Origin of the sequence: Dankookia rubra (genome assembly GCF_004355005.1) — a bacterium.
GTDB classification, from domain to species: domain Bacteria; phylum Pseudomonadota; class Alphaproteobacteria; order Acetobacterales; family Acetobacteraceae; genus Paracraurococcus; species Paracraurococcus ruber_A.
The window spans coordinates 54,669-110,056 of sequence record NZ_SMSJ01000017.1 but is presented as its reverse complement, the minus strand read 5'-3'; the positions used below and the strand labels follow the sequence as shown (position 1 = coordinate 110,056).

General features: G+C 71.3%; 52 protein-coding genes and 1 tRNA gene (2 of these 53 cut by a window edge). 32 read left to right on the top strand and 21 right to left on the bottom strand.

What is annotated here, in order from left to right; translation table 11 throughout:
- Positions 1 to 518 carry the beginning of a two-component system sensor histidine kinase NtrB gene (locus E2C06_RS15120; protein ID WP_165982407.1) on the bottom strand. 832 nt of this gene lie to the left of the window's left edge, so the window shows 518 of its 1,350 coding nt (coding positions 1-518); it begins with the start codon at positions 516 to 518; its stop codon lies beyond the left edge, outside the window.
- A gap of 446 nt (positions 519 to 964) precedes the next feature.
- Positions 965 to 4,738, bottom strand: a complete 3,774-nt coding sequence (locus E2C06_RS15115; protein WP_133289435.1) for a peroxidase family protein — start codon at positions 4,736 to 4,738, stop codon at positions 965 to 967.
- Between the two features lie 266 nt (positions 4,739 to 5,004).
- On the opposite strand from E2C06_RS15115, the gene E2C06_RS40785 reads away from it, so the two are divergent.
- Positions 5,005 to 5,295: a transposase gene (locus E2C06_RS40785; RefSeq protein WP_369126536.1), complete on the top strand. Its 291-nt coding sequence runs from the start codon at positions 5,005 to 5,007 to the stop codon at positions 5,293 to 5,295.
- Between the two features lie 501 nt (positions 5,296 to 5,796).
- Here the strand turns inward: E2C06_RS40785 and E2C06_RS15105 are convergent.
- Positions 5,797 to 5,886 (bottom strand) — tRNA-Ser (locus tag E2C06_RS15105).
- 246 nt (positions 5,887 to 6,132) lie between these two features.
- On the opposite strand from E2C06_RS15105, the gene rplU reads away from it, so the two are divergent.
- The 5 genes from rplU (at position 6,133) to proB (ending at position 11,619) form a co-directional block, all read left to right on the top strand.
- Entirely contained in the window at positions 6,133 to 6,450 is a 318-nt protein-coding gene (gene rplU / locus E2C06_RS15100) for a 50S ribosomal protein L21 (protein WP_133289434.1), read from the top strand.
- Between the two features lie 13 nt (positions 6,451 to 6,463).
- Positions 6,464 to 6,733, top strand: coding sequence for a 50S ribosomal protein L27 (rpmA, locus tag E2C06_RS15095; RefSeq protein ID WP_133289433.1), 270 nt, complete (start codon positions 6,464 to 6,466; stop codon positions 6,731 to 6,733).
- 75 nt (positions 6,734 to 6,808) lie between these two features.
- Positions 6,809 to 7,891, top strand: coding sequence for a GTPase ObgE (gene obgE, locus E2C06_RS15090; RefSeq protein WP_133289432.1), 1,083 nt, complete (start codon positions 6,809 to 6,811; stop codon positions 7,889 to 7,891).
- A 543-nt stretch (positions 7,892 to 8,434) separates the two neighbouring features.
- Positions 8,435 to 10,390: a carbohydrate-binding domain-containing protein gene (locus tag E2C06_RS15085; protein WP_133289431.1), complete on the top strand. Its 1,956-nt coding sequence runs from the start codon at positions 8,435 to 8,437 to the stop codon at positions 10,388 to 10,390.
- An 83-nt stretch (positions 10,391 to 10,473) separates the two neighbouring features.
- Complete coding sequence (gene proB, locus E2C06_RS15080) at positions 10,474 to 11,619, top strand: glutamate 5-kinase (protein ID WP_133289430.1); 1,146 nt, start codon at positions 10,474 to 10,476, stop codon at positions 11,617 to 11,619.
- A 52-nt stretch (positions 11,620 to 11,671) separates the two neighbouring features.
- Here proB and E2C06_RS15075 read toward each other — a convergent pair whose 3' ends face one another.
- Positions 11,672 to 12,916, bottom strand: a complete 1,245-nt coding sequence (locus tag E2C06_RS15075) for a TIGR03862 family flavoprotein (RefSeq protein WP_277751831.1) — start codon at positions 12,914 to 12,916, stop codon at positions 11,672 to 11,674.
- A gap of 94 nt (positions 12,917 to 13,010) precedes the next feature.
- Here E2C06_RS15075 and E2C06_RS15070 point away from each other — a divergent pair, with 94 nt between their 5' ends.
- The 6 genes from E2C06_RS15070 (at position 13,011) to E2C06_RS15045 (ending at position 19,113) form a co-directional block, all read left to right on the top strand.
- Positions 13,011 to 13,385: a hypothetical protein gene (locus E2C06_RS15070; RefSeq protein ID WP_133289428.1), complete on the top strand. Its 375-nt coding sequence runs from the start codon at positions 13,011 to 13,013 to the stop codon at positions 13,383 to 13,385.
- A gap of 128 nt (positions 13,386 to 13,513) precedes the next feature.
- A complete protein-coding gene (gene uvrB, locus E2C06_RS15065) occupies positions 13,514 to 15,739 on the top strand; it encodes an excinuclease ABC subunit UvrB (protein ID WP_133289427.1) in 2,226 nt (741 codons plus the stop codon).
- Positions 15,740 to 15,808: 69 nt separating this feature from the next.
- Positions 15,809 to 16,336: an SRPBCC family protein gene (locus tag E2C06_RS15060; RefSeq protein WP_133289426.1), complete on the top strand. Its 528-nt coding sequence runs from the start codon at positions 15,809 to 15,811 to the stop codon at positions 16,334 to 16,336.
- A 220-nt stretch (positions 16,337 to 16,556) separates the two neighbouring features.
- Positions 16,557 to 17,507, top strand: a complete 951-nt coding sequence (locus tag E2C06_RS15055) for an ABC transporter substrate-binding protein (protein WP_133289425.1) — start codon at positions 16,557 to 16,559, stop codon at positions 17,505 to 17,507.
- Between the two features lie 47 nt (positions 17,508 to 17,554).
- Positions 17,555 to 18,328, top strand: coding sequence for an ABC transporter permease (locus E2C06_RS15050; protein ID WP_133289424.1), 774 nt, complete (start codon positions 17,555 to 17,557; stop codon positions 18,326 to 18,328).
- Positions 18,325 to 19,113 (top strand): ABC transporter ATP-binding protein, encoded by a 789-nt coding sequence (locus tag E2C06_RS15045; protein ID WP_133289423.1) that lies wholly within the window; start codon positions 18,325 to 18,327, stop codon positions 19,111 to 19,113. The genes E2C06_RS15050 and E2C06_RS15045 overlap by 4 nt, the downstream gene beginning before the upstream one ends.
- A 19-nt stretch (positions 19,114 to 19,132) precedes the next feature.
- Here the strand turns inward: E2C06_RS15045 and E2C06_RS15040 are convergent, their stop codons facing one another.
- Entirely contained in the window at positions 19,133 to 19,468 is a 336-nt protein-coding gene (locus E2C06_RS15040) for a hypothetical protein (RefSeq protein ID WP_133289422.1), read from the bottom strand.
- A gap of 106 nt (positions 19,469 to 19,574) precedes the next feature.
- On the opposite strand from E2C06_RS15040, the gene E2C06_RS15035 reads away from it, so the two are divergent.
- The 3 genes from E2C06_RS15035 to uvrC all read left to right on the top strand — a co-directional run bounded on the left by E2C06_RS15035 (position 19,575) and on the right by uvrC (position 22,957).
- Positions 19,575 to 20,363 (top strand): SDR family oxidoreductase, encoded by a 789-nt coding sequence (locus E2C06_RS15035; RefSeq protein WP_370451439.1) that lies wholly within the window; start codon positions 19,575 to 19,577, stop codon positions 20,361 to 20,363.
- Positions 20,360 to 20,752, top strand: a complete 393-nt coding sequence (gene folB / locus E2C06_RS15030; protein ID WP_241671293.1) for a dihydroneopterin aldolase — start codon at positions 20,360 to 20,362, stop codon at positions 20,750 to 20,752. The genes E2C06_RS15035 and folB overlap by 4 nt, the downstream gene beginning before the upstream one ends.
- A gap of 360 nt (positions 20,753 to 21,112) precedes the next feature.
- Positions 21,113 to 22,957 (top strand): excinuclease ABC subunit UvrC, encoded by a 1,845-nt coding sequence (gene uvrC, locus E2C06_RS15025; RefSeq protein WP_133289447.1) that lies wholly within the window; start codon positions 21,113 to 21,115, stop codon positions 22,955 to 22,957.
- Between the two features lie 69 nt (positions 22,958 to 23,026).
- Here uvrC and E2C06_RS15020 read toward each other — a convergent pair whose 3' ends face one another.
- Together E2C06_RS15020 and E2C06_RS15015 are read right to left on the bottom strand one after the other, a co-directional pair.
- A complete protein-coding gene (locus E2C06_RS15020) occupies positions 23,027 to 25,480 on the bottom strand; it encodes a cation-translocating P-type ATPase (protein WP_241671292.1) in 2,454 nt (817 codons plus the stop codon).
- 44 nt (positions 25,481 to 25,524) lie between these two features.
- On the bottom strand, positions 25,525 to 26,220 hold the full coding sequence (locus E2C06_RS15015; RefSeq protein ID WP_241671291.1) for a CBS domain-containing protein: 696 nt from the start codon (positions 26,218 to 26,220) through the stop codon (positions 25,525 to 25,527).
- Positions 26,221 to 26,600: 380 nt separating this feature from the next.
- Between E2C06_RS15015 and pgsA the strand changes: the two genes are divergently transcribed.
- The 7 genes from pgsA (at position 26,601) to E2C06_RS14980 (ending at position 30,944) form a co-directional block, all read left to right on the top strand.
- Positions 26,601 to 27,203 carry a CDP-diacylglycerol--glycerol-3-phosphate 3-phosphatidyltransferase gene (pgsA, locus tag E2C06_RS15010; RefSeq protein ID WP_133289445.1) on the top strand — a complete coding sequence of 201 codons (603 nt, stop codon included), beginning with the start codon at positions 26,601 to 26,603 and terminating at the stop codon, positions 27,201 to 27,203.
- 92 nt (positions 27,204 to 27,295) lie between these two features.
- Entirely contained in the window at positions 27,296 to 28,018 is a 723-nt protein-coding gene (locus E2C06_RS15005; protein WP_133289419.1) for a hypothetical protein, read from the top strand.
- Positions 28,019 to 28,026: 8 nt separating this feature from the next.
- On the top strand, positions 28,027 to 28,278 hold the full coding sequence (gene moaD / locus E2C06_RS15000; RefSeq protein ID WP_133289418.1) for a molybdopterin converting factor subunit 1: 252 nt from the start codon (positions 28,027 to 28,029) through the stop codon (positions 28,276 to 28,278).
- Positions 28,275 to 28,793 (top strand): molybdenum cofactor biosynthesis protein MoaE, encoded by a 519-nt coding sequence (locus E2C06_RS14995; RefSeq protein WP_133289417.1) that lies wholly within the window; start codon positions 28,275 to 28,277, stop codon positions 28,791 to 28,793. Before moaD ends, E2C06_RS14995 begins: the two co-directional genes overlap by 4 nt.
- A complete protein-coding gene (locus E2C06_RS14990) occupies positions 28,790 to 29,173 on the top strand; it encodes a VOC family protein (protein ID WP_133289416.1) in 384 nt (127 codons plus the stop codon). Before E2C06_RS14995 ends, E2C06_RS14990 begins: the two co-directional genes overlap by 4 nt.
- On the top strand, positions 29,170 to 30,501 hold the full coding sequence (locus E2C06_RS14985) for a hypothetical protein (RefSeq protein ID WP_133289415.1): 1,332 nt from the start codon (positions 29,170 to 29,172) through the stop codon (positions 30,499 to 30,501). Before E2C06_RS14990 ends, E2C06_RS14985 begins: the two co-directional genes overlap by 4 nt.
- Positions 30,498 to 30,944 (top strand): GNAT family N-acetyltransferase, encoded by a 447-nt coding sequence (locus E2C06_RS14980; protein WP_133289414.1) that lies wholly within the window; start codon positions 30,498 to 30,500, stop codon positions 30,942 to 30,944. Before E2C06_RS14985 ends, E2C06_RS14980 begins: the two co-directional genes overlap by 4 nt.
- A gap of 87 nt (positions 30,945 to 31,031) precedes the next feature.
- On the opposite strand, the gene E2C06_RS14975 is transcribed toward E2C06_RS14980, so the two are convergent.
- Positions 31,032 to 33,362, bottom strand: coding sequence for a xanthine dehydrogenase family protein molybdopterin-binding subunit (locus E2C06_RS14975; RefSeq protein WP_206664548.1), 2,331 nt, complete (start codon positions 33,360 to 33,362; stop codon positions 31,032 to 31,034).
- A 119-nt stretch (positions 33,363 to 33,481) separates the two neighbouring features.
- On the opposite strand from E2C06_RS14975, the gene E2C06_RS14970 reads away from it, so the two are divergent.
- Both E2C06_RS14970 and E2C06_RS14965 read left to right on the top strand, forming a co-directional pair.
- Complete coding sequence (locus E2C06_RS14970; protein ID WP_133289413.1) at positions 33,482 to 34,234, top strand: 2-keto-4-pentenoate hydratase; 753 nt, start codon at positions 33,482 to 33,484, stop codon at positions 34,232 to 34,234.
- Positions 34,227 to 35,402 carry an MFS transporter gene (locus tag E2C06_RS14965; RefSeq protein ID WP_165982404.1) on the top strand — a complete coding sequence of 392 codons (1,176 nt, stop codon included), beginning with the start codon at positions 34,227 to 34,229 and terminating at the stop codon, positions 35,400 to 35,402. The genes E2C06_RS14970 and E2C06_RS14965 overlap by 8 nt, the downstream gene beginning before the upstream one ends.
- Here the strand turns inward: E2C06_RS14965 and E2C06_RS14960 are convergent.
- Positions 35,399 to 35,710 carry a hypothetical protein gene (locus E2C06_RS14960; RefSeq protein ID WP_133289411.1) on the bottom strand — a complete coding sequence of 104 codons (312 nt, stop codon included), beginning with the start codon at positions 35,708 to 35,710 and terminating at the stop codon, positions 35,399 to 35,401. The genes E2C06_RS14965 and E2C06_RS14960 overlap by 4 nt on opposite strands.
- 413 nt (positions 35,711 to 36,123) lie before the next feature.
- Entirely contained in the window at positions 36,124 to 36,657 is a 534-nt protein-coding gene (locus E2C06_RS14955) for a hypothetical protein (protein ID WP_133289410.1), read from the bottom strand.
- 335 nt (positions 36,658 to 36,992) lie between these two features.
- Here E2C06_RS14955 and E2C06_RS14950 point away from each other — a divergent pair, with 335 nt between their 5' ends.
- From E2C06_RS14950 to E2C06_RS14940, 3 genes are read left to right on the top strand one after another with little or no spacing between them, the layout of a single operon-like run.
- Positions 36,993 to 37,913, top strand: a complete 921-nt coding sequence (locus E2C06_RS14950; RefSeq protein ID WP_133289409.1) for a transglutaminase family protein — start codon at positions 36,993 to 36,995, stop codon at positions 37,911 to 37,913.
- Between the two features lie 23 nt (positions 37,914 to 37,936).
- Positions 37,937 to 38,866, top strand: a complete 930-nt coding sequence (locus E2C06_RS14945) for a transglutaminase-like domain-containing protein (RefSeq protein ID WP_133289408.1) — start codon at positions 37,937 to 37,939, stop codon at positions 38,864 to 38,866.
- Positions 38,863 to 39,675 (top strand): N-formylglutamate amidohydrolase, encoded by an 813-nt coding sequence (locus tag E2C06_RS14940; RefSeq protein ID WP_133289407.1) that lies wholly within the window; start codon positions 38,863 to 38,865, stop codon positions 39,673 to 39,675. The genes E2C06_RS14945 and E2C06_RS14940 overlap by 4 nt, the downstream gene beginning before the upstream one ends.
- 43 nt (positions 39,676 to 39,718) lie before the next feature.
- On the opposite strand, the gene E2C06_RS14935 is transcribed toward E2C06_RS14940, so the two are convergent.
- The 5 genes from E2C06_RS14935 to E2C06_RS14915 are packed head-to-tail and all read right to left on the bottom strand — an operon-like array spanning position 39,719 to position 44,390.
- Complete coding sequence (locus E2C06_RS14935; protein ID WP_241671290.1) at positions 39,719 to 40,555, bottom strand: transporter substrate-binding domain-containing protein; 837 nt, start codon at positions 40,553 to 40,555, stop codon at positions 39,719 to 39,721.
- Between the two features lie 37 nt (positions 40,556 to 40,592).
- A complete protein-coding gene (locus E2C06_RS14930; RefSeq protein WP_133289406.1) occupies positions 40,593 to 41,696 on the bottom strand; it encodes a sulfate/molybdate ABC transporter ATP-binding protein in 1,104 nt (367 codons plus the stop codon).
- Positions 41,693 to 42,532 (bottom strand): sulfate ABC transporter permease subunit CysW, encoded by an 840-nt coding sequence (gene cysW, locus E2C06_RS14925; RefSeq protein WP_133289405.1) that lies wholly within the window; start codon positions 42,530 to 42,532, stop codon positions 41,693 to 41,695. Before cysW ends, E2C06_RS14930 begins: the two co-directional genes overlap by 4 nt.
- The gene (gene cysT, locus E2C06_RS14920) at positions 42,529 to 43,377 is read right to left on the bottom strand and encodes a sulfate ABC transporter permease subunit CysT (protein WP_133289404.1); all 849 of its coding nucleotides are present in this window, start codon (positions 43,375 to 43,377) and stop codon (positions 42,529 to 42,531) included. Before cysT ends, cysW begins: the two co-directional genes overlap by 4 nt.
- The gene (locus E2C06_RS14915) at positions 43,374 to 44,390 is read right to left on the bottom strand and encodes a sulfate ABC transporter substrate-binding protein (protein ID WP_133289403.1); all 1,017 of its coding nucleotides are present in this window, start codon (positions 44,388 to 44,390) and stop codon (positions 43,374 to 43,376) included. Before E2C06_RS14915 ends, cysT begins: the two co-directional genes overlap by 4 nt.
- 172 nt (positions 44,391 to 44,562) lie before the next feature.
- On the opposite strand from E2C06_RS14915, the gene E2C06_RS14910 reads away from it, so the two are divergent.
- Positions 44,563 to 45,723: a phytanoyl-CoA dioxygenase family protein gene (locus E2C06_RS14910; protein ID WP_133289402.1), complete on the top strand. Its 1,161-nt coding sequence runs from the start codon at positions 44,563 to 44,565 to the stop codon at positions 45,721 to 45,723.
- Here E2C06_RS14910 and E2C06_RS14905 read toward each other — a convergent pair.
- Positions 45,720 to 46,508, bottom strand: coding sequence for an ATP-binding cassette domain-containing protein (locus E2C06_RS14905; RefSeq protein WP_133289401.1), 789 nt, complete (start codon positions 46,506 to 46,508; stop codon positions 45,720 to 45,722). The genes E2C06_RS14910 and E2C06_RS14905 overlap by 4 nt on opposite strands.
- Before the next feature lie 129 nt (positions 46,509 to 46,637).
- Here E2C06_RS14905 and E2C06_RS14900 point away from each other — a divergent pair, with 129 nt between their 5' ends.
- The gene (locus tag E2C06_RS14900; protein ID WP_165982403.1) at positions 46,638 to 48,977 is read left to right on the top strand and encodes a TonB-dependent receptor; all 2,340 of its coding nucleotides are present in this window, start codon (positions 46,638 to 46,640) and stop codon (positions 48,975 to 48,977) included.
- Between the two features lie 3 nt (positions 48,978 to 48,980).
- Here the strand turns inward: E2C06_RS14900 and E2C06_RS14895 are convergent, their stop codons facing one another.
- The 3 genes from E2C06_RS14895 to katE form a co-directional block, all read right to left on the bottom strand.
- Positions 48,981 to 49,853, bottom strand: coding sequence for an energy transducer TonB (locus E2C06_RS14895; RefSeq protein ID WP_133289399.1), 873 nt, complete (start codon positions 49,851 to 49,853; stop codon positions 48,981 to 48,983).
- Between the two features lie 111 nt (positions 49,854 to 49,964).
- A complete protein-coding gene (locus E2C06_RS14890) occupies positions 49,965 to 50,783 on the bottom strand; it encodes an ABC transporter permease (protein ID WP_133289398.1) in 819 nt (272 codons plus the stop codon).
- A gap of 51 nt (positions 50,784 to 50,834) precedes the next feature.
- The gene (katE, locus tag E2C06_RS14885; RefSeq protein WP_133289397.1) at positions 50,835 to 52,952 is read right to left on the bottom strand and encodes a catalase; all 2,118 of its coding nucleotides are present in this window, start codon (positions 52,950 to 52,952) and stop codon (positions 50,835 to 50,837) included.
- Between the two features lie 165 nt (positions 52,953 to 53,117).
- On the opposite strand from katE, the gene E2C06_RS14880 reads away from it, so the two are divergent.
- From E2C06_RS14880 to E2C06_RS41060, 3 genes are all read left to right on the top strand, one after another.
- Positions 53,118 to 53,372, top strand: coding sequence for a DUF3297 family protein (locus E2C06_RS14880; protein WP_133289396.1), 255 nt, complete (start codon positions 53,118 to 53,120; stop codon positions 53,370 to 53,372).
- 236 nt (positions 53,373 to 53,608) lie between these two features.
- Entirely contained in the window at positions 53,609 to 53,806 is a 198-nt protein-coding gene (locus E2C06_RS41065; RefSeq protein WP_370451438.1) for a hypothetical protein, read from the top strand.
- Positions 53,803 to 54,207: a formyltransferase family protein gene (locus E2C06_RS41060; protein ID WP_370451437.1), complete on the top strand. Its 405-nt coding sequence runs from the start codon at positions 53,803 to 53,805 to the stop codon at positions 54,205 to 54,207. Before E2C06_RS41065 ends, E2C06_RS41060 begins: the two co-directional genes overlap by 4 nt.
- A gap of 34 nt (positions 54,208 to 54,241) precedes the next feature.
- On the opposite strand, the gene E2C06_RS14870 is transcribed toward E2C06_RS41060, so the two are convergent.
- Both E2C06_RS14870 and E2C06_RS14865 read right to left on the bottom strand, forming a co-directional pair.
- Complete coding sequence (locus E2C06_RS14870; protein WP_133289395.1) at positions 54,242 to 55,216, bottom strand: Bug family tripartite tricarboxylate transporter substrate binding protein; 975 nt, start codon at positions 55,214 to 55,216, stop codon at positions 54,242 to 54,244.
- 26 nt (positions 55,217 to 55,242) lie between these two features.
- Positions 55,243 to 55,388 carry the 3' portion of a ribonuclease activity regulator RraA gene (locus tag E2C06_RS14865; protein WP_133289394.1) on the bottom strand. It continues 571 nt past the right edge of the window, so the window shows 146 of its 717 coding nt (coding positions 572-717); the start codon falls outside the window, past its right edge — the gene reads right to left on this strand; the stop codon is at positions 55,243 to 55,245.

The window sequence follows — 55,388 nt, the reverse complement described above, 5'->3', positions numbered from 1 at the left end:
ACCACGCCCATGACGCGGCGGCTGCCCTCGGCCCAGATCGGCAGATAGGCCTCCATGTACCGGTTGCCCTGCGCCTCTGCGCCGAAGCTCGCGTATTCGGGCTTGGTGCCCGCCGAGATGACGCCGTCCTCCACTGCTATGCCGCCGGCCAGCGCGCGTTGCAGTTCATGGTTCGTCGTCGACCGGTGGCCGATCAGCGCCGGGGTGCTCGACCAGAGGATCACGCCATCCGCGGAATAGACATTGGCGCGAACCACATCAGGCATCTGGGCAATGCTGCCGAAGAAGGCCTCGAGCTGCTGCGTCCCCGCCGGAGAGGCATTGCCGGCGAAGTACTCCGCGGCCGGCTTGACGATGACTTCGCTTCGGATGAAGTCAGCGCTCACCTCCGCGTCCCGCTGCAGCATATGGGCTGAGAGGAAGCTGGTCAGAAGGCTGGCCAAGCCGATCGCGCTGACCGACACCCAGAGCAGGCCCAGCCCGGCGAACCAGCGGACCAAGTTGAAGGGCTGACCCACGGCCTGCGATGCTCGGACTGCGGTTCCAGAAATCCGGCGATCCGCCATGTGCCCCCATCTGTGCGAGAGGATCGGGATCGATGTGCATATCAGGTGGCGGATCCATCGGATGGCACTGCACAGGACACATTGAACGGAGCAACCATGGCGGGTGCCGCAGGTGCCACGCACCAACCCGGATGCCACGGGGCGTGCGCTCCGCACCGGGGATCGTGGGTACCGCCCGTCATAGGGTGGGGCTCATGCCCCGGCAGCACCGGCCAGGGCTGCCACGCCAAGGGGGCAGGCCGTTGATGCCGAGGCTTGCCGCGGGAGGGTAGGCCATGTCCGCCAGGAACGGCGGCGGCACTTGTGCCCCGCACCTCCGGCGGTACCGGCGCAGCTTGGCGTCAGGGGCGGATCCGCGGCGCCAGGCCAGCCGCCTGGGCCGCGGATCCGCCCATCGGTCAGCCGAAGACGGTGAAATCCGCGATCGTGAGGACCGGGTTGCCGCGCAGCGTGGCCATCAGCATGGGGCCATCCGACCCGCTGCCATCCGCGTCGAACCACAGCGTGCCGTCCGTGGTGCGGTAGACGAACTGGCCGGCACCCGCCGCGGCGTCCGCGGTCCCGCCCGCATTGGCGACGAAGCGGCCGGCACCCAGGCCGTGCTCGCCATCGTAATCCACGGCGAAGCCCCAGGCGGAGACCTCGATCCTGTCCTCCCCGCCGGTGAAGTCGAGGATGAGGTCGCCGCCATCCGAGGGCAGCAGGAAGCGGAAGGCATCCGCCCCGGCGCCGCCGGCCAGCGTGTCCGCGCCGGCGCCGCCGTAGAGCGTATCCGCCCCCGCGCCGGTATCCGCCTCGGCGAGGCGGATGCTCCGTTCGATCTCCGAACCTGCCCCTTCGCCGGTCAACGAGACCGACAGGAAGGCGTCGCCATGCAGGAAATCGTTCCCGCCGCGGCCCTCCAGAAAGTCGCTGCCGCCACCGCCGAGGATGATGTTGCCGCCGGCGAAAGTGGCCGCGCCTTGCAGCAGCGCCGACAGCCCGGCGATCAGGCCGGCATCGTCCAAACCGTCGGCGGCGAAGGAATCTCCGGCCAGCGTGTCATCGCCGGCGCCGCCCGAGATGCCCTCGACCGCATCGATCTCAAGCGCCCAGAAGTCGACCTCGACACCGTCGGTGCCGCCGCCATGCACCAGCCAGTCGAAGCCGCGGCCGCCATCCACGCTCTCGTCGCCCTCGCCAGCCACGATGATGTCGTCGCCGTACTCGCCCCGAATGGTATCGTTGCCGCCGCCGCCGGCCAGTACGTCATTGCCGGCGATCGGGGTGACGCCGAAGGGGTCGTCGTTGTCACCGACGATCTCATCGTCGCCCGCGCCGCCCTGCAGCCAGTCGTCGTCCTCGTTGCCGAAAATCGTCCAGCCATCGTCGCCGGCGAGGATGGTGTCGTTGCCTTGGCCGCCGAAGGCTTCTTTGGCGTCGTCGCCGGGCAGCAGCAGGTCGGCCCCTTTGCCGCCGAGCAGCAGGTCATCGCCTTGGCCCGGATCGATGGTGTCGTTGCCGTCGCCGCCCTTCAGCACGTCGTCGCCCGCCATGCCCGACAGGCTGTCGTCACCCGCATCGCCGACCAGCGCGTCGTCGCCGTCGCCGCCCCACAGCGTATCGTTGCCGCCATCGCCCCAGAGCGCGTCGTCGCCGCCGCCACCGGCCATGCGGTCGCCGGCATCGGTGCCGCCGAGCACCACATTCTGATCGCCGAGAAAGGTGACGGTGCCGTCCGCCGCTGTCTCGACCAGCCCGGCCGGGAAGGTGGCGGGATCGGAGACCTCGATCGTGTAGTCCATTTGGGAAAAGATGTTGAAGGGAAGGTGCTCGAGCCCGGTATTGCGCATCGCCAATTCGGCGAAGGAGCTTTCCTCGAGCTGGACGAAGAAATTCAGTCCGGCGGTACGCGCCAGGTAGTAGAAGCGGTCGCCAGATTGCAACGCCTCGAGCTGGGTCTCGAAGACGAAGTTGAAGGTGGAGCCGAGCAGGCCGCCGGTCATCAGCGTCTTTTCCGCCAGGCCGCCGATCCAGAAGTCGATGTCATCGATACCGGTCACCGCCGGGCCGCCGGTCCAGACCCCGGTGCCTTCGAGGAAGTCTAGACGGTCGGCCGGCGCGCCCTCGCCGCCCAGCACGATGTCCGTCGCGGCGGCACGCCGTCCCGCCATCGTGCCGGCACCGAGGATGTCCGGATGTGTGCCATAGGCGGCGAGGAAGTTTACCAGGGAGGCCGGGTGCTTCAGGCCGTCGCCGAACTGCAACCAATTTTCGTAGGGCTTCAACGCGGCGTTGCCATCGGTCGCGTCATGGAACTGCCGCCGCGCCTCGTTCAGCCCCGGCACCCCGGTCTCCCGCGCCCGGGCCATGTTGATGGCCGCAAGGTCGAGCGGGAGGCCGAGCAGGTTGTTGCGCAGCGCGCCGGTGACGAACTCGTCGATTTCGTTGCCGGCCTGGCCGGTGGTGCCGCGGATAATCGCGGCGGCAGCCTCGTCCGAGGTCAGCGTGCCGGCCCCGCTATAGGCGACCGGATTGAGGAAGGCCCCGATCAGACCTAACTCGTCCGTGGTACCGTCGGCCCCGATGCGCGGCAGCGTCTCGGTCAGCATGGAATGGCCGAAGCGGTATACGACATGGGCGAATTCGGCGACGATCGTTGGGTCGATCGTCACGTCGTAGGCTTCGAACGCATCGATATCCGGCTGGATGCGGCGGGCGAATTCCTCAAAGACCAGATGCTGGTACTGCATCTCGGTGCCGAACTTTGCCGCCTGGAACAGCCTTTCTCCGTTCCACTCGCCCGGCGCGACCTGCCATTCCGCGATGAAGGCGGCGTCGCCGGTGGCAAGCACGGTCTGTTTGATCTGCTCGACCAGGCGGTTGTGCTCGGAATGGAAAACGTGGTGGACGGCAGTCAAGCCGATATTCTCGTTGGCGCGGCCATCGCCAGCGACGTAGTGGGCGTCCAGTAGCTCGTTGTCGTAAACGCCGTTGCCCGATTCTGTGGCGCCGGAGACGACGCCGCCGCCTGTTACCGCGTCGCTACCATCGCCGGCCGCGCTGGCCAGACCGATCACGTCGTCCGGATCGGCGGTGCGGCCGATCGGGTCGGCGTTGCGGGCGATGTCCTCAAGGAAGGCATGGCCGGTGCGCAGCGCCGCCGTGGTGCTGACCGGCGCAGCCGCGCTGCCCTCCAGCAGCCCTGTCTTGGTCACGATCTGCGGGAAGCCGTGCGCGCCACGCAGGAAGTTGCCGTAGGCGTCGGTCGCCAGCAACGGCAGGTCGAGCACGTCGGCATCGGTCAGGTCGATGCCCAGGAACCCGCGGGCCTGGGCCTTGATCTCGCCCCAGGTGACCAGGCCGCCATCGGCGCCTGCGAGCAGGCGTCCAGTCGCCATCGGACGGCCCGCGGCATCGAAGGCGTATTCCCGCAGGAAGACTTGGTGCGAGGGGTGGGACGAGTAGGTCTGGTTCTGGTCGACGAAGGGAGTGGTCTTGTTCAGGTGCTCGTGCACGTCGTCGGCGGTGCCAAGGATGCCGTCTGCGCCGGGCTGGTTGGTGGCGCGGGTGAGAACCATGAAGTTGGTCTCGTCGCCGTTGAGTGCGATGCCGTCGGCCCCGTAGGGGTCATAGAGCGGATCATCAGGCTGCAGCGTGATGAAGATGGTGCCGCTGCCACCCTTCTCGACCAGATCGAGACCGTGGTCGAAGAACTGGCCGAACAGGGTGAACCAGGTGTTGAACGGGGGCGCGTCGGGATCGCCGGGCTCGGCATTGGGGATGGACAGGCTGCCGCCGCCGGTGAGGCCGGATACCGCAATGGCCGCCGGGTTGGTGGCGCTCTGGTCGGCGATGAGGTTGCTGATGATCCGCGGCTCAGGATCCGCCACCAGGCCGCTCGTCTGGGCATAGGAGGTGGTCATCGCCGGCCTCCCGCCTGGTCCATCGAGGTCGAGGGTACCTGCATCGCCGAAGGTCGGCGCCAGCAAACGACGGAACAGCAGGTCGGAGGAGCCGTAGCCCGCTTGGTCGAGCAGCAGATTGTTGTCGACGCCGGTTACGGTGCGCAGGCCGAAGGGCAGCGTGGGGTCTTCGATCAGGCTGCTGAGCGGGGTGCCGCCCGCGTTGGCTTCGGCAAGCCGTATCTGAATCAACACGAAATCGAGGTCTTGTCGGGTGAATTCAACCATGGATTGAGTTCTTTCAACGGGAGCGTTGATTACTCGAATCGGGCCAAAACACCCATGATGATACTGAAATATGCGCGATATGACCCAATTTCGTTGTTGTTAGGGTCCTGATTCGGGGAATCGGCGTGATTCGCCCTGTTACGACCGCGCCGTGACACTCTCCGCCATGTCCCTCCAGCACAACGCGGCCCGCCGCCATCGCATCCCGAAGGTGCGCCGCCGGGTCCAGAAGTGGTCGGCCTACGAGACCGGCCCGAGGCGGCGAGGTGAACCGACGCTCCGGCTTGCTGAAGCTGCGGTGGCCGCATGGCAGGCACCGCGGCGGAGCACGCCGGGCGGCCAGGCCCTGGTGCCCGGATGCGGCGATCCAGTCGGTGCTGATGCTGCGGCTCGTATTCCACCTCGCCCTGCGCCAGTCCGATGGTTTTGTCACGGGCGTGCTGCGGCTGCTTGGGCAGGCGCGGCGCGTTCCAGACTGCAGGCTTCAAGGCGGCGCAGCCGCAGCTTCGCCGAGCGGTAGCCCACGACGGTTCCGAACGGCTTGCTGCTTCCGGTGATCAACAGCGCGGAGCTGAAGCTGCTTGGCCAGGGCGAGTGGGTTGAGGCGAAGCACGGCGGGAGGTGCCGGTCCTGACGCAAGCTGCACCTTGCCCTGGACGCGGGCCCCGCTGCGATCGTTGCCAGCTTACTGACCGACAACGCCGCGAATGATGCCGGCCACTGCCGGCACGACGCGAGGCGATCGAGGGCGAGATCACCGGCTCCGAACGTGCACGGGTCGTGCTGGTGGGGCAGCTAATGTCGTGCCGGACGAGCCAGGGTCGATGCCGGGCACCACGGGCCTGGAAGTCGAGAGCGCCGCCGTCTCGGTACTGTCCCGGCTTGTTCAGGGCCTTTGCGCGCAGTGCGACAGGTTGCCGGCCACGTCGCCTAGCGAAGCCCACATTCCACGCTGCGTCCGGGGAATAATGGCAGCCATGCGGCAGTAAACCGCATCTTTTATCTTGCGGGAACGATCACCCATCTGGAGCGCCGGGGAACAGCCGGGGAGGATAGTCTGGCGGAGAGGGTGGGATTCGAACCCACGGTCCGCTTGCACGGACTTCGGTTTTCGAGACCGACGCGATCGACCACTCTGCCACCTCTCCGTGGCCGGACCGCGCTATAAGGGCAGCCGCGCCGCCGCGCAACGCCCTTGCTGCTGACCGCGGCCGGATCCGCGATCGAAGCGCATCCTGCCGTTGACGCCGCTGGCAGGCCCCCGCTATAAGCCCCGCCTCCCGACGGCGCCCCGGCGTCGCCGGCGGCCTTCTATGGCCGATACTTCCACAGAACTCTTCCGGGGCGGTGCCGCCTCGGCACGCAATCCTGGCACGACCAGGTGGGGCCGCACGATGACCTTCGCAGTGATCCGCACCGGCGGAAAGCAGTACCGGGTAACGCCGAACGCCGTCCTGACGGTCGAGAAGCTGGAAGCCGAGCCCGGTGCCACCATCACCTTTCATGACGTGCTCGCGCTCGGCACCGATGCCGGCCTGACCATCGGCGCCCCGACCGTCCCGGGCGCCAGCGTCACCGCGACCGTGGTCGAGCAGACCCGCGGCCCGAAGATCCTCATTCTCAAGAAACGCCGCCGGCAGAACAGCCGCCGCAAGCGCGGCCACCGCCAGGACCTGACCACCCTGCGCATCGGCGACATCGCGGCCGCCTGAAGGAGATCGACAGATGGCACACAAGAAGGCTGGCGGTTCCTCCCGCAACGGGCGCGACAGCGCCGGCAAGCGCCTCGGCGTGAAGCTGTTCGGCGGCCAGGCGGTCAGCGCCGGCAACATCATCGTGACCCAGCGGGGCACCAAGATGATGGCCGGCCCGCATGTCTATGTCGGCCGCACCCACTCGCTGCACGCCGCCATCGACGGCCGGGTGAAGTTCACCCGCCGGGCCGAAGGCCGCGTGCATGTCTCGGTCGAGCCGATCGCCCAGGCGGCCGAGTAACCAGCTCAACCGCTCCGCGCGTTGGTACGGGGGCCTCTCGGCCCCCGTTTGCATTTCCAGGGTTCCATTCCCGTCATGAAGTTCCTCGACGAAGCCAAGGTCTGGGTGAAGGCCGGTGATGGCGGCGACGGCGTCATCGCCTTCCGCCGCGAGAAATACATTGAATTCGGCGGCCCCGACGGCGGTAACGGCGGTCGCGGCGGCGATGTGGTCATCGAGGCCGTGGACGGCCTCAACACCCTGATAGACTACCGCTACGCGCAGCACTTCAAGGCCCGCAAGGGCGGCAACGGCGCCGGCCAGGACCGCACCGGAGCGGGGTCGGATGATGTCGTCCTCAAGGTGCCGGTCGGCACCCAGATCCTGTCGGACGAGAAGGACGTGGTGCTCGCCGACCTGGACGAGCCCGGCAAGCGCGTCGTGATCTGCCGCGGCGGCGATGGCGGGCATGGCAATGCCCATTTCAAGTCGGCGACCAACCGCGCGCCGCGCCGCGCCGACAAGGGCTGGCCGGGGGAGGAGCGCTGGATCTGGCTGCGCCTCAAGCTGATCGCCGATGTCGGGCTGGTCGGCCTGCCGAACGCGGGCAAGTCCACCTTTCTGGCCGCGGTCAGTGCCGCCCGGCCGAAGATCGCCGACTATCCCTTCACCACGCTGATCCCGCAGCTCGGCGTGGTGCGGCTGAATGCCTCCGAGGAGTTCGTTCTCGCCGACATCCCCGGCCTGATCGAGGGCGCGCATGAGGGCGTCGGGCTCGGCGACCGCTTCCTCGGCCATGTCGAGCGCTGCGCGGTGCTGCTGCACCTGGTCGATGGCAGCCAGGCCGATCCCGCCGCCGCCTGGCGCACGGTGCGGGCGGAGCTGGAGCAGTATGGCCAGGGCCTGGCCGAGAAGTCCGAGCTGCTCTGCCTGAACAAGGTGGATGCGATGACGCCGCAGGCCCGTGCCAGCCGGGCGAAGGCGCTGGAACGCGCCGCCGGCGTGCCGGTTATGCTGATTTCCGGCGCGACCGGGGAACAGGTGCCGCAGGTCCTGCGGCGGCTCGCGGACATCGTCGCCAAGGCCCGCGCCGAGCGGGCCGATCGCCCTGCGCCGGCCCCGGTGTTGCCGCCGCGTACCCTGGTCCGCCCGATCGGATCGCTCGACCAGGAACAGTAGTCGGCGTCTCGCCCAGGCGGATGGCGCCCGGGCCGAGAATTCTCGACCAGTCATCGGCAGGATCGGAACGCCCGGGGTCGCAAGGCCCCGGGCGTTTTGCATCTTCGGGCCGGCCTAGCTGCGGCTGCCCACCCGCAGCCTCCGCCGGATGTGACATCCCGGATGCCCTGACGCTGAGCCCTGCACCGCAACGATCCCGCTGGAGCACAACTCCAAGCCGCTGAATCCGCATCGGGTTCGGTATGTCCGGTGCCGAATGGGCACGGTCTTCATTCTAAAAGCGAACAAAAAACGTGATCGGAGAATCACAGTTACGCGATTGCGCGTGTAGGTTGAATCCGACATATCGTGTTCCGGCACGAACAATCACTTTTCCGTGCTTCACGTAACTGTGGGGAACAAGCCTTAGGTCGTCCGGGTGGCCGCAGGACAAGCGCGTCCGAAGCCTCAACCATAGGTTGTTTTTCGGGGCAAGAAATCCCGCAAGCAACGGTGCCGGTGACCAAGGCCTGCCGCCCCCAAAGCAACGCAGGAAGCCTGATCATGGCCGCTACCCTCGACCTGACTCAGTACACCACCGTCTGGGATGAAAGCTTCGACAACGGCGGGACGGGCATGCTCACCCGCACCTGGGGGCCCGGGCTCGACACCAGCGTTGCCGGCCAGATCACGATCAGCAGCACGCCGGACAACCAGGACTCCGGCGCCATGGTTCCGCCTTGGGGGCCAGCCGATTCCGGCTATGGCTACGGCCTCTACAGCTTCACCCTCTCGATGGGCCAGGGCGATGCGCCGGGTCCCTACGCGCTGCTTTGGCCGGGCACCGACGTGTGGCCGGGCCCGGAACTCGACCTCGTCGAACTGCTGCCGGGCGGCACCCCGTACTCGACCATCCACTGGAAGGGTGCTGACGGGTCGAACCAGTTCCAGTCCTATTACATGGACGGCATCGACGTAAAGCAGACCCACACCTATTCCCTGAACTGGGAGGCCGGCCGGCTGACCGGCTATGTCGACGGCGTCGAGATGTGGACGACCACCGAGCACGTGCCGGCCGATTACGCCCATGGTGGCGAGAATTCGGCCCCGGGCATCGGCATGCAGACCTGGTGGTCGACGGATGCCCAGCACGGCAGCGGCTACGACAACACCATCACCCTGTACGACGTGAAATACGCCGTGCCGAACTCCAGCTACGATGGCGGCACGGTCACGGACCCGGGCGACCCCGTCAATCCCATCATCACCCAGACCATCGGCTCCGGCGCCGACAGCCTCGTGCTGAAGATTTCCCAGGATGCTTGGCAGGGCAGCGCGCAGTACACGATCGCGGTCGACGGCAAGCAGATCGGCGGCACCCTGACCGCGGGCGCCAGCCACGGTGCCGGCGACGACAGCATCACCGTGAAGGGCAACTTCGCCGCCGGCGCGCATAAGCTGACGGTCACCTTCGTCAATGACGCCTATGGCGGCAGCGCCTCGGCCGACCGCAACCTGCATGTCGACGGCATCAGCTTCAACGGCACCGCGCTCGCGGCCGGCACGGCCGACCTCAAATCCAATGGCGGGGTCGATTTCGGCTTCACCAAGGCCGCCGTCGTCGACGGCGGTGCCAGCACCACGGCCGGCGACGCCGCGCCTGCGGCGAAGTTCGGCTTCGCGCCCAACTACGGGAAGACCGCCTGGGAAGGCCACACCACCTTCGACGGCGCCGACTACCACACCTTCGGGGCCACCGGCGCCTGGAACGACACCCCGGCGGTGCTGATGGCGCCAACGTCGTGGACGGCGGGCTTCGCCAGCAAGCTCGCCTTCGACAACTTCGTGCGGGCCGATATCGACCTCCATGCAGCGGGCAGCCAGGCGCTCGACGTCATGCTGGTCAGCGCCAAGCGCGGCGCGGTGACGCTCGGCGACGGCAGCGACCACCTGACCTGGGTGGCGCACAGCAATGCCAGCGGCGCCACCGCCAATACCATGGCCATCAAGACGGGTGCCGGCGACGACGTCGTCAAGGTGACCGCGGCCGGGCTTTCCTCGCTCGCCGATTATGACCGCACCGACAACGGTAGCCTCTACAACGGCAGCTATGACGGTCGCTATTCGGTCGCCGACGTCACCTTCGGCTCGGGCAAGGACAGCGTCACGGTCGAGGGCATGGCGAAGCTGGTGCTGCATGCCGGCAGCGGGGCGGCGACCGCGGTTGGCGGCGGCGGCAGCGACCAGTTCATCGCCGGCACCGGGATGGGCAACTTCACCGGCGGGGCGGGCAAGGACACCTTCGTCTTCAACGCCCATGACGGCCATGCGGTGATCCAGGACTTCACCGCCGGCACCGACAAGCTGAAGTTCACCGGCCTGACCAGCGCCGATATCCATACCAAGACGGCGACCGAGGGCGGCGTCTCCGGCCTGCTGGTCACCTACGACACGGCCGGCGACAGCGTCTTCCTGGCGCATGCCACCAAGCTGGCGGCGGCTGACATGCTCTTCGCCTGACCGATCGCCGACGACCGGGAGGGGCGTCCCCGCAAGGGGGCGCCCTTTTCCCTGTGCGCGTGGCCTATGCTATGCGCCCGACCATGCAATCCCTGGACGACACGGCGCCGACCATCCCCGCTCTGGCTGGCGCGCGGCGCGTGGTGGTGAAGATCGGCTCCGCCCTGGTGGTGGAGGAGAAGACCGCGGCGCCGCGCGCCGCCTGGCTGGCCGGCGTCGCCGCCGATGTCGCGGCCCTGCGCGCGCGGGGGACCGAGGTCATCCTGGTTTCCTCCGGCGCCATCGCGCTGGCGCGCCGCGCGCTCGGCCTGACGCGGAAGAAGCTGAAGCTGGAGGAGAAGCAGGCCGCTGCCGCGGTCGGGCAGATCCGCCTGGCCGGCGCCTGGGCGGATGCGCTCTCGGCCCAGGGGCTGCCGGCCGCGCAACTCCTGCTCACGCTCGAGGACAGCGAGGACCGTCGGCGCTACCTGAACGCCCGGGCGACGCTCGGCACCCTGCTCGAACTCGGCTGCATCCCCGTCATCAACGAGAACGACACCGTCGCCACCGCCGAGATTCGCTTCGGCGACAATGACCGGCTGGCCGCCCGGGTCGCCGAGATGACCGGCGCCGACGCGCTGATCCTGCTGTCGGACATCGACGGGCTCTATACCGCCGACCCGCGGCGCGACCCGGACGCGGCGCACCTGCCGGTGGTCGAGCGCATCACCGACGAGATCATGGCCATGGGGGGCGACCCGCCGCCCGGCTATTCCTCCGGCGGGATGCGCACCAAGCTGATCGCCGCGCGGATCGCAACGGGGGCCGGCTGCGCCATGGCGATCGCCCTCGGCCAGCGCGACAATCCGCTGCGGGCGATCGAGCAGGGGGCGCGCTGCACCTGGTTTCTCGCCTCGCCGGAGGGCCGCTCCTCCCGCAAGCGCTGGATCGCCGGATCCCTCGCGCCGCTCGGCAGCCTGGTGGTGGATGCCGGCGCGGCCCGCGCCCTGGCCCGCGGTTCGTCGCTGCTGCCGGCCGGCGTCCGCGCGGTGGAGGGCAGCTTCCACCGCGGCGACCCGGTCAGCGTGCGGGACGAGGCGGGGCGCGAACTGGCCCGCGGCCTTGCGGCCTACGACATGGAGGATGCCCGGCAGATCGCCGGCCATCGCAGCGAAGAGCTGGAGAAGATCCTCGGCTGGCGCGGGCGCGACGAGATCGTCCACCGCGACGACCTGGTGCTGATGCCGTAGCGCAGGGCCGTCCGGATGCGTGACGCGACCCTGGACACCGCCGGCGTCCGGCTCAGCCGGCCGGCTGGCCGCGAGCCCAGTCCAGCGCCGCGCGGCCGGCGGCGAGGCCGGTACTGAAGCAGGCCTGCAGCAGGTAGCCGCCGGTCGGCGCCTCCCAGTCCAGCATCTCGCCGCAGGCGAAGACGCCGGGGCGGCGGCGCAGCATCAGGCGCTCGTCCACCTCGTCCCATCCCAGCCCGCCGGCCGAGGAGATGGCGCGGTCGAGCCCCATCGGCGCGGTCAGGACCAGCGGCAGCGCCTTGACCAGGCGGGAGAGCGGCGCGGTGGCGCCGGCATGCAGCGCCTCCTGCACCAGGCCGGTCGCCACCGGCGGCAGGCCGGCGCGGCGCAGGTGGTTGGCGAGCGACATCCCGCCACGCGGCCCGTCCAGCCGGGCGGCCAGCGCCGCGGGGTTCATGTCCGGCCGCAGGTCGAGCGACAGGGTCGCCGGCCCACCCGCCGCAATCTCCTCCCGCAGGGCGCCGGACAGCGCATAGACCGCGCCGCCCTCGATCCCCGCCGCGGTCAGTACCGCCTCGCCCCGCACCGTCCTGCCGCCGAAGGAGAGGGCGATGCGCTTCAGCGGCGTGCCGGCGAAGCGCGCGCGGAGGTGGTCGGACCAGGCGATGCGGAAGCCGCAATTGGCCGGGCGCAGCGGCGCCACGCCGTCCAGCAGACCGGCCCAGGCGCCGTCCGAGCCGAGCCGCGGCCAGGAGGCGCCGCCGAGCGCCAGCACCGCCGCCGCGGGGCGCAGCCGCACCGGGCCTTCCGGGGACTCGAAGGCGAGCGCCCCGTCCTCCCAGCCCAGCCAGCGATGCCGCAGCCGCAGCGTGACGCTGAGGCCGCCGAGCCGGGCAAGCCAGGCGCGCAGCAGCGGCGAGGCCTTCATCGCGCGGGGGAAGACCCTGCCGGAACTGCCGACGAAGGTGGGCTGGCCCAGCGCCTCGGCCCAGGCGGCCAGCGCGGCGGGCGGGAAAGCCTTGATGAAGGGGGCGAGGCGGGCCTCGGCCGTGCCGTAGCGGGCCAGGAAGGCCGGCAGCGGCTCGGAATGCGTCAGGTTCAGCCCGCCGCGCCCGGCGATCAGCAGCTTGCGGGCCGGGGAGGGCATGCGGTCCAGCACGGTGACCTCCGCCCCGCCCTGGGCGGCGATCTCCGCTGCCATCAGGCCGGCGGGTCCGGCGCCGAGGACGGCGACCATGGGTTGCTTCTGCGGTTCCGACATGCCGCCTTCTAGGGCGGATCGCGGCCGGAAGTGAATCCGCCGCACCGCCGCCGCCTGCCGTAACCATGCCGGTGAACCCTGGGGCGCCTGATCCGTTAGCGACGCCGAACCGAATGGGACGGAGGACTCGATGACCGACAGTTATTTTTCCAGCCTGCGCTCCGGCGCGCGCGATGCCCGCGACAACGCCGAGGATTACGGCCGCCGCGCCAGGAGCAGCCTGCGTGACACCGGCGAGCGGCTGCGCGACAAGGGCGAGGATGCGCGCGGCGAATTGTCGCGGCTCTGGTCCGACCTCGAGGATCTGGTCGAGAAGCGCCTCGGCCCGGCGGCTTCCGAGGCCGGGCGTTCGGCCAGCCGCTACGCCTATCAGGGCCGCGACATGGCGGTCGACTATGCCGAGCAGCTGCGCGACGTGACCCGGTCGCGCCCGCTGGTGGCGATCGGCGTCGCGGTCGCGGCGACCTGGCTCATCACCAGCGTGCTGCGCAGCGGCCGCCGCTGAACGAAGGGCGCGGGGGCTCGCCGCCCCCGCGCCGTCTCTCCCCTATCCGGCGCCGCCGTGGCAGCATGGCCGCCACGCTTCGGCCGGCGCTCGACGCCGGGTGCCGGCGAACCCAGATAGGGGGTACGATGAACCACCTCGCCCCGGTCACCTTCTTCCCCGCCAAGCGCCCCGCCCCGCCGCCTGAGCGAGTGCTGAAGGTCGTCTCCCCCTTTGAGCCGAATGGTGACCAGCCGGCGGCGATCCGCGAACTGGTCGCCGGGCTGCAGGCGGACGAGCGCGACCAGGTGCTGCTGGGCGTCACCGGCTCGGGCAAGACCTTCACCATGGCCAAGGTAATCGAGGCGGTGCAGCGCCCGACCCTGATCCTCGCGCCCAACAAGACGCTGGCGGCGCAACTGTACGGGGAGATGAAGAGCTTCTTCCCCGACAACGCGGTCGAATACTTCGTCAGCTACTACGACTACTACCAGCCGGAAGCCTACGTCCCGCGCACCGACACGTATATCGAGAAGGATGCGCAGATCAACGAGCAGATCGACCGCATGCGCCACAGCGCGACGCAGTCGCTGCTTGAGCGCAACGACGTCGTCATCGTCGCCTCGGTCTCCTGCATCTACGGCATCGGCTCGGTCGAGACCTATAGCCGCATGGTGGTGAAGCTCGAGATCGGCGGGCGCATCGACCGCGACGTGCTGGTGAAAGGCCTGGTCGAGCAGCAGTACCGCCGTAACGACAGCTTCTTCGCCCGCGGCACCTTCCGGATCAGGGGAGAGACGGTGGATATCTGGCCCTCGCACCTCGAGGACCGCGCCTGGCGCATCAGCCTGTTCGGCGATGAGGTGGACGGCATCCGCGAATTCGACCCGCTGACCGGAGAGACGACCGCCGAGTTGGAACGCGTCTCGATCTACGCCAACAGCCACTACGTCACGCCGCGGCCGACGATGCAGCAGGCCATCATCTCCATTAAGAAGGAGCTGCAGGAGCGGCTGGCGGAACTGGAGGCGGCGGGCCGGCTGCTGGAGGCGCAGCGGCTGGCGCAGCGCACCCAATTCGACATCGAGATGCTGGAAACGACGGGCAGCTGCAAGGGGATCGAGAACTATTCCCGCTACCTGACGGGACGCGCACCCGGCGAGCCGCCGCCGACGCTGTTCGAGTATCTGCCGGAGAACGCCCTGCTGGTTGTGGACGAGAGCCACGTCACCATCGGCCAGCTCGGCGGCATGTATCGCGGCGACTTCGCGCGGAAGAGCGTGCTCGACGAGTTCGGCTTCCGGCTGCCGTCGTGCAAGGACAACCGTCCCCTGAAGTTCGAGGAATGGGAGGCCTACCGCCCCAACACCGTCTTCGTCAGCGCGACGCCGGGACCCTGGGAGATGGAGCGCACCGGCGGCACCTTCGCCGAGCAGGTGATCCGCCCGACCGGGCTGATCGACCCGGTGACCGAGATCCGCCCGGTCGAGGGCCAGGTCGACGACCTGCTGGCCGAATGCCGGGAGCAGATCCAGAAGGGCGGCCGCGTCCTGGTGACGACGCTCACCAAGCGCATGGCAGAGGACCTGACCGAGTACATGACCGAGGCGGGCATCAAGGTCCGCTACCTGCACTCCGACGTCGACACGCTGGAGCGGATCGAGATCATCCGCGACCTGCGCCGAGGCGCCTTCGACGTGCTGGTCGGCATCAACCTGCTGCGCGAGGGCCTCGACATCCCGGAATGCACGCTGGTCGCCATCCTCGACGCCGACAAGGAAGGCTTCCTGCGCAGCGCCACCTCGCTGATCCAGACCATCGGCCGTGCCGCCCGCAATGCCGAGGGACGGGTGGTGCTCTATGCCGACCGGATGACCGACAGCCTGCGCAAGGCGCTGGAGGAAACCGAGCGGCGCCGGTCCAAGCAGATGGCCTGGAACGCCGAGCACGGCATCACGCCCACCACCATCAAGCGGCAGATCGCCGACGTCATGCAGTCCGTCTACGAGCAGGACTACGTGACGGTCGAGGCGGTCGAGGGCGACCGGACCGCGCAGTTCGTCGGCAAGGACCTCCGCGCCTCGATCGCCGAGCTGGAGAAGCGGATGCGCACCGCCGCCGCCGACCTGGAATTCGAGGAAGCCGCCCGGCTGCGCGACGAGATCAAGCGGCTGGAGGCCTTGGACCTGGGCCTGGAGCCGAACTTGGCCGGGCGGTCGCTGCAGGAGGCGGCGCCGCGCAGTGCCGGGGGCAAGCCCGGGGCCAAGCCCGGCCGGCCCAAGCAGGACTGGAAGCCGAAGCCGCTCGGTCCGGGCGGCGGCGGCTACGACCCGGAGAAGCGCGGCGGCCGGGGCCGGCGGGCAGCGGCCCGGTAGCTCCTCCCTGTTTCGGGAACGCCCGGCCCATCCCCTGCGTTCGGCCGTGGAACCGAGGGGAGACGACCAATGGGCGACTATACCGGCCGGATCGAGATCGGACGGCCCCCGGCCGAGGTCTTCGCCTTCCTGGCCGACCTCAGGAACATGCCGCGCTACCTGCCGACGGTGACCCGGGTCGGCCCGCAGGGGCATCACGACCAGCACGACGACGTGGCGGTGGAGGGCGAGGCCGATGGTCACCAGTACCGCAACGACGGCTGGGTGAAGGCCGAGCCCGAGGCGCGGCGGATGCGCTGGGGCTCCCATACCATGCAGGACTACGGCGGCTCGCTCTCGGTGACCGAGGCAACCGGCGGCTCGGCGGTCGAGCTCAAGCTGAGCCTGACGCCGAAGCCCGAGGTGGCCGAGCGGATGCAACGCGAACACGGCAATGTCGACCATGGCATGCGGCTCGCCGTCGAGCGGACGCTCGGCAGCATCAAGACCGCCTGCGAGAAGGGCCCGGCCGGGCAGGAGGGCGATGGCAGCAGTGCCGACGACCTGCATGACAGCCGCCCCTTCGGCAGCAGCGCGACGCTGAACCCGGATATCTGACGAAAGGGAAGGTCGGGGAAGGAAAAGGCTCGCTTCCCCAAGATCCGCCCTTTCCTTTTGGGAGTCGGGTGCCGCCGCATGGGTATTGGCGGTGCCGAAAGGTGGACGAGAGGACCGTGGAGCATGTCGTCTCCCGCGCCTTGCTGCGCTGCGAAAGGTCCTTGCGCCGCCATCCCGCTCCGATAGGCTCGGTTGGATGCCTCCGGAGACTCCGCAGCCCATGTTCCGCCGCAGCCTCATCGCCGGCACCGCCGGCGCGCTTGCCCTGCCTGCCATCCTGCGCGCCCAGGCCCTGCCCAAGGTCACCATCGGCATGTCCGGCTGGACTGGCTTCGCGCCGCTGACGCTGGCGGAGCAGGCCGGGCTGTTCAAGGCGAACGGGGTGGAGGTCGAGACCAAATTCGTGCCGCAGCGGGAGCGCAACCTGGCGCTCGCCTCCGGCGCGCTGAACTGCGTGGTGACCACGGTCGACACCATGATCCTCTGGGCCAGCACCATCCCGCTGGTGCAGGTGCTGGTGCTGGACCGCAGCCATGGCGGCGACGGCATCGGCGCGCGGCCTGGAATCGGCAGCTTCGCCGACCTGAAGGGCAAGACCATCGCGGTCGATGGCCCGGGCACCTCCCCCTATTTCCTGATGGCCTACATGCTGCGCGAGAACGGCATGACGGTGAAGGACGTGCAGACCGCGACGCTCGCGCCGCAGCCGGCCGCGCAGGCCTTCGCCGCCGGCCAGTTCGACGCCTGCGCGACCTACGAGCCCTACCTGTCGACGGTGCGCGGCCTCGGCGCCGACAAGGCGAAGGTGCTGGCGACCACGCTCGACTACCCCTGCATCGTCGACACGCTGGCCTTCCAGCCCGCCTTCATCGCCGCCAACCCCGAAGCGGTGAGGCGGGTGGTGAAGTCCTGGTACGATGCGGTGGAGATGATCAAGGCCGAGCCCGAGAAGTCCTTCGAGATCATGGGCCGCCGGGTGAACCAGTCGGCCGAGGCCTTCAAGGCCAGCGCCGGCTTCATCGAATGGATGGATGCGGCGAAGAACAAGGACTACGTCGCCAATGGCCTGCCCGAGTTCCAGCGGAAGGCGCATCTGGTGCAGCGGGAGACCGGGGTGGTGCGGCAGGATGTCGATCTGTCGAAGCTGCTGGACACGCGCTTCGTCGCCTAGAGCGGATTACCGCGAGGCGTGAATCCACCCGTTTGGGATCGTCCACCATGCAGCCGCTGAAGCCGGTCTCGCCCGGCGCCCGCCTGGTGCTCGGCGCCGGGTTCTTCGCCGTCTTCCTCGGCGCCTGGGCCTTCGTCACCTATGGCGGCCACGTGCCGGCGCTGTTCCTGGCCTCGCCGGGACGGACGCTGTCCTCCGGCTGGTCGCTGCTGACGGAATACGGCTTCCTCGGCGACATCGCCGTCACGGTGTTCCGCGTCGTCGGCGGCTTCCTGATCGCCGCCGTCATGGCGGTGCCGCTCGGCCTGCTGATGGGCGCCTTCAAGCCGGTCGAGGCCTTCTTCGAGCCCTTCTTCTCCTTCTGTCGCTACCTGCCGGCCTCGGCCTTCATCCCGTTGCTGATCCTCTGGGCCGGCGTCGGGGAGGCGCAGAAGCTCTCGGTCATCGTGATCGGCAGCGTCTTCCAGCTGGTCATCATGGTTGCCGTGGTCGCCGGCGCGACGCGGCCGGACCTGGTGGAGGCGGCGGCGACGCTCGGCTCCCGCCCCGTCTCCATCCTGCGCCGGGTGGTGATTCCCGCCGCCGCGCCGCAGATCGCCGAGACGCTGCGGCTCGTGCTCGGCTGGGCCTGGACCTACGTGATCGTGGCGGAGCTGATCGGCGCCTCCTCCGGCATCGGCCACATGATCATGGACAGCCAGCGGCTGCTGGACACCGGGCAGATGATCTTCGGCATCGTGGTGATCGGGGTGATCGGGCTGGTGACGGATTTCGCGGTCAAGTCGCTGAACCGCTGGCTGTTTCCCTGGGCCGCGCTGTGAGCAACAAGACCCTGCGGATCGAAGGCGTCACCCGCACCTTCCCGGGCCGCGGCCGCGCCGCGCCGACGCTCGCCCTGCAGCCGACCAGCCTGGAGGTCGCGCCCGGCGAGTTCGTCGCCATCCTCGGCCCTTCCGGCTGCGGCAAATCCACCCTGCTGCGGATCGTCGCCGGGCTCGACCAACCCTCCGCCGGCAGCGTCGCGCTCGACGGCGCGCCGGTCACCGGCCCCGGCCCCGACCGCGGCATGGTCTTCCAATCCTATACCCTCTTCCCCTGGCTGACGGTGGAGCGGAACATCCGCTACGGGCTCGAGGAGCGCGGCCTGCCCGAAGCCGAGCAGCGCGCCATCGCCGCCCGTTTCATCGACCGCACCGGGTTGCGCGGCTTCGAGAACCACTGGCCGCGCCAGCTCTCGGGCGGCATGCAGCAGCGCTGCGCCCTGGCCCGGGCGCTGGCCAACGACCCGGAGATCCTGCTGCTGGACGAGCCCTTCGGTGCGCTCGACCACCAGACGCGGGAGCTGATGCAGGAATTGCTGCTGGAGATCTGGCAGGCGGACAGGAAGACCGTGCTCTTCGTCACCCACGACATCGACGAGGCGGTCTTCCTTGCCAACCGCGTGCTGGTCATGTCCGCCCGCCCTGGCCGCATCAAGGCGGAAGTCGCGGTGCCGCTGCCCTATCCGCGCGAGTGGACGGTGAAGACCACCCCGGAATTCGGCGCGCTCAAGGCCCGGCTGATGGCCGAGATCCGGGAGGAAGTACGGAAGGCGGCGATCGCCTGAGGCCGCTCATCCCGCCAGCCTATTGGCTGACGCCGATCCCGCATTCGCCCAGCAGGTTGCCGGCGCTGCCGCCCGTCCGCTGCGCCACCTGCGCCAGTTGCAGCGAATCCTGCGGCGACATCGACTTCATCAGGCAACTCGTCAGCCCGACGGCATCGAGCGAGAGGCCGCCCGCGCCGACGCATCTGGCCGCGGCGCTCGCGGCCCGGCCGCAGAAGGCGCGCTTCTCCTCGGGCGTCTGCGGCCTGCCCAAGCCCGGGATGGCATTGCCGAGGCCAGGGATGTTCGGCAGGCCCTGCGCTGCCGCCGGCCCCGCCAGGAGCACCGCCAACGCCACGACACATCCATTGCGCATCACGATCCCCCACAACCCCATCGCCCGGCACCCTATGCGGCGCTGCGGCCGGGTCAACATCGGCGCCCCGGTTCCCCGCAGCCGGCTTTTCCGCTACCACCCCGGCGTGCCATCCTCCCTGCCGATTCCTCAAAGCATCCCGCGTGCCGCGCTGGTCACCGGCGGCGCCAAGCGGCTCGGCCGCGCCATCGCCCTGGCGCTGGCCGAGGCCGGCTTCGACGTCGCCATCCACTATGCCGGGAGCCAGGCCGAGGCCGCCGAGACTGCCGGCGCCGTCCGGGCGCTCGGCCGCCGCGCCGTGGCCCTGCGCGCCGACCTGGCGCGGGAGGCCGAGGTCGCCCCCCTGCTGCCCGCCGCCACCGCCGCGCTCGGCCCGATCGGCGTGCTGGTGAACAATGCCAGCACCTTCGAGCGCGACGAGTGGCAGGACGCCACGCGGGAAAGCTGGGACGCCCACCTTGAGCCCAACCTCCGCGCCCCCTTCGTGCTGACCCAGGCCTTTGCCCGGGCGCTGCCGGACGGGGCGGAGGGCCTGGTGGTCAACATGCTCGACCAGCGGGTCTGGTCGCTGACGCCGCATTTCGTCTCCTACTCCGTGTCGAAGGCCGCGCTCTGGGCGCTGACGCAGTCGATGGCGCTGGCACTCGCCCCGCGCATCCGGGTCAACGGCATCGGGCCCGGACCGGCCCTGCCCAGCCCGCGGCAGAGCCAAGCCCAGTTCGACCGGCAGGCGGCCAGCGTCCCGCTGCGCCACGGCACCAGCCCGGAGGAAGTCGGCCGCGCCGTGCTTGCCATCCTCGCCATGCCCGCCATGACCGGGCAGATGATCGCGCTCGACGGTGGGCAGCACCTGCAATGGTCGCCCGCCCCGCCAGCCGCGGAGCCGGAGGAATGAGCTTCGCCCCGGATGCCGCGCGCGGCCTGCGGCTGATCTTCGTGCGCGGCCTGTCGCTGCAGGCGCGGCTCGGCGTCTACCCGCATGAGAAGGCGGCGCCGCAGCGGGTCGTCGTCGGGGTGGAACTGGCGGTGGAGGATGATGCGGCGCCCGCCGGCATCGGCGCGGACGACCTGCGCCGCGTGGTGGATTACGAGAGGGTGGTGAAGGCGGCGCGGGCCACCGCCGCCTCGGGTCATACCCTTCTCGTGGAAACGCTCGCCGAGCGGATCGCCGAAGCCGCATTGTCAGATTCGCGTGTGCTACGCGCCCGGGTGACCGTGGAGAAGCCGGATGCCTTTCCCGATGCGGCGTCTGTCGGGGTTATGATCGAGCGGACGCGGCGCTGACCAACGCTTCGCCGTGGAAACCGTCCACTGCGCTGGCGCGGTCGACGGCGACGCCAGCGACTGAAAGCGAATGTTACAGTTGGCTCGCCCGACATCACGCCGAAACGATGAAACCGTTCTAAATCAGCATCTTATTAAAGTGCCAACTTTCTAGGCAATGTCATGTGACTGGCCGATGACAGCCGAATTTGCCGCTATCACGGGTTCGCGTCCACAGACTTATCCACAGCTTCCGTGGAGAACTGCCGCTTGCCGCAGAAAGCCGTGCGGCCCTAATCGCAGCGCATGAGTCAAGATGAAAACGGCGGCGCCGTGGCTCCCTTGGAGGCGCCGGCCGGGAGCTCGCCCGACGCCCCGGTGATGCAGGGCGTCCGGGTGATCGAGACCGCGCTCGCCACCCTCCCGCATTCGCCCGGCGTGTACCGGATGCTCGATGCCAAGGGCGACGCGCTCTATGTCGGCAAGGCACGGGCGCTGAAGAAGCGGGTAGTCGCCTATACCCAGATCGCCCGCCTGCCCGAGCGGCTGCGCCGCATGGTGCACGAGACCCGCAGCCTCGAGGTCATCACCACGGCCTCCGAGGCCGAGGCGCTGCTGCTCGAAGCCAACCTGATCAAGAAGCTGCGGCCGCGCTACAACATCGTCCTGCGTGACGACAAGTCGTATCCCTGGCTAGTGCTGACCGAGGACCACCCCTACCCGCAGATCACCAAGCATCGCGGCGAGCGGCGGAAGGGCGCGAGCTACTGGGGGCCCTTCGCCAGCGCCTGGGCGGTCAACCAGACCCTGACCGCGCTGCAGCGGGTCTTCCTGCTGCGCTCCTGCCGCGACACCGTCTTCGACAGCCGCGACCGGCCCTGCCTGCTGTTCCAGATCCGCCGTTGCTCCGCGCCCTGCGTCGAGCGCATCAGCAAGGAGGACTATGCCGGGCTGGTCGCCGAGGCGAAGCAGTTCCTCTCGGGCGAGACCCCCTCCATCCAGAAAGCCCTGGCGAAGGAGATGGAGGAGGCCGCCGAGCGCCTGGAATTCGAGCGCGCGGCGGCGATCCGCGACCGCATCCGCGGCCTGACCCATGTCCAGGGCCGCGACCGCATCAACATGGAAGGCCTCGGCGATGCCGACGTGGTGGCGCTGCACCAGATGGCCGGGCAGTCCTGCGTTCAGGTCTTCTTCTTTCGCGGCGGCCGCAACAACGGCAACCGCCCTTTCTTCCTGAGCAAGGGAGACCAGGGGCCGGAGGAGGTGATGGGCGCCTTCCTCGGCCAGCTCTATGACGACCTGCCGCCGCCGCCCCTGGTGCTGCTGAGCCACACGCCGCCCGAGCAGGAGCTGATCGCCGAGGCGCTGAGCATCAAGGCCGGCCGCAAGGTCGAGCTCCACCGTCCCCAGCGCGGCGACAAGCGCGCCGCCGTCGAGCATGCCGAAACCAATGCCCGCGAGGCGCTGGAGCGGAAGATGGCCGAGGGCACGGCGCAGGAGGCGCTGCTGCAGGGCGTCGCCCGGGTCTTCGAGCTGCCCGCCACGCCGGAGCGCATCGAGGTCTACGACAACAGCCATATCCAGGGCAGCAACGCCTATGGCGTCATGGTCGCCGGCGGGCCCTCCGGCTTCCTGAAGCAGGCCTACCGCAAGTTCTCGATCCGCGGCGACATCAAGCCGGGCGACGACTTCGCCATGATGCGCGAGGTCTTCGAGCGCCGCTTCGGCCGCGCCCTGAAGGAGGACCCGGAGCGCGCCGGCGGCAGCTGGCCCGACCTGGTGCTGATCGATGGCGGGCTCGGGCAGTTGAACGCGGTGCGCGATCTCTTTGCCGAGATGGGCGTGCACGACGTGCCGCTGGTCGCCATCGCCAAGGGGGTGGACCGCGATGCCGGCCGCGAATGGTTCCACCAGCCGGGCAAGCCGCCCTTCCAGCTGCCGCCGCGCGACCCTGTCCTTTATTACCTGCAGCGGCTGCGGGACGAGGCGCACCGCTTCGCCATCACCACCCACCGGGCCGGCCGGTCGAAGTCGCTGGTGAAGTCCGAGCTGGACGACATCCCCGGCGTCGGCAGCGCGCTCAAGCGCAAATTGCTCAACCACTTCGGCAGCGCCCGCGGGGTGCGGAACGCGGCGCTGCCGGACCTCGAGAATACCCCGGGCATCGGTCCCTCAGTCGCCCGCAAGATCTACGGGCATTTCCACCCCGGCACCTCGGACGGGTAGGCCGGATCGCAACGGCGCGAGCCCGGACGCCTGAACCGGCTTCGAACGCGAAGCACCATGGGGCCGGCCTCAGCGCCCCAGCCGCCCGCGCAGCAGCCGCTTCGCCGCCTCCAGCAGCAGCAGCACGGCGGCGCCGTTCGCCAGCGCCAGCCCGGCATGCCAGGCCGCGAAGCCGTCGAGGCGGAACAGCGCCGCCGCCGGCGGCACGGCCAGCACGAAGGCGAGCAGCGCCGCGACCGTGCCGAGGACCGCCAGCAGCACCGGGTTCGGCCGCGCCAGCGCCTCCCGCGGGGAGGCGCCGAAGGCGCGGTTCACCAGGATCAGCGCCACCAGCGCCGCGACCAGCGCGGTGAAGGCGATGGAACGCAGGACCTCCGGCGGCAGGCCGGCCCGCCAGGCCCAGAGATAGACCCCGCCGGTCGTGGCGAAGGCGACCAGGCCCTGCACCAGGCTCCAGCCGAGCAGCGCCGGCGGCAGCAGCCGCGCCTGCGGGTCCTCCGGCGGGCGCCGCATGACGTCCGCCTCCTCCGGCTCCGCCTCGAAGGCCAGGGAGCAGACCGGGTCGACCACCAGCTCCAGGAAGGCGATGTGCAGCGGCCCCAGCACCGCCGGCAGACCGAAGGCGAGAGGCAGGAAGGCCATGCCGGCGATTGGCACATGCAGGGCGACGATGTAGCCCATCGCCTTCCGCAGGTTGTCGAAGATCCGCCGGCCCAGCCGGATGGCGCGCAGGATGGCGCCGAAGTCATCCTCCAGCAGCACCACCGCCGCGGCCTCCCGCGCCACGTCGGTGCCGCGGGCGCCCATGGCCACGCCGACATGCGCCGCCTTCAGCGCCGGGGCGTCGTTCACCCCGTCGCCGGTCATCGCCACCACCGCGCCGGCCGCCTTCAATGCCTGCACCAGCTGCAGCTTCTGCTCCGGCAGCACGCGGGCGAGGATCGCGGCGCGGGTCGCCCTTGCGGCGAAGCCGGCCGCGTCCAGCCGCGCCAGCTCGGCACCCGTTACCACCGGCGTGGTGTCGAGCCCCGCCTGGGCGGCGATCGCCCGGGCAGTATCCGGATGGTCGCCGGTGACGATGACGACGCGGATGCCTGCGGCGCGGCATTCCGCCGCCGCTTCCGGCACCTGCGGCCGCAGCGGGTCGGCCAGGCCGATCAGGCCGCGGAAGCCGAGCCCGGCTTCCTCCAGCCGCACCGGCAGCACCTTGCGGCCGGGCAGCCCGGCCTCGGCTATGCCGAGCACCCGCAGCCCCTGTCCGGCGAGCTCGGCAGCGGCCGCGGCGATGCGCGCGGCCTGCTCCGGCGGCACGCGGCAGAGCCGCAGGATCGCCTCCGGCGCACCCTTGGCCGCCAGCCTGGCGCCATCGCCGGCCGCCCAGGCCCGGCCCATGGCGGGCAGATCGGGGCGCAGGCCATAGTGGCGCAGCGCCACCGCATCGCCCACCGCGGCCGTCGCCGCTTCGCGCAGCGCCAGCTCCATCGCGTCGAAGGGCGCGTCCTCGCAGGCCTCGGCGGCGAGCCGCAGCAGGGCGGCCTCATCCAGCGGCGGATCCGGCAGCACCGCCGCGACCGCCATGCGGTTCCGCGTCAGCGTGCCGGTCTTGTCGGTGCACAGCACCGTGGTCGCGCCCAGCGTCTGCAGCGCCGCCGCCTGCCGCAGCAGCACCCCGGCGCGGGCGATGCGGCGGGCGCCCATGACCGCGAAGACGGTCAGGACCAGGGGAAATTCCTCCGGCAGCATCGCCATCGCCAGGGCGATGCCGCCCAGCGCCGCCTGCAGCCAGTCGCCCCGCAACAGGCCGTAGAGCAGCGCGAGCAGCAGGCTCGCCAGCAGGCCGAGCACCGCGAAGCTGCGCACCATCGCCATGGTCTGCGCCCGCAGCCGCGGCGGCTCCCGCTCGATGGCGCCGAGCGCGGTGCCGATCCGGCCGAGCTCAGTCCGCGCCCCGGTCGCATGGACGATCGCCTCCCCGGTGCCGCGCACGACGAGGCTGCCGGAAAAGACCGCCGCGGCATCCTCGCCCGGCCGCGGCGAAGCGGGCGCGTTGTCCAGCCCTCCGGCGCGCTTGCCGACGGGCAAGGACTCACCGGTCAGCAGCGATTCGTCGATCTCCAGCTCCTCCGCCGCGACCAGCCGCGCATCGGCCGGCACCCGGTCGCCCTCGGCCAGCAGCAGCAGGTCGCCCTGAACGACATCCCGCCCGGCGATCCGTTGCCGGACGCCGTCGCGGACAACCAGGGCGCGGGGCGAGGAGAGGTCGCGCAGCGCGTCGAGCGCGCGTTCGGTCCGCGCCTCCTGCGCCACGGCGATGCCGACCGACAGGAAGCTGAAGGCGAGCAGCAGCAGCGCCTCCGCGAGGTCGCCGAGCGCCAGGTAGAGCCCGCCGGCGCCGAGCAGCAGGGCGAACATCGGCTCCCGCGCGACGTCGAGCGCGACGCGGAGGAGCGAGCGGCGGGCCGCGCCGCGCAGGGCGTTCGGCCCATCCCGGCGCAGCCGCGCCGCCGCCTCCGCGGCGCTCAACCCGGCCCGTTCCATCGATGCCACGACCCGGGGCAAACCCGCAGCTAGAGCGAGGGGCGCAGGAAGAAGGGCATCGGCTCCGTCCGGTCCTCGACCGACCGCACCCCCGGTACCCCCTGCGCCAGCACCACCAGCCCGCGCTGCACCGGCTCCGAGCGGTGGAAGCCGTAGAAGGTCACGGTGCCGTCCTTGACGCTCGGGAACACGTAGAAGGTGTCGACCCAGGGCTGCTCGCGCATGGCGGCGATCACCGCCCGCAGCAGGGCGGCATCCGTTGTCTCGCCCGCGGCGGCCGGGGCGGCCGGGGCCAGGACGGCACGCAGCAGGTCGGCCCGGCTGACGATGCCGACCAGCTTGCCGTCCCGCAGCACCGGCACGCGGCGGATCTGATGCTTCTCCATCAGCCGGGCGATGTCGTCGACGCCGGCCTCCTCATCCACGGTGACCAGGTCCCGGGTCATCACATCCGCGGCCCGGGCGCCATGCGCCTTGGCGAAGCGCTCCGCCAGCCGGCGACTGTCGCCGAACAGGCCCAGGAACCAGCCGAGCGGCCCGCGCTTCTCCTCGGCCAGCCGGCGGATCAGGTCGCCTTCGGTGACCAGACCCAGCAGCCTGCCCTCGGCATCCGCGACCGGCACGGCCGAGATGCCACGGCTGGCAAGCAGTTCCGCCACGCCCACCACCGGGGTCTCCGGCGGCACCACGACGAGGCTGGTGGTCATCAGGTCGCGTGCCTTCACGCCGTCCTCCTGCATCTGGGCGGGGCAGGGTGCCCCGCGAGACAGGAAAGATGGACGAATGGTTATGTCCGCGCCTTGAGGCAGCGCAAGTGGCCGGCGGGTGCCCCCGGATGGATCGCCCAGCGATGGATCGGCCAAAGCATTGGGCCGGCAGCCGGGGAAGCCCGCTTGCCGGTGACGCCGCCCCGCAAGCCGGCCGGCAGGGCGTCCCGAGGCTCGCCATCTGCCCTTCGGAGCAGGCCGGTCCTGATCCGGGTGCCGTCACTCCGGGCGGATCATGAGTCCCGAGGGAAATATCGTGCCCCCGGTGCCGCCGCGGCCATTCCCGCGGCGCCGCGGGCTTGCCCCGGGGCGGGCGCTCCGCCATGACTGCCCGCCCCATGCCGACCGACCTCCCCAACCTCCTGACGCTCTCGCGCATCGCCGCCATCCCGCTGCTGGTGGCGCTGGTGGCGTTGCGGACGCCCTGGGGCGATGTCGGGGCCTGCGCGGTCTTCGCCGCCGCCGCCATCACCGACTATTTCGACGGCAAGATCGCCCGCCAGCGGCAGACCGTCTCCGGCTTCGGCCGCATGCTGGACCCGATCGCCGACAAGCTGCTGGTCGGCGCCGCGCTCATGGTGTTGGCCGGCCACGACCGGCTGACCGGCTGGACGCTCTATCCCGCCATCGTCATCCTGCTGCGGGAGATCCTGGTCTCCGGCCTCAGGGAATACCTCGCCGGCCTGCGCATCGGCCTGCCGGTTTCCCGCCTTGCCAAGTGGAAGACCGGCTTCCAGATGGGCGCGCTCGGCACCCTGCTCGGTGGCGACACCGCGGCCTCGGTGCTGCACCTGTCGTTCCTGCCCGTCTCGCTGATCGGGGAGGCGATGCTCTGGGTCGCCGCCGCGCTGACCCTGGTGACCGGGCGGACCTACCTCGAAGCCGGGCTCCGCCATGCGGAGGCGGATCCCGGCGCCGCCGCCCCGGAGACCCGCCCTTGAGGCCCCTTGGTCTTGAGACTGGCCGGGCCGCGGCGCATCTTCGCGATGCATCCTCAGGACAGGACCCCCGTTCGGGGCAGCAGGAGTTGGTCATGCGACGGATCGGCGTAACCTCGGCCCGGGTGGCCGTGCTGGGCCTGGGGATGCTGCTCGGGGCCTGCAGCGCCTATGAGCGGTCGACCACCTGGCTGAACAGCGGCGGCGCCAACGCGACCGACGGCATCGCCAATGCCGGCGCCAGCATCGGCGCCCCCTGGGGCCGCTCGCGCCCGACCATGCCGGAAGACAGCGTCACCATCGCCCGGGTGAGCGGCGCGCCGGTGCAGGTCGCGCCGCTGCGGGCCGAGGACGGCAATGTTTGGCCGGCGCCCGAGGCGCCGCGCTCCACCCTCGCCAACCCGGACGCGGCCATGCGCGGCATCCCGAGCTATCGCCCCGGCGACTACGACCGGCCCTCGGCCCCGGCCGGCCGTTCGCAATGGCAGCCGACCGACCCGCCCAACCCGGCGCCGCTGCCGCCCGGCCTCCGCGGCGGGGCCTCCGGCCCCGGCCCGCGCCTCGACCCGCAGCCGGAGATCCCCGGCCCGCAGGCGGTCGCCCCGCCGCTGCCCGGCCGCAGCGCGCCGCCGTCGCGCCGGGCCGATGGCCGGGTGATCCTGACCCCGCAGGGCAGCGCGGTGACCACCGGCGGCACCGACCGCGTCCAGGGCTACGTCGCGCCGGGCGGCGGCAGCGGCACCGCGGTGATCGACGGCAACACGACGACGCTGTTCGATCCCACCGGCCGGATCCAGACCGTCCCGACGACGCGCTGAGCCAGGGCATGAGGGTCCTGTATTTTGCCTGGGTGCGGCAGAAGGTGGGCGTGGCAGAGGAGGAGGTCGCCCCGCCGCCGGAGGTCAGGGACGTGGCCGGGCTGATCGCCTGGCTCTCGGCCCGCAGCCCCGGCCATGCCGCGGCCTTCGCCCAGGCAAGGCAGGTCCGCGCCGCGGTGAACCAGGAATTCGCCGCGCCCGGAGCGCCGGTCGGCCCCGGCGACGAGGTCGCCTTCTTCCCGCCGGTGACCGGCGGATGAGCGGGGCCGTGGTCCCGACCGTGCGGGTGCAGGAAGTCCCCTTCGACCTGGCCGCCGAGAGCGCGGCGCTGACCCAGGGCCGGGTCGATGTCGGCGGCCTGGCCAGCTTCGTCGGCCTCTGCCGCGCGGATGACGGCCTCGCCGCCCTGGTGCTGGAGCACTACCCCGGCATGACCGAGCGGGCGATCACCGCGATCGCCGAGCAGGCCTGCGCCCGCTGGCCGCTGACCGGCTGCACCGTCATCCACCGGCATGGCCGGCTGGAGCCGGGGGCGCCGATCGTCCTGGTGCTGACTGCCTCTTCCCACCGCGCCGCGGCGCTCGAAAGCTGCGCCTTCCTGATCGACTGGCTGAAGACCCGCGCGCCCTTCTGGAAACGCGAGGAATTCGCCGGCGGCGCGGAGCGCTGGGTCGAGGCCAAGGCGGAGGACGACGCCGCGGCGGCGCGCTGGGGCGAGGCCGAAGCGGCACGCCGGGGCGATGCCGAAGCGGCACGCCGGGGTGGCGCGACGTGACTCCCGGCGCCTCCGGCCCCGGGCCGCTCGCGCGGGTGGAACTGGCCTGCCGCGACCCGCACCGCCAGCGCGAATTCTTCGGCCGCATCCTCGGCTTGGCGCCGGCCGAGCAGGGCAACGCCCTGCGCTTCGCGCTCGGCGCGGTGGAACTGGTGCTGCGGCCGCGCGGCGACGCGCTGTTCGCCTCGGCCCGCGGCGGGGAGGCCGGCACGCTGCTCGCCTTCCCGGTCGCCGATGCCGAGCTGGAGCGCTGGCACCGCCGCATGCTGATGGCCCGCGTGGCGGTGCTGGACGCGCCGGGGCCCTCCGGCGCGCCGCCGCGGCTGCTGCGGGTGGCCGACCCCGAGGGCAACGTCATCGAGCTTTTCGCCGCGGCGTGAGGATCCTGGCCGGCATCCCGGCGGGTGCCGCCCTGCTGGTCTGGCCGGCCGCGCTGAACCACTACCCCCTGGTCTTCAGCGATACCGGCGCCTTCCTCGCCCAGACCGTCCAGGGCTGGCCGGTCTGGGACAAGCCGCTGGTCTACGGGCCGCTGCTGCATGCCTTCCACTGGCGCGTCACGCTCTGGCTGCCGCTGGTGGCGCAGGGGCTGGTGCTGTCCTGGCTGCTCTGGCTGGTGCAGCGCAGCCTGGGCGGCGCGACCGCCGGGCGGCACCTCCTGCTCTGCGCCGGGCTGGCGGCGGCGACCGCGGCGCCCTGGTTCGCCGCGTTGCTGCTGCCGGACTGGCTGGCGCCCGCCCTGGTGCTGGCGACCTACCTGCTGGGCTTTGCCTGGGACGGGCTGGGCCGGGCGGAGCGCGGCGGGGTCTTGCTGCTGGCCATGCTGGCGGCCGCCGCCCACCTGTCCCACCTGCCGATCGCCGCCGCGCTGGTCCTGCTGGTGCTGGCGGCGCGGCGGGCCCGGTGGCCGGCGCTCGCTTGCGCCCTGCCGCTGGCCGGTGCCATGGCGTTGCTGCTGGCAACGAATGCCTGGGCACATGGGCGCTGGGCCTTGTCGCCCCATGGCGCGGTCTTCGCCCTGGCGCGGTTGACGGCCGACGGTCCGGCGGCGCGGACCATCGAGGCGCGCTGCCCCGAGGCCGGCTGGCAGCTCTGCCGCTGGGCCGGGCGGCTGCCGCGCGACAGCGACGACTTCCTCTGGTCCGGAGACGGCCCGGTCTGGGCGGCGCGGACCGACGGCGCGTCACCCGGCGGTCCCATCTCGCTGGCGCCGGAGGCCGCGGCGATCCTGGGCGAGACGCTGCGGCGGGAGCCGCTCGGCGTGCTCCGCGCCGCGGCGGGCAATGCCTGGCGGCAGCTCGGCATGGCGCGGGTGGGCGATACGCTGGGGCCGGAGAACCTGCGGGCCTCGGTCGCGCGGCAGCTGACGCTCGGCTTCCCCGCGGCCGAGCAGGCACGCTTCGCCGCCTCGCCGCAGGCGCGGGGCGGGTTGGCCGCGACGGCCGCGCCCTTCCTCGTGCTGCATCCGGCGGCGCTGCTGCTGGGCGCGGCGGGGGTGCTGCTGGCCGGGTGGCGGGCACGGGGCCGGCAGCTCGGGCTGGTGCTCTGCGTCCTGGTCGGCCTCGGCGCCAATGCGATGGCGACCGGCGCGCTGTCGGGACCGCATGACCGCTACCAGGCGCGGATCGCCTGGCTGCTACCGCTGGCGGCGCTCCTGGCCGGCCCGCTGGCCCGGCGGGACGACGCCATGAGGGGCGCCGCGGCGTGACCTCGCGCCATGGACTCGAGATCCGTGCCGCCACCGCGGCGGAGGCGCCGGGCCTCGCGGTGCTGCTCGCCGCCGCCGGCCGGCCGATCGAGCCGCGCGAGCTGGCGGCGCGGCTGGAGGCGATCCGCGGCGGGGCGGGGACCGCCCTGGTCGCGCTGGAATGGGGTCCGCCCAGCGGCCTCGTCGTGCTGCACTGGTACCGCCGGCTGGAGGAGGCGCGGCCGGTGGCGCAGGTCACCACGCTGCTGGTCGGCGCCGAGGACCGCCGCCGCGGCATCGGCCGGCTGCTGGTGAAGGCAGCGGCGCAGGCGGCGCGGAATGCCGGCTGCGGGATGCTGGAGCTGGCCGCCGGGGAGGACCCCTCGCTCGCGGCCTTCTGCCTTGCCACCGGCTTCGCCGCGGCCGGGCAGCGCTACCTGCGGCCGCTGCGGAAGGCGGGCTAGAACGGATCGCCGAGGCGCGAAGCTGCCTTGAAACCGGCACGCTGCAGCCTCCTGCCGAACCGGACGTCCGGCAGGAAACGGTGGGCGCTACCCCTGCAGCAGCGCCCAGACCCGCGGCGGGGTCAGCGGCATCTGCAGCGTATCGGCCGCCTTCGCCCGCCCGTTGCGCGCCAATGCATCGGCCACCGCATTCACCAGCGCCGGCGTCGCGCCGATGGTGCCGAGCTCGCCCACCCCCTTCACCCCGAGCGGGTTGGTCACGCAGGGGATCGACTGGTCGAGCTCCGTGACGTAGCCGCCGATCATGTCGGCCCGCGGCAGCGCGTAGTCCATGAAGCTGGCGCTCAGCGGCTGGCCGGACTCGGGGTCGTAGACCACCGCCTCGTACATCGCCTGTCCCAGGCCCTGCGCCGCGCCGCCGGCGAGCTGGCCCTCGACGATCAGCGGGTTCACCACGCGGCCGGCATCGTTCACCGAGGCATAGGAAGCGATCTCGATCTCGCCGGTGTCGGGGTCGATCTCCACCTCGCAGACATGCGTGCCGTTCGGCCAGGTCGGGCCGCCGACGCTGCTGGTGCTGTCGATGTAGATGCGCTGCTCCGGCTGCTTCGCCGCGAGGTCGAAAAGCCCGATCTGCCGGTCGGTGCCGGCGACGCGGAAGGCGCCGGCGACGTATTCGAGGTCGATGGCCGCGGCCTCCAGCGCCTCCGCCGCCAGGTCCTTCGCGGTCGCCACCGTCTTGTCCGAGGCGACCTTCACCGCCGAGCCCGCGGTGAAGAGCGAGCGCGAGCCGGCGCTGCCGAAGCCCGTGCCGCGGTCGGTGTCGCCGAGCACGATGCGGATCTTCTCGAGCGGCACGCCGAAGACGTCGACCGCGAGCTGGGCGTAGCTGGTGGCGATGCCCTGGCCCATCTGCTGGGTGGTGGCGTAGATCTCGATCTCGCCCGACCCCTTCACCGCGACGGTGACGCGCTCCTCGAAGACATTGGCGCCGGTCCATTCGAGGAAGCTGGCGATGCCGCGCCCGCGCAGCTTGCCCGCCGCCTTCGAGGCCGCCTCGCGCGCGGCGAAGCCGCCCCAGTCCGCCAGCTTCAGCCCCTGGTCCAGCACCTGGGCGAACTTCCCGCTGTCGTAGGTCTGCCCCATGGCATTGGTATAGGGCATCAGCGCCGGGTCGATCATGTTGCGCCGGCGCAGCTCCGCCTGGTCGATCCCCATCTTCCGCGCGGCGGTGTCCATCAGCCGCTCGATGATGTGGATCGCCTCCGGCCGCCCGGCGCCGCGATAGGGGCTGGTCGGCGCGGTATGGCTGAGGATCGCGGTGAACTCGAAGTCGATGGTGCGGATGTCGTAGATGCTGGTGGACACCCAGGGCCCGATCAGCAGCTGGATGGCGACGCCGGCCGGGCGGGTATAGGCGCCCATGTTGGCCAGCGTCCTGACCCGCAGGCCCGTCACCTTGCCGTTCGTGTCGAGCGCCATGGCGACCTGGCTGTCGGTGTCGCGGCCATGCGTCGCCGAAAGGAAATCCTCCATCCGCGTCGCCGCCCATTTCACCGGGCGGCCGAGCTGCCTGGACGCATAGGCGACGACCGCGTCCTCCGGATAGGCGCCGGTCTTCATCCCGAAGCCGCCGCCGACATCGCCGACCAGGACGCGCATCTTCTCGGCCGGCAGGTTCAGCACCTCGGTGCAGATCTGGTCGCGCGTGGAGGAGGGCGTCTGCGTCGACATCGTCACCGCGATGCGGTCGGTCGCGGCATCGTAGGAGGCGACCATGACGCGCGGCTCCATCGAGACCGGCGCCAGGCGCTGGTTGACGATGTCGAGCGTGACGACATGCGCGGCGGCGGCGAAGGCGGCATCGGCCACGGCGCGGTCGCCGTACTGCGTCTGCGCGACGACGTTGCCCGTCGCGGCGGGCCAGACCTGCGGCGCGCCGGGTGCCGCGGCGGCGGCGGCCGAGGTGACCGCCGGCAGTTCCTCGTAGTCGACGACCACCGCCTCGGCGCCGTCGCGCGCCGCCTCCAGGGTCTCGCCGACCACGGCGACCACCGCCTCGCCGGCGAAATTCGCCTCGCCCACCGCCAGCACCGGGCGCGGCGGCGCGGCGAGCGGCGAGCCGTCCGGCCGCTTGAAGGGCAGCTCGATGCCGAGCCGGCCGAGGCCCGCGGCCTCGAGGTCGGCGCCGGTCAGCACCGCCAGCACGCCCGGCATCGCCTTGGCTGCGCCGGTGTCGATCGAGACGATCCGCGCATGCGCGTAGGGCGAGCGCAGGAAGATCATGTGCGTCTGGCCGGGATGGGAGAGGTCGTCGGAGAAGGACCCTTCGCCGCGCAGCAGCGGCGCGTCCTCGATCCGCCGCACCGCCTGGCCGCTGCCGAAGCGGCCGAAGCCGCCATCCATCCCGTCTGCCACGATCCCACCCTCGCTCCGTTCGGGCCAGCCTATCGGGCGGCGGCGGGCGGCGGCAAGCCGGGGGGCTTCATCCCGGCGCCGTCCGCGGCCATGCTGCACCTCCGGGGAGGAACCAGCCGATGTCCGATTCCACGCAGCAGGCCGCCGATATCCTGATGGCGGTGCGCCAGGGCGGCCCGAAGGTCGCCGGGCTCGGCGCCGCCGCGCCGCAGACCGAGGCCGGGGCCTTCGCCGTGCAGGCCGAGGTGCTGAAGCGCCTCGGCGCCCGGATCGGCGGCTGGAAATGCGCGGCACCCCCGGGCAAGCCGACCTCGGCCGCGATGCTCGATGCCGGCTTCATCCGCCCGGGGCCGCTGCGCTGGCCGGTGCCGGCGGGCGGGCAGATCGGCATCGAGACCGAGATCGCCTTCCGGCTCGGCCGCGGCTTCCCGAAGCGCGATGCGCCCTACACCCTGGCCGAGATCCAGGACGGGATCGAATCCGCCTTCCCGGCGATCGAGATGGTCAGCAGCCGCTATCTCGATACCTCAAAGGTCACCATGAACGAGGCGATGGCCGACAGCATCGCCCATGCCGGGCTGGTGCTGGGCGCCGCGGTGCCGGGCTGGCGCGGGATGGATCTGAAGAATCTCACGGTGAAGCAGACATGCGGCGGCACGGTGCAGGTGGAGAAGGTGGGCGGCAACCCCTCCGGCGATCCCTTCACCCCGCTGCTCTGGCTGGCCAATTACCTGCCGAGCGTCGGGCTGGCGCTGGAGGCCGGGCAGGTCGTCACCACCGGCAGCTGCACCGGGCTGCTCTACGTCGATGGCCATCAGCGCGTCACCGGCGGCTTCGCCGGCTTCGGCGAGGCGGTCGTCGAGCTTGACTGACCCCCTGGCGAGGCGGCGGGTGCCCCTGGCACTCGCCGCGGTGGTCGCGCTGAACCTGCCGCTCGGCACGGTCTATGCCTTCAGCGTCTTCATCCGCCCGCTGGAGGACGGGCTCGGCCTGAGCCGGGCGGCGCTGTCCTTCGTCTTCGGCCTGGCCATCCTCGGCTTCACGCTGGGCATGAATTGCGGCCCCCTGCTGTACCGCCTGGCTTCCGCGCCATGGCTGCTGGCCGGCTCGGCCACGCTGGCGGCGCTCGGCATCGTGCTGGCGGCAACGGCCGAGGGCATCGTCCAGCTCGCGCTCGGCTACGGCGCGCTCTTCGGCTTCGGCGGCGGCATCGCCTATGTCGTGCTGCTGCAGGGCATGAACCTGATGCTCACCGGGCGGCGCGGGCTGGCGAACGGCTTCATCGTCAGCCTCTACCCGCTCGGCGCGATGATCGGCGCGCCGATCTTCGGCTGGGCGCTCTCGGCGCACGGGCTGCGCGCGACGCTCGGCGGGCTGGCCGTGACCCTGGCGGCGGCCGGGCTCGCCGCGGCGCTGCTCGCCGCCGCCTCCGGCATGCGGATGGCGGCGCCGGCCGGTGCGGTGGCCGGGCCGCCGGTGGCGCGGCAGCTGTCGCTCTTCCTGCGGATCTGGCTGGTCTTCTTCCTCGCCGCGGCGGCAGGGCTGACGGTGCTGGGCCAGGCGGCCGGCATGGTGGAGGCCTATGGCGGCACGAAGGCGCTGGCGCTGTCCGCCACCACGGCCATCACCGGCTGCATTGCCGCGGCCCGGGTCGGCGGCGGCTGGCTGGCGGACCGCGTGGCGGCGCCGTTGGTGATGGTGGGCGCGCATGGGCTGGCGCTCTCGGCCGATGCGTTGCTGGTGCTGTTCCCCGGGCCGCTGCTGGCGGTGGCGACGCTGGCGATGATCGGCACCGGCTACGGGTTGGTCAGCGGCAGCGTCGCCGCGGCGATCGGCATCTACTGGGGGGCGGAGCATTACGGCCGGCTGGCGGGCCGCCTCTATGCCGCTTGGTGCGTCGCCGCCATCACCCTGCCGGTGGTGGCAGGGCGGGTCTTCGACCTGACCGGCGGCTATGCCGCGGTGATCATGATCGCCGCGGCGGGCAACCTGCTCGGCCTCCTGGTGGCCGGCAGCCTGCCGCGGCGGGTGCCGGGCTAGGCCTCGCCCGCCAGTTCCAGCAGCTCCCGCGTCCGGGTCACGCGCGTGCCCCAGACCCGGTCGAACTCGGCGACCAGGGCCCGCAGCGCGGGGGAGGCGATCGCCGCCTCCGCGGCCGGAGCATCGGGGAATTCGTAGAAGGCGCAATGCACGCGCGCGTCCGTGCGGCTCCAGCAGCAGCGGGCGCGCAGCGCGCCGAACGCCCGCTTCGCGTCGGGCAGGTGCTCCGCCGCGTACCAAGCATCGAAGCGCGGGATGTCCGCGGCATCCGCCAGCACGGCGCGCACCATCAGCCAAGTCGTGGTCATGCCCGCGCCCCCGTGCCGTGCTTCGCCATTGCCCGCTTCCTCCACACCTGTCCCGACCAGGGTGCCATCCTTCCGCCGCGGTGCAAGCCGCCGGAACCCGGTCCCGGGCTGCTTTATATCTTTCGGCCCGGATCAGGCGGGGACCGGCCCGGTCGGCCGCAAGCCCTTCAAACGTCGGGACGACCCGGCAAACCGGCTTGAGGAATTCAGGAACAAAAACCCTCAAGGCGAGGATCGCGGGTTTCGGACAAAGGCTGACCGGGCACCCTCACGCGCCCATGGCTTGGGGTGCGACCCTTTGGCCCCGCACGCCGCGGGATGGCGAGGGCCGGAATGGGGGAGGGTGGAGGATGGGACATCTACAGGACATTATTCCTCTTCCGGGCGGAACGAAAGTTTTTCCCGCACCGGGCTCACGGCCCGCCCGCCCAGCGCCGCTCCTCGCTGGCGGGGCTGACCAGCCGGGCGCGGTCGGCCAGCCCCATGGAGTCCCAGGTGCCGGGCAGATCCTCCGCCGCCGGCAGCTGCCGGGCGATGCGCGCCTGCTCCGTTGGCCGCAACTCCGACCAGAACCGCGTCAGCCAGGGATGCTGCCGGACCGTCTGGCGCAGCGCGGCTTCCGGATCCGCCGGTGCGACCGGTGCCGGTGCCGGCGGCCTCTGAGCGGCGGAGACCGGCGCCGGGTCCGGCAACGGCTCCATCGCCACCACCGTGGGGGCCGGTTCGGGGACACGCGCCGGGGCCGGGGCCGGCTGCGCCGGGGACGGCGGCCGCGCCGCCCTGGCCGGGGCGGGCTTGGCGCCGAAGCGCTCCGGCTCGAAGAAGCGGTCGAGCGCGGTCACCTGATTCATCGCCTGGCATCCCGCCAGCGACAGCAGGCAGAGCAGCGCCAGGAAGGATCGGCCGGTCGAGGCAGGTGTGCAGCCCATCCCGTCATAACGAAGCACGCACCGTCGGGATGCCTGGGCGCGACGCAAGAAGGCCCGCCGGACGAGGTCCGGCGGGCAGTTCGACTTGCGGGAACGGGAGGAAAGGGCACATCGCCCGGGGACATCTCTACCCCCCCCCGCCGCACCCGCGCTGTGCCGCAGCGCACGTTGCCAGCCGCGGTTCAATGCCGTTCCCAGCCAAATTGCTGCAGTGCGGGCGAACTTTCCGGTCGGCGACGGGTTTCCCCTGGCACATGGCCGAAGCGAGGGGACAGGGCCGCATGGCGCGCGCATCCCGGACCGGACCGACCCCTGCCACCCGCTCGCCGATCCGGCGCTGAGGCCCGCGACCCATGCCCGTCCTCACCGTCCGTCACGTCACCACCTACCGCTATCGCCAGCCGGTCGCCTTCGGCGAGCACCGCATGATGCTCCGGCCGCGCGAGGGCCACGACCAGCGCTTGTTCGAGGCGCGGCTCGACATCACCCCGAAGCCCGCCGCCCTGCGCTGGCTGCACGACGTCTACGGCAACAGCGTCGCCATCGCCCGCTTCGCCGGCCGCGCCAAGGAGCTGGTCTTCGACAGCGAGGTGCGGCTCGACCACCAGCCGCACCAAGCGCTCGACTTCCAGGTCGAGGACTACGCCCGCACCTTCCCCTTCGCCTATGGAATGGAGGAGGTGCCCGACCTGGCGCGCTCGATCGAGCGGCACTGGCGCGACGACGAGCGCGCGGTGGACCGCTGGGCGCGGCGCTTCCTGCGGCGGGACGGGCCGACCGGCACGCTCGACCTGCTGGAGGCCATGACCCACGGCATCAAGCGCGAGCTGACCTACATTCCCCGGCACGAGCGCGGCATCCAGGACCCGGCGAAGACGCTGCGGCTCGGCAGCGGCACCTGCCGCGACTTCGCCGTGCTGATGATGGAGGCCGCGCGCTCGCTCGGCCTTGCCGCCCGTTTCGTCTCCGGGTACCTCTACAGTCCCGGCGGCGATGGTGAGGCGCGCGTCGGGGGCGGGTCCACCCATGCCTGGGCGCGGGTCTACCTGCCTGGCGCCGGCTGGGTCGAATTCGACCCCACCAACGGCATCGTCGGTAACCGCGACCTGATCCGGGTGGCCGTCGCGCGCGATCCCGCGCATGCGCTGCCGCTCTCGGGTACCTGGACCGGCTTTCCCGCCGACAGCCTCGGCATGACCGTGGATGTCGCCGTCACCAGCGAGGCGAAGTCGGCCGTCACGGCACGCGCCCGCCCCCGCGCCACCGCGCCTTGAACCGCGCAACAGGAGATCGCGCCATGCAGATTCGCGCCGGCTTCGAGATTGCCTACGACTGCCCACAGCCGACGCCCATGCTGCTGTCGCTCAGCGTGCACCCGTCCCGCATGCAGGACGTCATCGGCCCGCACGGCATCGCCTTCGAGCCCCGGATCGGCGCCACCGACTACCGCGACAGCTTCGGCAACATCTGCACCCGCATCCTGGCCCCGGCCGGCCGGCTGACGATGCGCGCCGAGTTCACCGTGCGCGATCCCGGCACGCCGGATGCCGTGGTGCCCGAGGCGATGCAGCACGCGGTGCAGGACCTGCCCGACGAGGTGCTGGTCTTCCTGCTGGGCAGCCGCTACTGCGACACCGATCGCCTCTCCGACACCGCCTGGTCGCTGTTCGGCGGCACGCCGCCGGGCTGGGCGCGGGTGCAGGCGATCTGCGACTACGTCCACGACCGCATCACCTTCGGCTACGAGCATGCCGATGCGACCCGCACCGCCTTCGGCGGCCATGCCGACCGCCGCGGGGTCTGCCGCGACTTCGCCCACCTGGCCGTCACGCTCTGCCGCTGCATGAACATCCCGGCGCGCTACTGCACCGGCTACCTCGGCGACATCGGCGTGCCGATCTCGGACGCGCCGATGGATTTCAGCGCCTGGTTCGAGGTCTACCTGTCCGGCCACTGGCACACCTTCGACGCGCGGCACAACTTTCCCCGCATCGGCCGCATCCTGATGGCGCGCGGGCGGGACGCGACCGACGTCGCCATCGCCACCACCTTCGGCCCCTGCACCCTGGCCGGCTTCCGCGTCATCACCGACGAGATCACCCCGCAGCACATGTCCGCCTGGTCGGGTGCGCCCCAGGACGATGCGCCGGCCATCGCCGACGTGCCGGGCGGCCCGGCCTCGATCGCGCAGGCGCTGTCGGACGATCGCGGCCGGCCGATCGGATGAGCGCGGCGCCGCCCGCGGTCACCGCGCTGAATGAGGGCGGCGCCTCCCGCTGCGTGCTGCTCTGCGAGCATGCGTCGAACTTCATTCCCGAGGAATATGCGTCGCTCGGCCTGCCGGCGGCGGAGCTGGAACGCCACATCGCCCACGACATCGGCGCGGCGAGGCTGGCGCGGCGGCTCTCGGCGCTGCTCGACGCGCCGCTCTTCCTCGCGGGCTATTCCCGGCTGCTGATCGACCTGAACCGGCCCTGGCGGGCACCCTCCAGCATCCCCGAGGTCAGCGAGGCGACGGTGATCCCCGGCAATCTCGGCATCGACGCGGCGGAGCGCGCGCGGCGCCGGGCCGCCTGGTTCACGCCGTTCCACGACCGCGTCGCCGCGTTCCTTGAGACCCGGCCCGGCGCCGCGGTGATCGGCGTGCACAGCTTCACCCCGGTCTACCTGGGCGAGGTCCGGCCCTGGCATGCCGGGATCCTCTACGGCAAGGCGGTGCGCTTCGGCCGCGCGCTGGTGCAAGCCCTGGCCGCCGACCCGGCGCTGGTGATCGGCGACAACGAGCCCTACCGGATCGAGCTGGACTACGACTACACCGTGCCGGTGCACGGCGATGCCGCGGGTCGCGACGCGGTGCTGCTGGAGGTGCGGCAGGACCTGCTGGGCGACGAGGCGGGCTGCGAGGACTGGGCCCGACGGCTGGCCGCGGCGCTGCAGCAAGGTCGGAGCGGGAAAAGTATTCCCTCCCCGAACCCCTCGCTTCCTTTCCGTGGGTCGGGTGCCGCCGCGCGGCGGGTGCCAGGCTCGGGAAAATAGATCAGGGGTCCGGGGAGAATACCTTCTCCCCGGCCTTTTCCTGCTAGGCCGCCGGCGCCACCGACAGCCCGCGCACCTTGTGCTTCTCGATGAACCTGGCGACGAGGCCGGAAGCCTTGGCCTCCTCGACGAAGCCGCTCAGCCAGGCCGCCGCCGCCTCGTTCCGCCGGTTGGTGCCGATAGCCTGCTGCACCGCCATGAACTGGCCGTCGAGGATGCGCGCCCCCGGCAGCTTCTCGATATCGGTGATCAGCCCCGGCCGCAGCCCGGCATAGACCTCCATCCTCTCGTCGAGGAAACGCTTGAAGGCCGCGCCGCCGCCGCCGGGCACCAGCACAAGCTCCGCGTTCCTGATGTTGCGCTCGAGCCAGAGCGTATAGGCTGCGCCCGCGCCGCTGCAGATGCGGATGCCCTTGCGGTCCACCTGGTCCATCGCGGTGATGGGCGATCCCGGTGGCACCAGGTAGGTCGCCTCGATCTCGCAATAGGCGGCGGTGAAGCTGATCTTCTCCGCCCGCTGCGGCTCGGCGCCGATATTGGCGATGTCCCAGGCATCGGTGCCCGCGGCATCGGCGATCTCGTTCGGCCGGGCATAGGGCACCAGCTTCAGCGGCACGCCGAGCCGCGAGGCGATCTCCCGCGCCATCTCGGGCGAGACGCCCTCCGGCCCGCCATCCGGCGTGCGGCCGGTGACCAGCAGGAAATTGCCCATGTTGATGGCGGCACGGAGCACGCCGGTCGGGGCGAGTTGGGCGACGATCTCGGGGGACATGCGTGACGTTCCATCGCTGCGGGATTGGGCGCGCGCGGGCAGGGGGGGAAGCCCGGCAGCGCCCATGGGCGCCAGCAGGCACGCCAGCATGGCGCGGCGATGCGGCATCGTCGTTTCCTCCGGCCCTTGCGGCTGGGCCGGGGGATTAGACCCCCTCGGTTCCGGCCCGGCAAGCGACCGGTGCCGGCGCCGATGGCTGCCCCAGGGCCCGCGTGCCGTCGGCGGCGAAGACCTGCGCCGCGACGACATGCAGCCGGCAGGGCGCACCGCGCGCCGGCCAGCCCGGCGCGGCCTCGCCCAGCACCGCATCCAGCGCCAGGCCGCTGGCTTGCACCACCAGCCGCAGCTCGCCCTCGGCCGTGGCGCGGACCAGCTGGACCATGGCACCGCCGGCACCTGGCAGCGCCACCACCTCGCGCGGGCGGAGATAGGCGGTGGCGCGACCATCCGGCAGGGCGACCCGCAGCGCCGGCAGGGGCAGCGTGCCGAAGCGCAGCACGCCGTCCTGCACCTTGCCCTCGAGCCGCGTCGCATGGCCGATGAAGCCGGCGACGAAGGGGCTGGCGGGGGCGGCCAGCAAGGCCGGCGGCGCGTCGAACTGCACCAGACGGCCGCGCTCCATCACCGCGACGCGGTCGGCCAGCTCCATCGCCTCCTCCTGATCGTGCGTCACCAGCAGCGTGGTCAGGCCGAGCCGGTCGTGCAGGCCGCGCAGCCAGCGCCGCACCTCCCGCCGCACCAGCGCGTCGAGCGCGCCGAAGGGCTCGTCCAGCAGCAGCAGGCGGGGCGAGATCGCCAGCGCGCGGGCGAGGGCCACGCGCTGCCGCTGGCCGCCGGAGATCTGGTCGGGGTAGCGCCGCTCGAGCTCGGGGATCTGCACCAGCGCCAGCAGCTCGCGCACCTGGCGCGCCAGCTCGGCGCGGGCGGGACGCGCGGCGCGCGGCCGGACGCGGAGGCCGAAGGCGACGTTCTCGAAGACCGTCATGTGGCGGAACAGCGCGTAGTTCTGGAAGACGACGCCGATCTGCCGCTCCCGCGCCGGGATGCCGGCCATGTCGCGGCCGGCGATGCGGATCTCCCCGGCATCGGCGCCTTCCAGCCCGGCGAGCGCGCGCAGCAGGGTCGACTTGCCGGAGCCGGAGGGGCCGAGCACGGCGACGAACTCGCCCTCTCCCAGCGCCAGCGAGACGCCGTCGAGCGCCGTCGTATCGCCGAAGCGGCGGACCAGCCCGCTGACCGCCAGCGTCATGGCGCCGGCCCCGTGGCGCGGCCGGTCAGCCGCTGCAGCACCGCCTTGGCCGCCAGCGTCACCAGCCCCAGCAACGCCAGCAGCGCGGCGACGGCGAAGGCGGCGGCGAACTGGTATTCGTTGTAGAGGATCTCGACATGCAGCGGCATGGTGTTGGTCTGCCCGCGGATATGGCCGGAGACGACGGACACCGCCCCGAACTCGCCCATGGCGCGAGCGTTGCAGAGCAGCACACCAGACAGTAGCGCCCATTTCACGTTGGGCAGCGTCACCCGCCGGAAGCTCTGCCACCCCGTGGCGCCGAGCGTCGCCGCCGCCTCCTCCTCGGCGCGCCCCTGTTCCTGCATCAGCGGCAGCACGGTGCGGGCGACGAAGGGGAAGGTGACGAAGAGGGTCGCCAGCACCAGCCCGGGCAGGGCGAAGACCACCTGGATGCCGTGCTCCCGCAGCGAGGGGCCGAGCCAGCCCTGCATCCCGAAGATCAGCACGAAGACCAGCCCGGCGATGACCGGGGAGACGGAGAAGGGCAGCTCGATCAGCGCGGTCAGCAGGCGGCGGCCGGGGAATTCGTGCTTGGCGATGCACCAGGCGGCGGCGAGCCCGCCGATGGTGTTCAGCGGCACGGCGATGGCGGCGACCAGCAGAGTCAGGCGGATGGCGGCCAGCGTGTCGGGCTCGGCGATGGCCGCCGAGGCCACCTCCCAGCCGCGCCGCAGCGCCTCGGTGAAGACCGCGGCCAGCGGCAGGCCGAGCAGCAGCAGGCCGACCAGCAGCGCCAGCCCGCCGAGCGCCAGGTGCAGCCAGCGCGGCGGGTCGATCGCCGGGCGGGGCGTCATGCGCGGCCCCGGCGCAGCGCGCGCTGCCAGAGGTTCAGCGCCAGCAGCACGGGGAAGGACAGCAGCAGCATCGCCAGGCCGATCGCCGCGGCGCCGGCATAGTCGAACTGTTCCAGCCGCACCACGATCAGCAGCGGGGCGATCTCGCTCACCATCGGCATGTTGCCGGCGATGAAGATGACGCTGCCGTATTCGCCGACGGCACGGGCGAAGGCCAGGCCGAAGCCGGAGAGCAGCGCCGGCAGCAGGGCCGGCAGCACCACCCTAGCCAGTACCTGCGGCCGCGTCGCGCCGAGCGTCGCCGCGGCTTCCTCCGCCTCGGCGCCGAGGTCGCGCAGCACGGGCTCCACCGTGCGGGTGACGAAGGGCAGGCCGACGAAGACCAGCGCCGCGACCACCCCCCAGGGGGTAAAGGCGACCTTCCAGCCGAAGGCCGCCGCCAGCGGCGCGCCGAGCCAGCCATTCGGCGCGAGGATCGCGGTCAGCGCGATGCCGGCGACCGCGGTCGGCAGGGCGAAGGGCAGGTCGATGGCGGCGTCCAGCAGCGCCCGGCCGGGGAAGCGCAGCCGGACGATGGCCCAGGCCAGCAGCAGCCCGAGCGGCAGGTCGATGGCGGCGGCCAGCAGCGCCGCGCCGAAGGAGAGCCGCAGCGATGCGAGCACCCGTGGTTCGGTGAGCGAGTCCCAGACGCCGAGCGGGCCAAGCTCCCAGGGCCGGATGGCCAGCGCCGCCAGCGGGACCAGCACGATGACGGAGAGCCAGGCCAGGGTGATGCCGAAGGCGAGGCCGAAGCCCGGGATGGCGCGCACCCGGCGCGGCGCGGCGAGGGCGAGCGCCGCGCTCATCGGCCCGGGCGGTAGAGACGGTCGAAGCTGCCGCCATCGTTGAAATGGCTGCGCTGCGCCTGGCCCCAGCCGCCGAAGGCGGCGTCCACCGTGACCAGGTCCATCGCCGGGAAGCGTGCCGCATTGGCCGCCAGCAGGGCGGCATCGCGCGGGCGATAGAAGTGCTTCGCCGCCAGCGCCTGGCCCTCCGGCGCGTAGAGGCCGCGCAGATAGGCCTCCGCCGCCGCGCGGGTGCCCCGGCGATCGACATTCTGGTCCACCACGGCCACCGATGGCTCCGCGAGGATGGAGAGCGGAGGATAGACGATCCCGAGCTTTGCCTCGCGGAATTCCTGCAGCGCCAGGTGCGCCTCGTTCTCCCAGGCCAGCAGCACGTCGCCCTGGCCGCGCTGGGCGAAGCTGGTGGTGGAGCCGCGCGCGCCGGTATCCAGCACCGGTACGTTGCGGAAGACGCGGCCGAGATACTCCCCCGCCGTCGCATCGCTGCCGCCGGGCTGGCGCAGCGCCCAGGCCCAGGCCGCCAGGTAGTTCCAGCGGGCGCCGCCCGAGGTCTTCGGGTTCGGCGTGATCACGGCGATGCCGGGCCTGGCAAGGTCGCCCCAGTCGCGGATCCCCTTCGGGTTCCCCGCCCGCACCAGGAGGACGATGGTGCTGGTATAAGGCGCGCTGTTGTGCGGCAGCCGGCCCATCCAGTCGCGCGCAATCAGGCCGCGCCCGGCGATGGCGTCGACGTCGTAGGCCAGCGCCAGCGTCACGACATCTGCCGGCAGCCCGTCGATCACCGAGCGCGCCTGGCGGCCGGAGCCACCATGCGAGGTGCTGACGCGCAGCGGCTGCCCGCTGCCGGCCTGCCAGGACTTGGCGAAGCCGGCATTGTACTCGCGGTAGAATTCCCGCGTCGGGTCATAGCTGACATTCAGCAGCTCGCGCGGTGCCTGGGCGCGGGCTGCGCGGGCCAGGGGCAGCAGCGGCGCGGCCAGCAGGGCGCGGCGGGCGAGGGATGGTCGGGGCATCGATGCGGCCTCCTCGACGCCGGAGCCTATAATGACATTCGAAATCGGGGAACTTCGAAAATCACGTTGTGAAAGTGATATAAGGCAGATCTCGGTCCGCGTCCGGTCGGTCGATTGAACTGCCGCGCCGGCCGGTCCTATGCTCTCGCCAAGGGATGGAAAGGACGTGGCCATGAACAAGCCGCTCGCGCCGGCACCCGTCGACTACGGCCCGGAAGAGGCCGCGATGCGGGCCTATCTCCGTGCCGGGGAAGCCCGTGCCATGGCACTCGGCAATCGCGGCCCGATCCGCTTCGGCGAGGACGGCCGCATCCATCCCGACATACTCGAGGCCTATTGGCGCTGCGGCTTCTATGTCTTCGAAGGCGTGCTGCAGCCGGACGAGCTCGGCGACATCGAGGCCGATATCCAGGACATCCTGGCGCGGCTGCCGCGCGAGCGCGGCGCGCCGGTCGATGCGCAGGGCCGCCCGGCGCTGGCCGCCGACAACAAGGCGCCGACGCTGTTCTGGGCGCGGCCGCTCGGCGACCCGATGGGCGGCACCAAGGCGGCGAACGGCCGGCACCCCGTGAAGATGTTCGAGCCGAAGGCCTCGGAGGGCGCGCCGAGGGAGATCGTCTACCTCATCCTGGGATCGCTGCAATTCTCGGAGGCCGCGCTGCGGCTCTATGGCCATCCCGGCCTGCTGGCGGTGGCCGCGGCGGTGAACGGCGAGGACTTCGTGCCCTTCAACGAGGCGATCTTCGTCAAGGAGCCGGGCCGCGGCGCCTCCGTCGCCTGGCACCAGGACGGCGTGACGCATTGGGACAGCCCGGACCTCGACCAGGGCACGCATGGCTTCAACTTCATGGCGCAGCTCTACGGCTGCACCGCGGCGAACGGCGTCTGGGTCGTGCCGGGCTCGCACCGGCTGGGCCGCGCCGACATCAAGGCGCGCGTCGCGGCGGCGGGGACGGAACGGCTGCCCGAAGCGGTGCCGATCCTCTGCGCGCCGGGCGACGTCGCCATCACCAACCGGCAGACCGTGCACGGCAGCTTCGCCAATACCAGCCCGGACTGGCGGGTGACGCTGAATTTCGGCTTCCATCGCCGCCGCTCGGTACTGGGCGTGGAGGGCGGCGGCGTGCACAACGAGCCGGCGATCTACGATGACGCGCGCATCCGCGAGCGGGCCCGGGTGATCGGCTACGCCATCGATGCGCGCGCGCGGCGCTTCCCGCAGGAGACGCCCTATACCTACAAGCCGCATGCCGAAGGCGGCGAGACCTGGCGCTGGGACGAAGCGGCGAAGGCGGGGATGCGGGACTACAACCTGCTCGACCTCAGCATCTAGCCTTTCGCGGAGGCGGTGAGGCGGGCGAAGGCGTCGGGCAGGTCCGGCGCCTGCGCCGCCTGGGCCAGCACCTCCGGCACCGTGCCCTCGGCGCGCACGCGGCCTTCGGCCAGCATGATGACGCGCGCCTCTTCCGGCACCTCCTCGATCAGGTGCGTTGCCCAGAGCACCGCCAGGCCCTCCGTCGTGCAAAGGTTGCGCACGTGCCTGCGCACCGCGGCGCGGCTCGGCATGTCGAGGCCGGTCGTCGCCTCGTCCAGCAGCAGCAGCGCCGGCTGCGTCAGCAGCGCCCGCGCCACCTCCGCCCGCCGCCGCTGCCCGCCCGAGAGCGCGCGCACCGTGCTGCCGGCACGGTCCGCCAGCTCCACCCGTTCCAGCTCGTGCATCGCGCGGCGGCGCGATTCGGCGCGCGGCAGCCCGTGCAGCGCGCCGTGGTAGAGCAGGTTCTCGATCACCGAGATATCCGGATCGAGCGTCGGCTGCTGGAACACGAGGCCGAGCCGCGCCAGCGCCGCGCCCGGCTCCTCACGCATCTCGGTGCCGAAGATCCTTACGCTGCCGGGGGGCGGCGCATCGAAGAGCCGGGTGATGAGGGCGAAGAGTGTGCTCTTGCCCGCGCCGTTCGGGCCGAGCAGCACGGCGAATTCGCCGGGCATGACGCGGAAGGCGGCGTCGTGCAGCACCTGGCGCGCGCCGTAGGCGAAGGAGAGCCGCGCGACCTCGAGTGCCGGCGCGGCATGGCTGACGGCTTCGATCGCGCTGGTGCTGTGGTGATCCGGACGCATGCTCCGCCTGTCCTTCGCCGCTTGCGGCTTCGTGTCCGGGCCAAGCCCCTGCCGCTGCCGCCTGCATGGTATGGGGCCACGAAAGCCCGCGTGGCTGCCTTGATGCACGTGAATGGCCGGGGAGGGGAAATGACGGTCGCAACAGGCCGCGGGATGGCACCCGCGACAGTGCGAATTCGCGCCGCGGTCGTTGCGCTGCTGCCCTGCAGCTACGCCCTGGCGCAGGAACCGCCCGCAGCGACGCTGCCCACGGTCGAATCCGTCGCCACCTCGCCGCTGCCCGCCGGGGGCGTGCCGCGCGACCGCATCGCCGGCAACCCGCGCAGCTTCTCCGCCGCCGATCTGGCGCGGGAAGGCCGGCCCGACCTGGTCGATACGCTGGTGCGGCTTTCCGCCGGCGTCACGGTGAACGACACGCAGGGCAATCCCTTCGCGCCCGACGTCTCCTATCGCGGCTTCACCGCCTCGCCCCTGGTCGGCACGCCGCAGGGGCTGGCGGTCTACCAGAACGGCGTCCGCATCAACGAGGCCTTCGGCGATACGGTGAACTGGGACCTGATCCCGGCCAATGCGATCCGTTCGGTCGACCTCATCGGCAGCAACCCGGTCTTCGGTCTGAACGCGATCGGCGGCGCGCTCGCGCTGCGGATGAAGACCGGCTTCGATTCGCCGGGCGCCCGCGTCGACGTCTCGGGCGGGTCCTTCGGCCGCGCCGCGATGGGCCTCGAATACGGCAAGCAGGTCGGCGATGTCGCGGCCTACCTGGCGGTGGAGGGGCTGAGCGAGGATGGCTGGCGCAACGCATCCCCCTCACGGTTGCGGCGGCTCTACGGCGACATCGGCGCGCGCGGCGAACGCGCGACGCTGAACCTGTCGATCGGCGCCGGCAGCAATGCGCTCGGCGGCAACGGGCCGGCGCCGGTGCAGCTGCTGGCGGCCGACCGGCGCCACGTCTTCACCTATCCCGACCGCACCTACAACCGCATGGTCACGCTGCAGGCGCGCGGCACCTACGAGCTGGCGGAGGCCTGGAGCCTGGAGGCCAATGCCTATGTCCGCAGCTTCCGCCAGCGCACGCTGAACGCCGATATCGCCGAGGCCGAGGGCTGCGACGACCTTGCCGGGCTGCTCTGCACCGATGCCGGCCAGCCGCTGCGGACGACAGGCGGCGGCACGATCGGCGCGGATCTGCTGGATGGCGCCCCGGCGGGCGCGGTGAACCGCACCGCGACCAATACCCTAGGCACCGGCGGCGCGGCGCAGATCGTCTCGACCGAGCCGCTGCTCGGCCGGCCGGCGCGGGTGGTCTTCGGCGCCAGCTACGACCACGCCAGTACGGATTTCTCCGGCAGCACGGAATTCGGCAGCGTCACCGCGGACCGCACCGTGGCGGGCAGCGGGCTGTTCCTCGACACGCCGGGCAGCGGCATCCAGCCGGTGCAGCTGAGGACGACCACCGCGGCCTGGGGCGTCTTCGGCACCGGCACCTGGGAGGTGACACCGCGCTTGGCCGCGACGCTCGGCGGCCGGTTCAACACCGCGCAGGTGCAACTGCGCGACCGGATCGGCACCGCGCTCGACGGCGACCACCGCTTCTCCCGATTCAACCCGCAGGCCGGCCTGACCTTCCGCGTGCTGGACCGCGTCACCGCCTATGCCGGCTATGCCGAGGCGAACCGCGCCCCGACCCCGGCCGAGCTGGCCTGCGCCGACCCGCTGCGGCCCTGCACGCTGGGGGCGTTCTTTCTGTCCGACCCCGCGCTGAAGCAGGTGGTCAGCCGCACGGTCGAAGCCGGGCTGCGCGGCACCCTGCCGCCCGCCTGGCTCGGCGGCCGCACCACCTGGAACCTCGGCCTGTTCCGCACCGGGCTCACCGACGACATCCTGCTGGTGCAGAGCCCGATCCAGGGCCGCGGCTATTTCCAGAATTCCGGCGACACGCGGCGGCAGGGGATCGAGGCCGGGCTTGGCTGGCGCGACGAGCGGCTGGCGCTGGCGCTGGACTATGCGCTGATCGACGCGACCTTCCAGACCGCGCAGCGGCTGCCGAGTCCGAACAACCCCTTCGCCGATGCCGACGGCGCCATCCCGGTGCAGCGCGGCGACCGTGTCCCCGGCATCCCCCGCCAGCGGCTGCGCTTCGATGCGGAATGGCGCGCGACGGAGACCTGGCGCATCGGCGGCGCGGTCATCGTCAACGGCAGCCAGTACCTGCGCGGCGACGAGGCCAACCTGCTGAAGCCGGTCGCCGCCTATGCCACGGTCAACCTGCGCACCAGCATCCAGATCGCGCCGGGGGTGGAGGCCTATGGGCTGGTGCGCAACCTGCTCGACCAGAAATCGTCCAGCTTCGGTACGCTGTACAACCTCGAGACGGCGAGCGCGCTCAATCTCGGCCTGACCGATCCGCGCACGCTGACGCCGAACCTGCCTCGCGCCTTCTATGCCGGGATGCGCTTCGCGTTCTGACCCCTATTCATCCAGGCGGAAGCGCACCGGCACATCCACCCAGGCCTCGATGGCGATGCCGTTGCGCAGCGCCGGCGCGATCTCCCAGCGGCGGGCGGCGGCTTGCGCGGCGTCATCGAGCGTCCGGTGGCCGGCGGAGCGCAGCAGGCGGATCTCCTGCGTCGTGCCATCGGCGGCGACGCGCAGCCGCAGCAGCGCGATGCCCTCGATGCCGGCCTCGCGCATGCGGTCCGGATAGGCGGGCGGCGCGGGCGGGCGGCGGAAGCGTGGCGCGCCGGTGACGACCGGGATCGCGGCGGGCGGTGCCGGTGGCGGCAGCGTCGGCGCGGCAAGGGCGGCGGGCTGCGCTGGTGCCGGTGATGGTGCCGGCATGGCGGCGCGTGCCCTTGGCGGGAGCGGGGGCGGCAGCGGCAGCGCCGCCTCTGGCCTCGGCTGGAGCACCGAGAGACTGGCCATCTGCTGGGGCGGCGGGGCGGCGAAGAGCGCGGTCGGATCGGCCGGGAGCTCGGCGATGTCCATCTCGGGCATCGGCAGCGGCGGCAGGCTGGCCGGTGCCGGCGGCACGACCGCCGGTGGCAGCGCATGGACCTGCGTCGCCAGCGCGTCCTCCGGCTCGATGCCCTCGGCCATGGCAGGGCCGAGCGGGGCGGCCTCGGTGGTGGCGGCGCCCGGCACCGAGGCCGCCGGCGCGGCGATCTCCGGCGCGACCTCCGTCAGGGGCAGCCACACCACCTGCAGCGCCGGCTCCGCCCCGGTTGGCGCGGGCAGCACGCGCCAGGCGAGTGTCGCGGCCACCATCGCACCCGCCGCGCCATGCAGCGCGACCGAGCCGAGCAGCCCGGCGGCAAGCGGCCGGCGAATCCGCGGCTGGGCCATGCACCCTTGCCCTCCCTGCGGGACGCCCTTGCCGGCGACCTCCGGGGATCATGCTGCGTCCGCGGACCGGCAACGACCAACCGGGCCGCGCTTCGAATTCGCGCGATGGGCTCAGCCCGCCGCGCGCCGCGCCAGCATCCCGCGCTGCGGGTCGTAGCCCAGCACCGCCGCACCGCCGAAGACCAGCAGCGCCACGGTTACCGCAGCGCAGGAGACCGGGTCGAACTGGCCATAGAGCGCGAAGCGGATCAGCTCGACCGCCTGGGTGAAGGGGTTGGCTTGGCAAACATACCAAAGCGGCAGGCTGGCTTCCTGCACCCGCCAGAGCGGGTAGAGCGCGGAGGAGGCGAAGAACATCGGGAAGATGACGAAATTCATCACCCCCGCGAAATTCTCCAGCTGCTTGATCCAGGAGGACAGCAGCAGCCCGAGCGCGCCGAGCATCATCCCCGAAAGGATCAGCGCGGGCAGCACGGTGAGGTAGCCGATCAGCGGCGGCTCCACCTCCCAGAACCGTGCCACCAGCAGGAAGACATAGACCTGCGCGATGCCGACCAGCACCGCGGCGAGCAGCTTGCAGAACAGCAGCCACCAGCGCGGCAGCGGGCTGGTCAGCAGCACGCGCATGCTGCCGACCTCGCGGTCATAGACCATCGACAGGCTCGACTGCATGCCCTGGAACAGCAGCACCATGCCGGCCAGGCCGGGAACGATGTAGACCTCGTACAGCACGTAGGTCTGGTAGGGGGGGCTGATCGAGACGCCGAGCACGAAGCGGAAGCCGGCGGCAAAGATCGCCAGCCAGACCAGCGGCCGCACCAGCGCGGAGAAGAAGCGGCCGCGCTGGTGGACGAAGCGCAGCGCTTCGCGCCGCACGATGCCGGACAGGCAGCGGAGCCAGCCGGACAACGGAATTCCGCCATGGGCCATCGATGTCGCCTCCCCGGCCAGTGTCGCGCGGCCGGGAAGGCTTCGCCAGGGCTAGACGGCGTGGACCTTCGCCTCGCGCGGCCAATGGCGCACCGCACGGCAGGCCTGCAGGAAGGCAGGGATGTCCTTGGCGTCGTTCAGCGCCACGAAGCCCTCGTCCATCTCCGTCAGCCCGGCCTTCTGGAACAGCGGCTTCGCCGTCTCGGCATAGCCGATGAACTTGGCGTGGGCATAGGCGTCGTTGACGAAGTCCTTCGCCGTCGCTTCCATCGACAGCAGCTTGGCGCCATCCGCCGAGGCCAGCACCACCACGGCGTCGTAGAGCACCGAGGGGCCGCCATTGACCTTCTGCTGCGCCTCGATCGTCTTGCCGTCGCTGGTCTTCACGCCGCCGACCTTCGGCGCGATCAGTTCCATCATGACGCCTTCCGCCTTCACCGCGGCCTGCAGCGCTCCCAGCAGCGCCGCATCCGTGCCGTCGGTCACCAGCACGCCGAGCTTGCGGCCCTTCATGTCCTTCGGCCCGTTCTTCAGGATGCTGAGCGCCGGGGATGGCTGGGTCTCGACCAGCTCGCGCGCCGGCGGCGCCGCCTGCGGCATCGCCTCGAGCCCGAGGCCGTCGGCGACCTTCCTCGCCAGCGCCTCGTCCACGTTCAGCAGGTGGGAGACGACGCGGGCGCGGATGGCCGTGGTCTCCACCTTGCTCAGCTCGAAGACAAAGGCGTTCTTGATGTGGGTCTGCTCCACCTCGGTCTGGCTCAGGTAGAACTGCCGCGCCTGGCTGTAGTGGTCGGCGAAGAGCTCGGCGCGGATGCGGCGCTTCTCGCCACTGTCGGCTGCGGGATAGCTGCGGAAGCCGCGCTCGCGCGATTCGCGCGGGCCGCCGATCTTCGACCCCCAGGAATTCGGCTCGTAGTTCGCGCGACCGCCCGGATTGCGCATGGCCATGTGGCCGTCCTGCTGGAAATGCGCGACATGGGTCTTCGGCGCATTGATCGGCAGGTGGGTGAAATTCGGGCTGCCCAGCCGTTTCAACTGCGTATCGAGGTAGGAGAAGTTGCGCCCCTGCAGCAGCGGGTCGTTGCTGAAGTCGATGCCGGGGACGATGTTCTGGGTGCAGAAAGCGACCTGCTCGGTCTCGGCGAAGAAATTGTCGACGACGCGGTCCAGCACCAGACGGCCGACGCGGCGGACCGGCACCAGCTCCTCCGGGATGATCTTCGTCGCGTCCAGCACGTCGAAGTCGAACCTGTCGGCGAAATCCTCGTCGAAGAGCTGAAGGCCCAGCTCCCATTCCGGATAGTCGCCGGCCAGGATCGCATTCCACAGGTCGCGGCGATGGAAGTCGGGATCGGCGCCGTTGATCTTCACCGCCTCGTTCCACACGACGGACTGCATGCCCTGCTTCGGCTTCCAGTGGAACTTGACGAAGGTCGACTTGCCCTCGGCATTGACCAGCCGGAAGGTGTGGACGCCGAAGCCTTCCATGAAGCGAAGCGAGCGGGGGATCGTCCGGTCCGACATGATCCACAGCAGCATGTGGGTCGATTCCGGCGTCAGCGAGACGAAGTCCCAGAAGTTGTCGTGCGCGGTCTGTGCCTGGGGAAAGCCGCGATCGGGTTCCTGCTTCGCCGCGTGGATCAGGTCGGGGAACTTGATTGCATCCTGGATGAAGAAGACCGGGATGTTGTTGCCGACGAGGTCCCAGTTGCCTTCCTTCGTATAGAGCTTCACCGCGAAGCCGCGCACGTCGCGCGCGAGGTCGGCAGAGCCCTTGTTGCCGGCGACGGTGGAGAAGCGGACGAAGGCCGGCGTCCTTTCGCCCTTGCGCTGGAACAGGTCGGCATGGGTGATGTCGGAGAGCGACTCATAGGCTTCGAAGAAACCGTGCGCGCCGTAGCCGCGGGCATGCACCACGCGCTCCGGGATGCGCTCGTGGTCGAAATGGAAGATCTTCTCGCGGAAGTGGAAATCCTCAAGCAAGGTCGGGCCGCGCGGTCCGGTGCGCAGGGAGTTTTGGTCGTCGGCGACGGGGATGCCCTGCTGCGTGGTCAGGACCGGCACGTCGCCGCCGGCCAGTTGGTGGGTCTCACCGCCTTGGCCGCGCTGGATCTCGGCATCGGCGATCCGGGCAGGCTTCAAGGCGTCGGTATCGGGGTCGGTGGCCATGCAGGGCGTCTCCGGTGGGGGGACCGGATCCTGTGCGGCAGCAAGTGCCGATCCGGTTCGCGGCCATAACGCCACGGGCGAGCCCAGGTTGACGGCTGGGGATGACTTTCCGCCGCGGGATGGCTAGGACGCTTGCCTTCGCCCGTCCGCCCAGTGAGTTGTCCCATGACCGATACCCTGCCAGACCGCCTGTCCACCGATCCGGCCAGCCCCTTTTACAACGAGGAGTTGCTGGCCCGCGGCGTGGGCATCCGCTTCAAGGGCGTCGAGAAGACCAATGTCGAGGAATACTGCGTCAGCGAGGGCTGGGTGCGGCTGTCCGTCGGCAAGTCTGTGGACCGCCGTGGCAAGCCTATCACGATGAAGCTGCAGGGGCCGGTCGAGCCCTACCTGCGCGAGCCCGAGCCGCCGGCGGCCTGAGCGCCTAACCATCCCGGCGATCCAGCATGTCCTGACGTTCTCCTGCTCGAACCGGCCGGGCATCGTCGCCGCGGTCTCGACCTTCCTGTTCGAGGCGGGAGCGAACATCGCCGAGCGCAGCAATACGACGACCCGAAGCCGCGGCGCTTCTTCGCCCGCATCCTGTTCGACCATCCGGCCGACGAAGCGGCGCTGCAAGCCGAACTGCCGCCGATCGCCGAACGCTTCCGGATGGATTGGACGCTGGGCAATCGGTGGAGACGGTGCTGGGGTCGAAGTTCGACCACCGTATGGACGATATCCTCCGCCGCTGGCGAATCGGCGAGCTGCCGATGGTGCTGGTCGAGATCGTGTCCAACCACCCGCGCGAGGCCTCGCGCATCTCGACCGCAACGTCACTCGCTTCCACCGCCTGCCGGTCACCCGCACCATGAGGATGGATCAGGAGGCGGCGGTCTGGGCACCGGTGCGGGAAACGCGGACCAAAATCGCCGTCCTGGCGCGCTACATGCAGGTGCTGTCGGACGGGCTGGCGGGGCGGTGCATCAGCATCCACCACTTCTTCCTGCCGGGCTTCAAGAGGGCGAAGACCTATCACCAGGCGCATGCGCGTGGGGTGAAACTGATCGGCGCGACGGCGCGCGACGTCGCCGCAGCACTTGATGAGGGGCCGATCACCGACCAGGACGTCGAGCGCGTCACCCACCGCGCCAGCCCGGACGACCTTGTGCGCAACAGCCGCGCCATCGAGCGGCGCGTGCTGTCGCGGGCGCTGCGCCGGGTGCTGGGGAGCCGGGTGATCCTGAACGGGTCGAAGACCGCCGGCTTCAGCTGAGCCGCGATGGCCGGCGCGAAGCCGGCCACCGACCTTAATCCGGGGTGATGTTCCCGGCCTTCACCACCTGGGTCCAGCGGGCGATCTCCTTCTGCTGGAAGGCGGCGAATTCGGCCGGGCTGTTGGCGACGATGTCGAAGCCGAGATCGGTCAGCCGCGGCGCCACCTGCGGGCTGCGCAGCGCCTCGACCGCCGCGGCATGGACGCGCTGCAGCAGCGCCGGTGCCATGCCGGGCGGACCGCCGAAGCCCTGCCAGGAATAGACCACGAACTCCTTCAGCCCGGCCTCGGTCGCGGTCGGGACGTCCGGCAGCACCGGGCTGCGCGCCTCGGCAGTGGTCAGGATCGCCTTCAGCCGCCCGTCGCGGATATGTGGGATGACCGCGCCGAGGTTCTGGAAGGAGACCTGCGTGGTGCCGGCGATAAGGCTGGTCATCGCCGGACCGCCGCCGGAATAGGGCACATGGGCCATGTCCGTGCCGGTCGCCAGCTTGAACATCTCGCCGGTCAGGTGGTCGGAGGAGCCGACGCCGCTGCTCGGATAGGCCGCGGTCCTGGCATTCTTCTTCAGCCAGGCGACCAGCCCGGGCAGGTCATCCACCGGCACCGCCTGCGGGTTGACAACCAGGATGTTCGGCGTCCGTACGGTTTGGGTGATGCGGGTCAGCTGCGCCACCGGGTCGTAGCCGAGGTTCGGCCGCAGCGCGACGTTGATCGCCCAGGTGCTGATCGGCGCATGCATCAGCGTCGCGCCGTCGGGCGCCGAGCGGATCACCTGCCGCGCGCCGACCTCGCCCGTCGCGCCCGGCCGGTTCTCGACGACGAAGGGCTTGCCCGTCGTTTGCTGCAGGTATTGCGCGATCGACCGGCCGATGATGTCGGACGACGATCCTGCGGCAAAGGGCACGATGATGGTGACGGGCTTGTCCGGCCAATCCGCCTGTGCCCGCGCGCGGAGCGCAGGCATGGCGAGGAGGCCGCTGGCCCCCAGCAGGGTGCGACGGTGCATGGTTGCTTCCTCCCGGCGGCCTTGCCTCAGCGGCCCTTGGCTTTCCGCCATTCGGCGAACTCGACCAGATTGCGCTCGTCGGTGGCCGGATAGAGGCCGCGGATGCTGCGGCCCTCGGCCACTTTCTCCGCGACGAAATCCTCGTAGGCCGTCATCTCGGTCGCTTCCGCCG

What these genes read in the sequence shown, in the direction of transcription:
- rplU (WP_133289434.1), top strand. Translation starts at nt 6,133, where the DNA reads ATGACCTTCGCAGTGATCCGCACCGGCGGAAAGCAGTACCGGGTAACG.
- moaD (WP_133289418.1), top strand. Translation starts at nt 28,027, where the DNA reads ATGAGGGTCCTGTATTTTGCCTGGGTGCGGCAGAAGGTGGGCGTGGCA.
- E2C06_RS14905 (WP_133289401.1), bottom strand. Translation starts at nt 46,508, where the DNA reads ATGCGTCCGGATCACCACAGCACCAGCGCGATCGAAGCCGTCAGCCAT.
- E2C06_RS15040 (WP_133289422.1), bottom strand. Translation starts at nt 19,468, where the DNA reads ATGCGCAATGGATGTGTCGTGGCGTTGGCGGTGCTCCTGGCGGGGCCG.
- cysT (WP_133289404.1), bottom strand. Translation starts at nt 43,377, where the DNA reads ATGAGCGCGGCGCTCGCCCTCGCCGCGCCGCGCCGGGTGCGCGCCATC.
- uvrB (WP_133289427.1), top strand. Translation starts at nt 13,514, where the DNA reads ATGAACCACCTCGCCCCGGTCACCTTCTTCCCCGCCAAGCGCCCCGCC.
- E2C06_RS41060 (WP_370451437.1), top strand. Translation starts at nt 53,803, where the DNA reads ATGAGGATGGATCAGGAGGCGGCGGTCTGGGCACCGGTGCGGGAAACG.
- E2C06_RS14935 (WP_241671290.1), bottom strand. Translation starts at nt 40,555, where the DNA reads ATGCCGCATCGCCGCGCCATGCTGGCGTGCCTGCTGGCGCCCATGGGC.
- E2C06_RS15115 (WP_133289435.1), bottom strand. Translation starts at nt 4,738, where the DNA reads ATGGTTGAATTCACCCGACAAGACCTCGATTTCGTGTTGATTCAGATA.
- E2C06_RS14970 (WP_133289413.1), top strand. Translation starts at nt 33,482, where the DNA reads ATGTCCGATTCCACGCAGCAGGCCGCCGATATCCTGATGGCGGTGCGC.
- E2C06_RS15050 (WP_133289424.1), top strand. Translation starts at nt 17,555, where the DNA reads ATGCAGCCGCTGAAGCCGGTCTCGCCCGGCGCCCGCCTGGTGCTCGGC.
- E2C06_RS15005 (WP_133289419.1), top strand. Translation starts at nt 27,296, where the DNA reads ATGCGACGGATCGGCGTAACCTCGGCCCGGGTGGCCGTGCTGGGCCTG.
- E2C06_RS15085 (WP_133289431.1), top strand. Translation starts at nt 8,435, where the DNA reads ATGGCCGCTACCCTCGACCTGACTCAGTACACCACCGTCTGGGATGAA.
- E2C06_RS14910 (WP_133289402.1), top strand. Translation starts at nt 44,563, where the DNA reads ATGAACAAGCCGCTCGCGCCGGCACCCGTCGACTACGGCCCGGAAGAG.
- E2C06_RS14940 (WP_133289407.1), top strand. Translation starts at nt 38,863, where the DNA reads ATGAGCGCGGCGCCGCCCGCGGTCACCGCGCTGAATGAGGGCGGCGCC.
- E2C06_RS14945 (WP_133289408.1), top strand. Translation starts at nt 37,937, where the DNA reads ATGCAGATTCGCGCCGGCTTCGAGATTGCCTACGACTGCCCACAGCCG.
- E2C06_RS14960 (WP_133289411.1), bottom strand. Translation starts at nt 35,710, where the DNA reads ATGACCACGACTTGGCTGATGGTGCGCGCCGTGCTGGCGGATGCCGCG.
- E2C06_RS14900 (WP_165982403.1), top strand. Translation starts at nt 46,638, where the DNA reads ATGACGGTCGCAACAGGCCGCGGGATGGCACCCGCGACAGTGCGAATT.
- E2C06_RS14930 (WP_133289406.1), bottom strand. Translation starts at nt 41,696, where the DNA reads ATGACGCTGGCGGTCAGCGGGCTGGTCCGCCGCTTCGGCGATACGACG.
- E2C06_RS15055 (WP_133289425.1), top strand. Translation starts at nt 16,557, where the DNA reads ATGTTCCGCCGCAGCCTCATCGCCGGCACCGCCGGCGCGCTTGCCCTG.
- rpmA (WP_133289433.1), top strand. Translation starts at nt 6,464, where the DNA reads ATGGCACACAAGAAGGCTGGCGGTTCCTCCCGCAACGGGCGCGACAGC.
- E2C06_RS15060 (WP_133289426.1), top strand. Translation starts at nt 15,809, where the DNA reads ATGGGCGACTATACCGGCCGGATCGAGATCGGACGGCCCCCGGCCGAG.
- E2C06_RS14995 (WP_133289417.1), top strand. Translation starts at nt 28,275, where the DNA reads ATGAGCGGGGCCGTGGTCCCGACCGTGCGGGTGCAGGAAGTCCCCTTC.
- proB (WP_133289430.1), top strand. Translation starts at nt 10,474, where the DNA reads ATGCAATCCCTGGACGACACGGCGCCGACCATCCCCGCTCTGGCTGGC.
- E2C06_RS14950 (WP_133289409.1), top strand. Translation starts at nt 36,993, where the DNA reads ATGCCCGTCCTCACCGTCCGTCACGTCACCACCTACCGCTATCGCCAG.
- cysW (WP_133289405.1), bottom strand. Translation starts at nt 42,532, where the DNA reads ATGACGCCCCGCCCGGCGATCGACCCGCCGCGCTGGCTGCACCTGGCG.
- folB (WP_241671293.1), top strand. Translation starts at nt 20,360, where the DNA reads ATGAGCTTCGCCCCGGATGCCGCGCGCGGCCTGCGGCTGATCTTCGTG.
- obgE (WP_133289432.1), top strand. Translation starts at nt 6,809, where the DNA reads ATGAAGTTCCTCGACGAAGCCAAGGTCTGGGTGAAGGCCGGTGATGGC.
- E2C06_RS14915 (WP_133289403.1), bottom strand. Translation starts at nt 44,390, where the DNA reads ATGCCCCGACCATCCCTCGCCCGCCGCGCCCTGCTGGCCGCGCCGCTG.
- E2C06_RS15070 (WP_133289428.1), top strand. Translation starts at nt 13,011, where the DNA reads ATGACCGACAGTTATTTTTCCAGCCTGCGCTCCGGCGCGCGCGATGCC.
- E2C06_RS14880 (WP_133289396.1), top strand. Translation starts at nt 53,118, where the DNA reads ATGACCGATACCCTGCCAGACCGCCTGTCCACCGATCCGGCCAGCCCC.
- E2C06_RS14890 (WP_133289398.1), bottom strand. Translation starts at nt 50,783, where the DNA reads ATGGCCCATGGCGGAATTCCGTTGTCCGGCTGGCTCCGCTGCCTGTCC.
- pgsA (WP_133289445.1), top strand. Translation starts at nt 26,601, where the DNA reads ATGCCGACCGACCTCCCCAACCTCCTGACGCTCTCGCGCATCGCCGCC.
- katE (WP_133289397.1), bottom strand. Translation starts at nt 52,952, where the DNA reads ATGGCCACCGACCCCGATACCGACGCCTTGAAGCCTGCCCGGATCGCC.
- uvrC (WP_133289447.1), top strand. Translation starts at nt 21,113, where the DNA reads ATGCAGGGCGTCCGGGTGATCGAGACCGCGCTCGCCACCCTCCCGCAT.
- E2C06_RS14870 (WP_133289395.1), bottom strand. Translation starts at nt 55,216, where the DNA reads ATGCACCGTCGCACCCTGCTGGGGGCCAGCGGCCTCCTCGCCATGCCT.
- E2C06_RS14895 (WP_133289399.1), bottom strand. Translation starts at nt 49,853, where the DNA reads ATGGCCCAGCCGCGGATTCGCCGGCCGCTTGCCGCCGGGCTGCTCGGC.